We start from the raw sequence: 57472 nt of genomic DNA on the forward strand, positions 1-57472 counted from the left end.
GTTTTGGCTTTGGATGGTGCGTTGTGTGGGTCTGTTTGTGGGGGGCATCGTTGGGTGGATGAGATTGCATTGCAGCAGGGAGGAGATTGCATGTCACCGACGCGGGATGAGCAGCATTGGATGTATCGCAACATGGTCACGAGCCGGCGGTTCGAAGAGGCCATTGCCAGGATTTACTTTGAGGGAAAGACACCGGTTTTCAACATGGCGAACGGCCCGATCCCCGGCGAGATGCACCTGTCTGACGGGCAGGAGCCGGTGGCGGTGGGGGTCTGCGCGCACCTGACTCCCGAGGACGTGGTCACGGCCACCCACCGCCCGCATCACCAGGCCATCGCCAAGGGCGTCGACCTTGACCGGATGGCGGCCGAGATCTTTGGCAAGGCCACCGGCCTGTCCGGCGGGCGCGGCGGCCATATGCATATCTTTGACGCCGACGTGAACTTTGCCTGTTCGGGGATCATCGCCCAGGGCATGGGCCCCGCCGTGGGGGCGGCATTGTCGCGCAAGATGCGGGGCCTGCCCGGCGTCGCCGTGGCCTTTGTCGGCGAGGGCGCGGTGAACCAGGGCGGCTGGCACGAGGCGATGAACCTGGCCGCGGTGTGGAACCTGCCCTTTGTCTGCGTCATCGAGGACAACGCCTGGGGCATCTCGGTGGCCAAGGAGACCTCGAGCGCGGTGGCCAACAACGCGGAGCGCGCGGCGGCCTATGGCATCCCCGGCAGGCGGATCGAGGGCAATGATCCCTACGCGATCCACCAGGCGGCGGGCGAGGCGATTGCCCGTGCCCGCGCCGGCGAAGGGCCAACGCTGCTGGAGGTCGAGACCTACCGGCTGGCCGGGCATTTCATGGGCGACGCCGAGGGCTATCGGCCCGAGGGGGAAAAGGACGCGCTGTTTGAAAAGGACCCGATCCCGGCGATGCGGGCGCGGATGCTCGCGGATGGTGCCGCCAGCGCCGACGAGCTCGACGGGATCGAGGCGGCAGCGGCGGCGCGGGTCGAGGCGGCCATCGCCTTTGCCCGCAACAGCGCCGACCCCGCGCCCGAGGATGCGCTCACCCGTGTCTTTGCCGCGTAACTGTCTGGGAGGAAACCACAATGACCAAGTCGAATGAAAGAAAACTGACCATCGCGCGCGCCATGGCCGAGGCCGTGGCCCAGGAGATGCGCATCGACCCGGACGTGTTTGTCATGGGCGAGGATATCGGCCCGCTGGGCGGGGTTTACGGCAACACGCGGGGGCTGATCGAAGAGTTCGGCGCCGAGCGCATCCGCGACACGCCGATCTCGGAAACCGCGTTCATCGGCGCCGCCGTGGGTGCGGCGCAGGACGGGATGCGCCCGGTTGTCGAGCTGATGTTCGTGGATTTCTTTGGCGTGTGTTTTGACGCGATCTATAACCTGATGGCCAAGAACACCTATTTTTCCGGCGGCAAGTTCAAGGTGCCGATGGTGCTGATGACCTCGACGGGGGGCGGCTATTCGGATGCGGGACAGCATTCGCAATGTGTCTATGGCACCTTTGCGCACCTGCCCGGCATGAAGGTGGTCGCGCCGTCCAACGCCTATGACGCCAAGGGCCTGATGACCGCGGCGATGCGCGACGACAGCCCGGTGGTCTACATGTATCACAAGGGGCTGCAGGGCATGGGCTGGCTGGGCACCGAGGCCGGGGCCACCGTGCATGTTCCCGAAGAGAGCTATACCGTCGAGATCGGCAAGGCCAAGGTCGTGCGCGAGGGCAAGGACGTGACCATCGTCAGCCTGGGCATGGGGGTTCACAATGCCCTCAAGGCGGCCAGGACGCTGGAGGCCCAGGGCGTCAGCGCCGAGGTCGTGGACCTGGTCAGCCTGGTGCCGCTGGACCGCGAGACCATCCGCGCATCGGTGGCCAAAACCGGGCGGCTGATCGTGGTGGACGAGGATTACATGTCCTACGGTGTCTCGGGCGAGATCATCGCATCCGTCACCGAGCATGACATCTCGGTCCTCAAGGCCGCGCCCAAACGGGTGGCCTTCCCCGATGTGCCGATCCCCTTTGCGCGGGTGATGGAGCAGTTCTGCCTGCCCGATCCCGACAAGATCGTCGCCGCCTGGGACGCGATGAAAGCCGCCTGAACCTCCCGCCACTCACACCGGCAAAGCAAGCAACGGGGCCGCCCCTGGCGTCCCCCGAACAGAAAAGGAATGTCAAATGGCCACCGATATCGTCATCCCCTCGGATCTATGGGAAGAAGATGAAGAATGTGTTATCACCGCATGGCTTGCCGATGACGGCGCCAGCGTCCAGGAGGGCGCGCTGATCGCCGAGATCATGACCGCCAAGGTGCAATACGAGATCCTCGCCCCCGCCTCGGGCACGCTGAAGATCACCGAAGAGGCCGATGCCGTCGTCGCCAAGGGCGCGGTCATCGGGGCGGTGGAATGACCAGGGTGGTGCCCCTCAAGGGCATGCGCGGCATGATCGCCGACGCCATGGTCAAGAGCCTGGCAACGGCGGCGCAGCTCACCCATCACGCCAGCGCCGATGCCTCGGCCCTGCTGGCGCACAAGGCGCGGCTGGCGGATGACGGGGTCAAGGTCTCGGTCGAAGACCTGCTGATGCTGGCGGTGGTGCGGGCGCTGAAAAAACACCCGGACGCCAATGGCCGGGTCGAAGGCCGCGACATAACACTGACAGATCAAATCGACCTGTCCGTCGCAATCGCACTACCCGGAAACCTCCTGGTCGCTCCGGCGAAGAAATGGAAAGCTCTCCAGAATGAAAACACAAACAACCAAATCCGCCAGCCAAGGCATCACACGGGAAACCACCCTTCTTGAAAAGGGGAGCCCTGCAACGCTCCTCTGGAGCGCCAAAGAACGCGCTATCGCAATCCCGCGGACCCGGTCCCGAAGCGCGGGTTTCGCCGGGCTCAGCCTGGCAGCGGCGCGCGCCGGCTGGCCGCTTGTATTGCGCTCCAGCGGTGGCGGGGCGGTGCCGCAGGGGCCGGGCACACTCAACCTCGCCATGATCGCGCCCATGCCCAAAGGGGCAACCATCCAGGATGGCTACCGGTTGATCTGTGGCGCAATTTCCGAGGCGTTGACGGGTTTTGGGATCGCCAGCGATACCGGCTCCATCGATGCGGCATTTTGTGACGGCGACTGGAACGTGACCGCCCGGGGGCTCAAGCTCGCGGGAACCGCGCAACGCTGGCGGCCCGCGGGCCAGGGCCGGTCGCTGGCGCTGATCCATGCCGCGATCATCGCGACGCACCCGCCGGCCTCGGTTTGGCCCGTTCTTGAACGGGTCGAAACCCAGGCCGGAGGCATCACGCCACCGCGCCCGGAAATGCATGTCTCGCTGGACGACCTGTTGCCGGACGGTACGCCGCCCGGAGCATTTCAGGACGCGGTGATGCGCGCGGCCAACGACCGGATTGCCGGCCTTGCCGAACAGGCAGCCGCAAAGGGTCCTGCGGCCTGAGCTTCAGGACCTGTCCGAAACGCGGAGGGATATGGTCATGCGAGCGGGGCGATGACAATCACCGCCGCGTTTGACGCCCATACGCGCTGCCGGGACGGGTTACGGGCCGATCATGAAACAGGTGACATTGCGCGCCTTGAGCCTGCGACAGGCCAGATCGGCGGTTTCGCGGGTCAAGCCCACGAAATTCGCGTCAAACCCGGAGGAGGTCTGGTTCACCTTGCGCAGCGAGCCGTCAAGCGTGGCCATTTCCGCCAACGCCGTGCGCAGCAACACTTTTTCCGCCTGGTATCGGCTGCCATAGCGCCCGACATTGATGCCCCAATGCTGGCCGCCGGACGTTGACAACCGGGTCACGATCTCGGGTTCTTCGGGCGTGGCCGGCGCGCTTGGTTCGGCCAGCGCAACGGTGAGTTCGGCGGGGCGGGCCTCGGGCCGGGGCACCGACAGGCTGGCCGAGGTCAGGCTGGCTTCGGAGACCTTGACCTCTGGCTCCGGTTCGGCGCTTGCGACGCTTTGCGCGGCGGCGGCAATGGCGGCTTCGACACTGGCCTGCACCTTGTCTCCATCGGCGACGGCGGCGGTCACGACGGTCTCGGCCACCTCTGTCGAGGGGCCGGGCCGCAGGCGGGGTCTCAGGCTCTGCTGCACCGAGGCGACGACCCTAACGGTCTTGGCTGCTGTTCCGCCGCCCGATGATACGTTTCCCGCATAGGCCGGGCGCGCGGGTTTGTGCAACGCCACCCGCGTCGGTGCCCGCCGGAACCCCATGTCCAGCAGTTCGGCCACCCGCGCATTGCGCGACGCGGTGGATTTGCCACCAAAAACCGTCGCGATGATCCGTTCATTGCCCCGCTGGGCTGAGGCGACGAGGTTGAACCCGGCCGCGCGGGTATAACCCGTCTTGATGCCGTCCGCGCCCCGGTAGGTTTGCAGCATCCGGCGGTTGGTGTGGTTCACCTTTTTGATGCCCGCATCCGCGGTCTGGCGCGAGAACAGGTTATAATATTGCGGATAGTCATAGATCACGTGCCGCCCCAGGATTGTCATGTCGCGCGCGGTCGACAGGTGTCCGCTCTCGGTCAGGCCATGGGCGTTCTTGAAGGTGGTGCGCGACATGCCCATCGCCTTGGCGGTGCGGTTCATCCGCCGGGCAAAGGCCGCTTCGCTGCCGCTGATCGCTTCGCCAATCGCCGTCGCCGCGTCATTTGCCGATTTCACCGCGGCGGCGCGGATGAGGTAGCGCAGGGCGATTCGCTGGCCCGGGCGCATGCCCAGCTTGGACGGCGGCTCGGATGCCGCGTGCTTGGATATCCGCACCTTGGTATCAAGCGTGATCTCGCCGTTCCGGACCGCTTCGAAGGCGATATAGAGCGTCATCATCTTGGTCAGCGAGGCCGGGTGCAGCCGGGTATCGGCATTTCGCGAATGCAATACCTTGCCGCTTCGGGCATCGATGACATGTGCCGCATAGGGCGCGGCCATCGCGCCAATAGGCACCAGCACCGACAACCAGAATGCGAGTAAAATAGAATGGCCCCTCTGGGCCGGACGTATACGCCGAACCTGCACGATCATTGCCTCTGTCTGCCTCGGGCCGCCGGTTTTCCGGCTGACACTTTGATTATTGCGGTGAGCCTAGCACAGGAGTCGGTTAAAATAAACCCATTGGTTGCAAGCTGTTACCCGGTGAAATGCATCCAGAATGCGCAAGATGTAGTGGTCTGCTGACGCGGTGCAACTAAAAAAGCGATTCACCGAAGGGTTACAATTCCCTTAACCGATCCGGGCCAGCAGCCAGGCGAGTCCCCCGAGATCGTCGAGCGCGCGATAGCGCGGGGCATCGACCGGCGGCTCGGCATGTTCGATCTCCCAGGCAACGCCATGGGGCACGTAAACACCCCACCCGCCGGCGGCGATCATCGGCACCACGTCCGAGCGCATGGAATTGCCCACCATGAGCCCGCGCTCTGCCCCTTCGCCGTGGCGCGCAAAGATCGCGGCATAGCTCGCGGCGGTCTTTTCCGAGACGATTTCGACGCCGTCGAACAGATCACCCAGCCCCGACTGGGCCAGCTTGCGTTCCTGATCGAGCAGATCGCCCTTGGTGATGAGCAGCACCCGGTGCGTCGCGGCAACCGCCTGCACCGTTTCCCGCGCATGGGGCAGGAATTCGATCGGATGTGCCAGCATGTCACGGCCCGCCTCAATCAACTGCGCAATGACGCGCGCCGGTACGCGCTGGTCGGTGACTTCGATCGCGGTTTCGATCATCGACAGAACGAAACCTTTGATACCATAGCCATATTGACCGATATTGCGCTTTTCCGCCGCCAATAACCGCGCTGCCAGGTGCTCGGGATCCGCATGGTCGGCGAGCAGATCCGAGAACTGCGCCTGGGTGTCCTGAAAGAAGCGTTCATTGTGCCAAAGCGTATCATCCGCATCAAAAGCGACAGTTGTCAGTGTTTTGCTGTAAACTAGGTTTGTCACTGGCTCTTTCCGAATCCCGCAGGAAGGTTATATAAGCCATGAAGTTTGAGAGAAAATCGCGAAAACCGGACCCCCTATTGCAATGACAACAGTGCCCGTAACCATGTCGGACAAGACGGACAACGACTCTGACACGTCGGTCCTGCTCGAGACGCGCCCCAAGACCAAGCGCCCGCCGCTGTACAAGGTTCTGTTGCTGAATGACGACTATACCCCGATGGAATTTGTCGTTCACGTGCTGGAACGGTTCTTTGGTCTGACTCATGCCCAGGCATTCGAAATCATGCTGACGGTTCACAAGAAAGGTGTCGCCGTGGTTGGCGTGTTCAGCCACGAGATCGCGGAAACCAAGGTGGGCCAGGTCATGGATTTCGCCCGCCGCCATCAGCATCCTTTGCAATGCACGATGGAAAAGGAAGACTAGGCCGCACCCATGTCCGCCCGGCTGCCTCTGGCGATTGAAACTGGCGGACTGGTTCTGCCCGAGACCGGTACGCTGTCGGTGCTGCATCCGGTTGCCTCATCGGACCTGTCCGCGCTGCCGCTGGAACGGGTAGAGGTGGTTCAGCCGTTCAAGCCGGATTTCGATCATTTCCAGGCGCTTGGCTATTCCTGTGTGCCGAATGGCAACGGCACGTGCAGCGCGGCCCTGGTCATCCTGCCGCGCGCCAAGGCCCTTGCCCGCGCGTTGATCGCCACCGCCTCGGCGCGCAGCACGGGGGTGGTTGTCGTCGATGGCTCCAAGACCGATGGCGTCGACAGCATTCTCAGGGACTGCCGCAAGCGGGTCGAGATTTCCGGGCCGATCTCGAAATCGCATGGCAAGCTGTTCTGGTTCCCGGCCACACCTGCGGCCTTTGCGGACTGGGCGGCGCAAACGCGGGTTGTCGACGGGTACGAAACGGCGCCGGGGGTGTTTTCGGCGGACGGGATCGACCCGGCCTCGGAACTGCTCGCACAGGTTTTGCCGCAAACCCTTGGCAAGCATGTGATCGACCTGGGGGCCGGTTGGGGCTATCTGGCGTCGCGCGTCCTGGAGAATACCGGGGTACAACGGATCGACCTGGTCGAGGCCGATGCCAATGCGCTGGACTGCGCGCGGCGCAATCTGAGCGATGCCAGGGCCCGGTTTCACTGGGCGGATGCCACGGGTTGGACCGCCGATCAACGGGCCGACACGATTGTCATGAACCCGCCCTTTCACACCGGCCGCGCGGCGGACCCGTCGCTGGGCCGGGCCTTTGTTGCCGCCGCGGCGCGGTTGCTGGCTCCTTCCGGCCACCTGTGGATGGTCGCCAACCGGCACCTGCCCTATGAGCGCACGCTGGAGGGGTGTTTTGCCCAGGTCCAGGAGGCCGGCGGCGACAACCGGTTCAAGATCTTCCACGCCACGCGCCCCAAGGCCCCGGCCAAATCCCTGCCGACACGTACGCGGCGCTGAGCCGTGCCTTCCCCTGCACGAGGAGAGATCCAATGTCCTTTTCCATCGCCGGCAAAACCGCCATTGTCACCGGAGCGGCCAACGGCATCGGGCTCGCCATCGGGCGGCAGTTCGCCGAGAAAGGCGCAAATGTCATGTTCGCCGACATGGATGAGAAACGGCTCAAGACCGAGTTGGGCGAACAGGTCGATGACAGCAATATCCGGTACTTTGCCGGGGATCTGCGCGAACGTCTGACAGTTGCCAACCTGGTGTCGGCGACGCTGGACGCGTTTGACGAGATCGACATCCTGGTCAACGGTTCGCGGCAGGTCGTGCCGTCCAATCCGCTGGATCCCGATGATGAATCGGTCATTGCGCTGCTCAACCAGAACCTGATGCCCGCCTTTCGCCTGACCCAGATGGTCGCGCGGCGGATGATCAAGCAGGCCGATCCCGAGAGCGAAAAGCAGGCCGGGTCGATCATCAACCTGAGCTCGATCGCGGCGCGCCGCACCCATCCGGACCTGCTGGCCTATTCGGTGAGTTCCGCGGCACTTGACCAGATGACACGGTCGATGGCGGTGGCGCTGGCGCCGAACCGGATCCGGGTGAACGCGGTGGCCTTTGGGTCGGTGATGAGCGCCTCGCTGAAGTCGATCCTGAAGGAGCATCGAGATTATCGCCAGGACATCGAGACCCACACCCCGCTCGCGCGGGTTGCCGCCCCCGGCGAGGTGGCAGATGCGGCCCAGTTCCTGGCCTCTGACGCGTCCGGGTTCATGACCGGGCAGGTCATCACGGTGGATGGCGGGCGCACGTTGCTTGACCCGGTGGCGGCCCCCGCCCATTGACCAAGCGAGGGGCCAGCCCCTCGCGCTCCCCGGGATATTTTCAGCAGGAAAAAGGCAGGACGTTCGATGAGTGACCACATGGCGGAGCAGAAGGCGACGGCGGCAGCGTGGTTTCGCGAATTGCGTGACCGGATCGTGGCGGCCTTTGAGGCGTTGGAAGACAGCCATGTCGCGGGGCCATTGTCGGATTGCGACGCGGGCCGGTTCGAGTTTACCGAAACCACGCGGGCATCGCAGGACGGTTCGGATGCCGGTGGCGGGCTGATGAGCGTGATGCGCGGTGGGCGGGTCTTCGAGAAGGTCGGCGTGAACATATCCACGGTTTACGGCGCGTTGGGAGAGCGTGCGCAGGCGGCAATGGCGGCGCGCAAGGGGCTGCCCGGCATGGCCGAGGATCCGCGGTTCTGGGCGTCGGGCATTTCGCTTGTGGCCCATATGCAGAACCCGCACGCGCCGGCGGTGCATATGAACACCCGCATGTTCTGGACCCCGCACGGGTGGTGGTTTGGCGGCGGATCGGATTTGAACCCCTGTATCGAGTATGACGACGACACGGCGCATTTTCATGCCACCCAGAAGGCGCATCTCGATCCGCACGGGCTGGCGCATTATCCGCGTCTCAAGGACTGGGCCGACAGCTATTTCCACGTGCCGCACCGGGGGCGGGCGCGCGGAGTTGGCGGGATATTCATGGATGATTATTGCACCGGGGACTGGGCCGCGGATTTTGCGCTGACGCAGGATATAGGGCGGGCGTTTCTGCCTGCCTTTCTGCCGCTGATCGAGCGCCGTCGCGGGACCGTCTGGAGCGAGGCCGACAAGGAGGTCCAGTTGATCCACCGGGGGCTCTATGCGGAGTATAACCTGGTCTATGACCGAGGCACCCGGTTCGGGCTTGAGACCGGCCATGATGCCAACGCGGTGTTGATGAGCCTGCCGCCGATGGCCAAGTGGGTCTGAGCCATGTTTGCGCCGACAGGGTTGAAATCCGGGGCGGTTGAACCTTGATATCCAGCAAGAGACTGGCAATTTTCCGCCGACCTTGCGCGGAGTCAACGTGAACGTGGAGCGATGAGCACAGACCCCTATGCCGCACTTGGCCTGTCCAGGTCGGCCACGATAGATGAGATCAAGAGGGCCTATCGCAGGATAGCGCGCGATCATCACCCGGATCTGAACCCGGATGACGCCGCGTCGGAGGCCCGGTTCAAGGCGGCATCGGCGGCCTATGACCTGTTGAAGGATCCGGACACGCGTGCGCGGTTTGACCGGGGCGAGATCGACGCCAGCGGGCAGGAGCAGCAACGCCGGCAGTATGGCGATTTCGCAGGCGGTGGCGGCGGCACCCATCAGCGCGGAGACTTTGCCGACGCGTCCGACATCTTTTCCGAGTTCATGCGCGCACGGGGCACCGCGGGCGGCGGGTTTGGCGGGTTCAACAGCAAGGGGCAGGATGCGCGTTACACGCTGGATGTGGACTTCCTGACGGCGGTCAATGGCGGCAAGACACGGATAACCCTGCCGGGCGGTCAGGACCTGGAGGTGGCGATTGCGCGCGGCACCCATGATGGCCAGACCATTCGCCTGCGGGGCAAGGGCAGCCCGGGGATTGCCGGTGGGCCCGCCGGCGACGCGTTGGTGACGCTGAGCGTGCGCCCGCATCCGTTCTTTCGCCGGGATGGCAATGACATCGTTCTGACGCTGCCGATCACCATGGAAGAGGCGGTTCTGGGGGCCAAGGTGGCGACGCCGACGATCGAGGGTTCGGTGAATCTCAGCATTCCCAGTGGCGCCAGCAGCGGCCGGGTGTTGCGCCTGCGCGGGCGCGGGGTGAAACCGGCCAAGGGAACACCCGGCGACCAGCGGGTCGAACTCGCCGTGGTGATGCCGCCGGACATCGATGACGAGCTGGCGCGGTTCATGGAGCACAGGCGCGCCTCGCACCCGCATGATCCACGCAAGGGGATGAAGGCGTGACCGGCCCGGCACAGTGACGGGCGGCGGCGCGTTTCGCGTTACTCTCTGAGTGTCCAACCGGTCTGGGGCGGCAGAAAGGCCTCGACCGCCGCGGATGCGATGACCACGGTGTTCCCGGCCGGGTTTTCGACATTCAGGCCGCCCTTGACCGCGCGCACCTCGGCGTGACCGCGTGGCAGTTTCGAAACCAGGCTTGCGATATCGACCTTGTCGGGCTCCTGAACGCCGATGGTCACCTGAACCCGCATGATATCGGTGCTGAGGTCCAGCGATGCAAAGATCGACAGGGACGAGTGGCGGATCGCGTCTTCGATCGCGCGGGACGCGGCCTTGGTATAGTCCATCCCGTATTGATCGTTGCCCATGCCCATTTCAATGATGATCCGTTGTTCAGACATCTGCCCGCTCCATGTCAAAGCTCACCGAGATGGCCGCATTGGCGATCACCGTTGGGTGGCCATCGCCCTCGGGACGCGCGATATCAAGGCCGCCCTCGCAAACCGAGACCGAAGGCTGGCCATAGGGAAACACCGCGAGGATTGCGTCGGCGTCGACCTGATCAGGTTTCTGGACGCCGATCTCGACGGTGATTTGCATCGCATCCTTGGGAAAGCCGAACAGTTCGGCCATGTTGATGGAATTGTGCCACAGGGCATCCTTGACCGCCCGCCGTGCCGCCTCGGTGTAATCACCGCGCCGCAGCGATGCCCCCATCCCGAATTCCGTCAGCATCCGCTTCATCGCGCTCTCCTCTCGATTGACAGATGTCTTGTTGCAACCCCCGATGCCGCGTGCAACCCCAACACGCCGCGCTCAGGGTCGCAGGGTGGGCGCGGTGTCTTGCCAGGTTCGTGACAACGCGCGCCGCCCCGCCGCGACCGCCGGGCCATCGCCCGAGCCGAGCGCGGATTGCAGCGCGCACAGAACCTCCTGCAACGCCGTTGCACCGAATACCGCCGCGCTGCCTGCAACCTGGTGACAGCGGCGTGCCAGCTCGACATCACCTGCCTCGGCGGATTGCGAAAGGTCGCGGATCAGCGCCTCGACCTCGTCGCCAAATTTCCCGGCCAGCGCGTCATAGCCCTCGGCACCAAAGGTGGCGAGGGTCTGTTGCCGGTGGTCCACATCGACAAAAGGCACCGGCGCAAGGCCCCGGTCACTCGCAATAGTACCGGTGATCTCGGCCAGCGCCTGTTGTGACAGGGGTTTGGTCAGGACACCGTTCATCCCGTCATCAAGAAACGCGGCCTGTTCCTCGGCCAGGGCGTTGGCAGTGATCGCGACAATCGGTGTGTCGACCGAGGCTCCGCTGCCGGACCGGATTGCCCGCGTTGCCGCGCGGCCATCCATCACCGGCATGCTGATATCCATCAGAATCAGGTCGAAACGGGTTTGCGCCGCCAATCTGACTCCTGCCTTGCCATCATGGGCCACGGTGGCCTCATGCCCGGCGGATTCAAGCATCTCGCACACCACCACGCGGTTGATTTCATTGTCCTCGACAACCAGTATATTCAGCCCGCTGCCCGTGTGCCGCGACGTGCGAGCGGGTGTCGACACCGCCAGTTGCGGATCGGGTTGACAGGGCTCGACCGGGATCCGCACCCAGAAGGACGCGCCGGGTCCGTCGGAATCGTCCAGCCCGATGTCTCCGCCCATCGCGGTTGCAAACCGCCGCGCAATACTCAGCCCCAGCCCCGTTCCGCCGAATTCGCGATCATAGGCCGTGTCACCGGTGACAAAGTCGTCAAACACCGTCGCGCGCAGATCCGACGCAATCCCGATCCCGGTATCACGCACGTGGAACTCGATATCCTGCGTGTCACCCTTGCCGGGCTTTGCCTCGGCGGTGATCGACACCTGCCCGCCATGGGTGAACTTGACCGCGTTGGCGATCAGGTTCTGAAGAATGTGCAACAACCGGTCGGGATCAGAGGCCACCCAGGGCATCGGCGTGCCGATCCAGCGCCAGTCCAGCCTGGTCCCCTGAGCCGCAGCAGTCGCGGATTGGCTGTCGATCAGATCCCGGACCAGCCGGTCCAGATTGGTCGGCACATGTTCGATGCGCAGGTTCCCGGTGTCATAGCGCGTGATGTCGAGCACGTCCGAAACGTGGCGCAGCAGCAGCTTGCCCGAGGTTTCCATGTGGTCGAGGATTCGGGCCTGACGCCCCGCCAGATCGGTGCCCCGCAACAGCGACAGATTGCCCAACAGACCATTCAGCGGCGTGCGGATCTCGTGGCTCATGGTGGCGAGAAACTCTGTCTTGATCCGTTCTCCGGCCAGGGCCTGATCGCGGGCCTCGACCAGTTCGGATTCGACCCGGACCTGCGCCGAAATATCCCGCAGGAAGATTATGAAGATATGCCCGTCATCGGTGTGCGCGACCTGCACTGCGACTTCGGCGGGGAACCGGTCGCCATTGCGCCGCAACCCCACCAGCTCCATTCGTCCGCGCCGCACAAAGCGGGGATTGTCGCCGTTGCGATACCGTCTCAGCCGTTCAAGAAACCCTCGGCGCAGCTCGGGCGGACAGGTCATCTCCAACAGGTTCTCGCCGATGACCTCGGCAAGGGTTCGGTCGAAAATGGCTTCTGCGGCCTTGTTGAACTCAAGGATATGCCCGCCCGCGTCACAGACGATCACCCCATCCAGCGAGGTGGCGATGATCGTATTGAGACGGCTCGCGGTCTGAACAACCGCCGCCTGGCGCAGGGCAATCTGTTTGTTCAGCCGGATCAACCGCGCCACCGCCAGCGCCAGCGCGACGATCAGGCCGATGGCGACAATGGCCAGCTGAAACAGCGTGACCGACACGTTCCGACGGCGGTGTTCGGCGATTTCCGAGAATTGCGACAGACCCGTGCTTGCCATCTGCCGCATCGCAAGCCGCACGTGCTGGGCGTCGCGGGTGATCACAGGCAACGCTGCCCGCAGGGCCTCGTCAGGACCGTCGATCAACGGAACCGTCCGCTGCAAGAATGCCTGCGCCTCGTGATAGGCCTCGCGATAGCTGTCATTGTCGCGCAGTTCCGAGGGCGCGGGCGCCTCGCCGATGGTTGCCATCCGGCTATAGAAAATGTCAAAGCGACGCCGCAGCTCGCTCAGGTCGGATTCTTGGCTCAGCCGTGCAAGTTCAACCTCCACGAGCATCCCGAGAAATTCGACCTCGCCCTGCGTGACCGTCCACTGCATGTTGTCCGAGCTTGCGGATTCAAGCAGCCGCAGATCCCTGGCCACCCGGATCGACATCGTCACGATGATGCTCAGGACAACAAGGCCGGCCATGATCGCGAGGATCAGGCCGGCCCTGAAGCGTCCGTGAGTGGTGGTGGACAAAAAAATGTTCCGTTCGATCAAACCCGTGCGTCGGATCCCGCTCTAGCGTACCACCTCGATTCTGTCGAGTTGCCAGATGCTGCGCGTGTAGATTTGTTCCGATCTGTAGGCGCCGTTCCCATCAAACGGATAAACAATCCACAACGGGCCCTTGTTGCGCAGGGACATGGGTGCGCCGTTCAACTCATAGGCGATGATCGGACCATCTTCGACGGCATCAGACACCGGGATCTCGACGGAATAGTCATTGACCGCCGCCGCCCGCAAAACGCCGTCCTCGATCCCCAGAAGCGTGGTCAAGGCCAGCAAGGACGCGCCCCGGAACCGTTGGACCCCATCGGTCCAGATCGTCGTGGTCTCGATGGTCCTGCTGTCGAGCGCCTCGAGCATCGCCATGTCGAACTGTGCCGTGTCGCCGACATTGGTGACAGCGATTTTCCCGGAAACCGTCAGCAGAACCGGACCGCCGGGCGCATCAAAGCCATTCGCGGATGCCGCCGGAACCGCGACGGCTACAGCCATCAGAAAGGCCGCCATAGCTTTCCAAAACTGATGGATCATGAAGCATCTCCCGTCGAACTGACCGTTATTGTGTCAGATCGTCGCAGATTTCGCAGCAAGGCATGAGGATAGGACTCTACCCCTTGGTATGTGTATTTCCTCTATTAGATTAATGCCAAGAGTTAATATATCCCTTAGGTTGTGTAGCCGGTCATCACTTGGCGTCTCGCCGGGTATTTCCAAGGTTGACGTAGGGTGAAGCGCCATCACGACCTAAATGGAAGAATTTGCAACAAATTTGCCTTAATGATGACAGCTTTCCCAACTAGCCAAATCGCATACCCAAGGAGTTTGCCCAATGCGGGTTCTGATAGCGGATGACCATGAACTGATGCGCGATGCGCTGGTTCTGTTCCTCGAGAACGCTGGCGGCATTTACACCAGCACCGCCGGTTCGGTGGACGAAGCCTGTGCCCGCATCGAAAAGGACGAGCCCTATGACCTGGTCATGCTGGATTTCAACATGCCCGGCATGAACGGATTGGCCGGTCTGACGCGCACCATGAACCTGGCCGGTGGCCAGCGTGTCGCCCTGATCTCGGGCGAGGCGACCCGTGACATCGCGGAACAGGCGCTCGGGGTCGGCGCGGCGGGGTTCATCCCGAAATCCATGCCCGCGAAGTCCATGGTGAACGCGGTGCGCTTCATGGCCAGCGGCGAGCAATATGCCCCGGTCGACTTCATGACTGCTTCGAAGTTTCCCTCCGACAATCCGCTGGCCGACAAGCTGTCGCGGCGCGAGATGCAGATGCTCAAGGGATTGACCGAGGGCAAGACCAACAAGGAAATCGCCCGCAGCCTGGATATCCAGGAACCGACGGTCAAGCTGCACATGAAAAACCTGTATCGCAAGATCGGTGCCGACAACCGCACCCGCGCCGCCCTGATCGCACGCGAAGCCGGGCTGTGCTGAGCGGCGCCCGGCACATCCGCTCCACATGCTGACCCTTGGACACAGCCCCGACGGTGCCGAGGTCAGACAGATCACCCTCAGCGCCGGCGGGCTGACCGCGCAGGTGTTGACCTATGGCGCGACACTGCAATCGCTGCGCTGCGACGGGCTGGCGCATTCGCTGGTGTTGGGCAGCCCGGCCCTGCCCGCCTATTTCGCCGACATGCATCATTTCGGTGCCATCGTGGGACCGGTGGCCAACCGCATCGCCGGCGGGCAATTCAAACTGGACGGTGTGACCCATCGGCTGGAGCGGAACGAAAACAACCGCAACACCCTGCATGGTGGCGCAACCGGATTTCACGCCCGCAACTGGGAACTGGCCGAGCACGGCCCCGCCCATTGCATATTGACCACGACCCAGACGGGCGGGCTTGGCGGATTTCCCGGCGATCTTCGGGTGGCTGCGCGCTATGGGCTTGGAGCGGATCGAATCCTGACCATCGACATAACCGGTCAGGCACGGGCGCTCGCGCTCTTTAACCCCGCCTTTCACGGATATTGGAACCTTGACGGCAGCCCGGACCTGGCCGGTCACACCCTTGTCGTGACAGCGGACAGCTACCTGCCGCTGGACGCCCACCAGATTCCGCGGGGGTCGCCAAGGCCGGTTCACGACACCCGCTTCGACTATCGCCGACCGCGCCCGCCGCATCCAGAGCTCGATCACAATTTCTGCCTGGCCGACCGGCGGGGGCCCTTGCGCCGCGCCGCCGAGATTGCCGCCTCAGGTCATCGATTGACGCTGGACACGACGGAACCCGGTTTGCAGGTCTATGCCGCCGGTCAGACCACCTCGGGCAACTGGCCCGGCCACGAGGGTATGCCCCATGGGCCGAATGCCGGGATCGCGCTAGAGCCGCAGCTTTGGCCAGACGCGCCGAACCGGCCGGATTTTCCCCCGGCGCGGATCGAGCCGGGTCAGCAGATCACCCAGAGTGCGCGTTTTCAATTCCTGCGCGCCACAAGCTGATCCGCGCCGCGGCAAGACGCGCCAATTCGCCCTGTCGCCACGAAATTGCGCCGCCCGTATCAAATCGGCACAACCTGTGATAAACTCAATCAACAAATTTGCATTTTTGACGGTTTTTCGCTGCGGCCTCCTGAAATTTTCAATTGGGGATTGGCAAAATACTGAAGAACAACGGAATACGGGTTGTTGAAGCCAAGCGATTTGGAACACCGGGCATTTACGAACGGTTTGACGGCATTTCGCGAAATGGTGAAAGAGAGCAGTTCACCGCCACCATCGACGGAAGCGAAATCGCGTTTCATCCAAAGGGCGAAACCACACCGCCAGATTTCCGGTTTACCCCCTATGATCGTTTGCACCCCGAAACCGCGCAGCCCCTGCATGACGATGCCCTGTTGTCTGAACTGGCGGCGCGAATGGCGGATGCGCCCGCACGTTGGGGCAAGTACCGGTTTGACGCCATGGGGATCCCGGCGGCCTATACCTATCTGGGCCAGCTGATCGCCCATGATCTGACATGGGACAAGGCCCATGCAAACGGGTGCCCGTCGCGGTTCCGCCCGGCAACGCTTGACTTTGGGTCGGTGTCACATGGCAACGGCCCGGCGCCGCAAACCACATCCGGCTGTCCCGGCGAGTTCACCCTCGGACGGACGAATGCGGGGCGGCCCGACGATCTGCCGCGCGGGGCGGATGGCGACCCCAGGCTGGCCGACACGCGCAACGATCAGAACCTCACCCTGTCGCAGCTCGTGGTGCTCGTCACCAAGTTCTACCAGGTCTGCGCCGCGCAAAGCACCGGCCAACCCGACGCCGCGCTGACGGCCCGACGGCATCTGCAATGGATCGTGTTGCATGATTATCTGCCCCGCGTGATCGACCCTGTGGTCTATCGCGACGTGATGGCCTCGGGGGAATGGCCGCTGCTTGGCGAGGGCGCGGGGCTGGTGCCCATCGAGTTTGCCGCCGCCAGCTTTCGCCTTGGTCATGCGATGGTACGCTATCGCTATCCCCATTGGCGACAGGGCGGCAGCGGCGCGAGCCTGCGGGACCTGTTGCGGTTCACCCATCACAGCGCGTCCAGCCGTCTGGTCGAAACCGGTGACGGGAAACGGTTACCCGATGACTGGACCGTTGATTGGGCGCTGCTTCTGCCGGGTGATCATGCGCCCGGCCTGTCCGCCAGCATCGACGAAAACCTCGCCCACACCCTGTTTGCCCTGCCCGACACGATCGGCGATTGTCTTGCATCCGCGCCACCCCCGCAGGGCACGGGTACCGGCACGATCAACCTGGCGGAACATACGTTGCTGCGCGGCAATCACCTGCACCTGCCCAGTGGTCAATCGCTGTCGGCCTTTGCCCATGCGCGGCTCAGAACGGCGGGGGCCGCTCCCCTGCCCCGCAGGTTGCCTACGCCGCGTCTGGCCCAGACACGCTCACCCGAACTGGCCGCATTCCTGGCCTCGGAGTCCGCGGCGGCGCTGCGCAGCGACACGCCGCTCTGGTTCTATTTCCTTCGCGAGGCCGACATTCACGCCTCGGGTCAGCATTTCGGCCCGCTGGCCAGCCGCATCACCATGGAAACCATATACCGCGCCATCTGGAACGATCCGGAAGGCATTCTGCGCCGAGATTTCAAACCGGACATTGCCTCTTTGCACGGCAGGTTCGATCTGAAAGCCCTGCACGATCACGTGCGGACCCATTGGAAACCCGTGACTTGAAAAGGAGAGCATTATGCCATCGCTATTGACCACGAAGAACGACGCAGAGGGGCCGAAATTCGGGGATTGGACCAGCGCTCAGAAACGTCAGGATGGGCAGGTTTACCTGGGCGACCGAATGCTGGTTCATTTCAGCGATTCCGACACCGACGAAGAAGCGATCGTCCGCGATACGATTGCCGATTGCCTGAATGGAGACTACTCGATCTGGTTGCAATATGACGGCAACTTGGCCAACAGCTTTGCCATCGTGGAAGGTTTCAACGAAGATGCGCTGGACGACGAAGATGAGGCCCTGCGCGCCTTTGGCACACGTACTGTGAAGCTCTTTGTTTCAGAGGTCAAAACCGCGGTTGTCGGCACCCCGATCCAAAAGGTCGGATCGCCAAAGAAATTCAAACTCCGTGTCCAGCCGGACAGCAAGCCCGGACAAACGAACGACAAGAAGATGAACGTGACGATACCCAGCGATTTCGCGACGTTCCAGGATCAGTATTTGCAGGACATGACCCAGGACATCGAGGATTTGTCCACCGAAGAAGATGTGCCCTACCTGCTGTCCTCGCTGACCTTCCGGCGCTGTCTCTAATCGGCGGGCCTCTGACGCGGTTCAGCCCTTGCCCTGCATCGCCTCGCTGAGCGCATCGGCAAGGGCGGACCGCTCCGACGCGTGCCAGATCGGGTAGGCGTTGACGAACCAGTCGCGCACATCGGTGCGGGTGGGCGGCGCATTGCCATCCCACACCGCGCTGACATCGCGCACCAGCTTGTTGAACGCGCGCTGCGCTTGGTCGCGCCGCCCCAGCCGCGCCAACGCGGCGGCGGTCCAACCGGGGTTGTCGATGATCCGGTCATCGGCCCGCGCCGCGGCCTGCAACGCGCCCAGATCGTCACCCCCCATGAAACGCACCGACGCCGCATAACACCACTGGTAATCCAGCAGCACCGGGGCGCAGGCCAGGCAATGCTCGAGCACCCGCGCGGCGCGCTTGTGTTCACCCAGAAAGCTGAACCCCATGGCACAGGACGCCAGGGTGCGCGGGCTGTGCGGGTTCAGGCGCTCGGCCATGTCCATGTTAAGCGCCGCACGGTCGAAATTGCCCCGCAGCGCGGCGGACCACGCCAGCGCCAACCGGTTGCGCGCGTCCAGCGGGTCAAGCTCAACCGCGATATTGCTGGCATCCAGCGCCCGTCGCGCCATTGACGCATCACGCACCAACCCGGGCCGCACCACGTGCAACACGTTCAGTGCGCTGGCAAGGCTCGCATGGGCGGGCGCGAATTCCGGGGCCCGCTCGATGATGTCCCGGAACCGGTCGATGCCCTGTTCAAACGCCTGCTTGGTCCATTTGGTCAGCAGCCGCTCGCCCTTGAGCCAATCGTCGACAATGGCATGGTGCGCCCGCGTGCCCGCCTTGCCCGCCCGGTCGGTGGGAACATACATTTCGAACATCGCCGCGATGCGGCTGACCGCCTGCAACCGCGATCTCGACATTTGCTCCGCACCGATATCCAGGTCCTCGCTCCAAACGATACGCCCGGATTCCGCCGCGCAGAGCGACAGGGTTGCACAGGCCCGCCCGGCCGGTTGATGGGCCTTGAGTACATAGTCCGAATTGGTTTCGGACACTTCGCCCTGATCGCCCTCGACCACCGACCAGCTGCGAAAACGCGACAGCCCCGAGATGATTTCGGATCGGAACGCGGCCAGCCTCGCGTGCATGTCCTCGCCCTGCGCTTCGAACTCACGGACCTGGATGCGCAGCGGTGCCAGCGGGTTGCGCAGGTTGGGCGCAGATCGTGGCTCGCCGCGCGTCGCCGCAAGGGTTTCCGGCCGTGGCGAAAGCCCGTAGCGCACCGATAGATTCTGCGCCAGCCGGTCATAGACCCGGATGGCGGCGGCAACATTGCCGGTGGCGCTCAGGAATCCCATCAGCCGGCGCGCCGCGCCTTCGTGGCAGGGTTCGATGTTCAGGATGGCCTGTGCGATCCCCCTGATGGCGGCGTCGGCATCATCCTCGATACGGTTCAGCTCGGTCTCGAGAACAAAGACCAGCTGCTCGCGCACGTCGCTGCGCACCAGCGCCAACCACGAAGTCACCGCCGAATTGACCTCGCCGAAACTGGCCAGGATACGCGGCACCCAATCGCCCTCGACCAGCAGCAGCTCGTCCAGCCGGCCCCGCGCGGCATTGCGGACAATGCGACCGACATCGGTCTGCACATGTCCGGGTTTGAGCGAGACAACCTCGTCATTGAGAACCAGGTTCCCCCCGATTGCCTCGCCCAGCGTGGCCAGCGCCCGCTGCGTTGCCTCGCGTGCCTTGGCGGGTGACGCATCGGGGCGCAACAGCGCGCTCAGCCGCCCGACCGCCTCGGAATGGCTTGGGGCCATGGCTAGATAGGCCAACAGCAACTTGGCATCGCGGCTTGCCGGCAACGGGTGGCTGGCACCACGGGCGTGCAGTTCAAGCCCGCCAACCACCGACAGATGCAGAACATCGCGCCCGCCCCCGCGTCCCGGCGCATCCGAACCGCCGTCGAACTGGAACGGTTCGTAGGTGCCCGGCAGGTTATAGAGCCGCTGCGGACCGAGGGAATCGAATTTAAGCCGCGTCGCGTCCGACAGGTCCATGACCACCTCGCGCGAGGCGCAGATCCCGCCGGGACGTGCCAGCGGTTCCAGGCGCGCCGCCACATTCACCGCATGGCCGAACACATCGCCATTGGTCAGTTCCACCAGGCCGGTATTGATGCCGATGCGAAACGCATGGTCGCCGGACAGGGTGTCAACGTGCGACTGGACCTCGATCGCGAAATCCACCGCGTCCTGCGCGCCGCCGAACAAGGCCAGAATACCGTCACCGGTGGTCTTGACGACGCGCCCGTCGTGACGGCGGCTGCTCTCTCCGAACAGCACGAAACAGGCCTGCATAAAGCGCAGCGTTTCGGCTTCGTCACGGGCAACATGATGGCTATAAGAGACCAGGTCGGCGAACAGGATGGTCCGCCGCGTCGGCGCAATTCGCACAGGTCTTGAATCGCGCTTGTCCAGGGCGCCAATCATCTAAACTACTTATCCCACCCGCTAATGCCATAACACCTAGCACGGACAGGGCGCTTGAACTACCGTGAAATGATCGACCAGTTTGATATCATACCCGTCACGCGGGACGGCGATCCGTGCCATTATGCTTTTTGCCTGCCCAACCGGCGGGCCTATGAAAGCTGGCCCGATTTCCCGAGCGCGGCGCGTCCGGAGCATGGCCGCGCCGCCGCCGGTCGCGGGCTCAGCCCGGCACAATGCAGGGCGAGCGCCCTGGGCGAGGCCGTCGAATTGGCCTGTGCCTGTGCATGGGGCGACGAACCCCTGATCACCGCATCACAGGATGAACTGGGCGCATCGGCGCTCGGCCCCAAGGAACTTGGCGGGTTCTCGGCACAGCAGATGGCCGAGCGCGAAGCCTGGAACGCCTCGCCCCTTGGCGCGATAGATTGGCTGCCCGCGCCCTACGATACGTCACGCCCGATAGCCTGGGTGCCCGGGGCATATGCTTTGGGCGGGCCCTGTTTCATTCCCGCCGATCACGTGCTGGTCGGGCGTCGGGAGCCGGGCGATCCAGAGGCCGTGGCAATCGCAACCACCGCTGGCTGTGCCGCCGCCGCCACCCTGCAAGCCGCGCGTACACGGGCCTTGCTCGAACTGGTTGAACGGGATGCGGTCGGACAATGGTGGTACCGCCGCCTGCGCCGTCCTGCCATCGGGATTGCCGCGCTGGATCTGCCGGACCCGGTTCTGCGCTATCTCGGGGATCGGAAACGCCAGACCCTGATGCTCGACCTGACCACGGAATTCGGCGTGCCGGTCATTGCCGGCTGTTCCTTCCTGCCGGATGGCAGCAGCGTTGCGCTTGGATTTGGCTGCGATTTTGCCCTGCATCGCGCCGGGTGCTCTGCGGTGGTCGAGATGTTTCAGACCGAGATCGGCCTTGAACAGCGTGCGCAGCAGGGCGATCCCCTGCGCGCGATCTGGGACCGCGAGGTGCGGCGCGACACCCTGCCGGTTGCGCCCCTGCCCGAGGGCAACGGACAGGAGCGCATCGATCATTTCGACGGGCTCGTCGCGCGGCTCGCGGCGCGGGGCAAGACCTGCGCCTTTGTCGACCTGACGCGCCCGGGTTTCGATGCCCATGTGGTGCGCGCGATCATACCCGGATTGTGGTCGGACAAGCCGCGCCTCGCCGGGTTTGAACGGCTCGGACAACCCGCCCCCCCGCGCGTGCTGCCGCTGCTGGTCTGAGGGGTCAGGTCTGGGTGGGCCGCTCTAGGGCAACGTGCCCTAACCGCCCGCCTCGAAGTCGCCGCGCCCGACCGAGACATAGCGCAGAAAACCAGCGCGTTTGGCATCCTGTGCAGAGTAGATATTGCGCAGGTCGGCCATGGCCGGAAAGCTCATGTGTCTGGCAATCCGCTTCAGGTCGAGCGCCCGGAATTCGTTCCATTCCGTCAGGATCACCACCGCGTCGGCATTGCGCGACGCCTTGTAGGCATCGTCGATCCAGTGCACCCCCGGCAACAGGTCCTCGCCTTCGCGCCGCCCCTGCGGATCCACGACGCGCACCTTGGCCCCGGCCCCGATCAGGGCGGGCACCACGGTCAGCGCCGGGGCCTCGCGCATGTCGTCGGTATTCGGCTTGAAGGTCACGCCCAGCACCGCGATGGTCTTGCCCGCAACCGAACCGTCCAGCATATCAACGATCTTGCCGACCATGCGCCGGCGCAGCTCATCATTCACCTTGATCACCGTTTCCGTGATCTGCATGGGCAACCCGTGTTCCTGACCGATCCGGGCCAAAGCCTTGGTATCCTTGGGAAAACAAGATCCCCCAAAACCGGGGCCCGCATGCAGGAACTTGGCGCCGATGCGCCCGTCAAGCCCCATGCCCTGGCTGACATGCTTGATATCCGCGCCGGTTCGTTCGCAAAGCGACGCGATCTCGTTGATAAAGGTGATCTTGGTCGCCAAGAACGCATTGGCCGCGTATTTGATCATCTCGGCACTTTCCAGATCGGTGGTCAGGATCGGAAAATCGCGCAGGTATAACGGCCGGTAGACCTCGGCCATCACCTCGGCGGCCCGGTCATGCTGAACCCCGACAACGACCCGGTCCGGGCGCATGAAATCGTCGATCGCCGCCCCCTCGCGCAGGAATTCCGGGTTCGACGCCACGTCGAATTCGGCATCCGGGTTAGCCTTGGCGATCACCTGCTTGACCTGCCGGTTGGTGCCCACCGGCACGGTCGATTTAGTCACCACAACGGTATAACCCGTCAACGCGCCGGCAATTTCACGCGCCGCATCCATGACATAGCGCAGGTCCGCATGACCGTCGCCGCGCCGGGTCGGGGTGCCAACCGCGATGAAAACCGCCGCCGCGCCATCGATTGCACCGGCAAGATCATCGGTGAAAGACAGCCGCTCTGCCGCGACATTCTTGGCCATCAGATCGGCCAGCCCCGGTTCGTAGATCGGAACTTTGCCCTGTCGCAGCATCGCAACCTTTGCCGGATCCTTGTCGACGCAAACGACCTCGTGGCCGAAATCGGACAGGCAGACGCCGGACACCAGCCCGACATACCCGGTTCCTACCATCGCAATTTTCATGACGCTCGCCTTATTCAGATATCGTGCGGGTCATGGACACTCTCGCCACGGCTGTCAACGTATCGCCCCGACATCTCAGAGATCGCGCAGCCCGTAGTATAGATATGCCGCCGGCATCAGGAGCCGCCGCACACCACCCAGCGGAAAGCGGGGCGGCAGGGCGGACATGGCCGCGGAACAGGGCAATTCGGACCGGACCGAAAGGGCGAGATCGGCCAGCAGGCGACCCGCATAGCTGCCCATCGCGACCCCGTTGCCGTGATAGGCAAAGCCCGCGAACAGCCCGGCCTGTCCCGGAACCGCCCCGACAAAGGGCACCCGCCGCCGCGACCGGCAGACCAGCCCGGACCATTGATGCGCAGAAGGCACGTCTTTCCACGCGGGAAACATCCGTTCGAAATCTTGCCGGCTGCGCCGTCGTGCCCGCGCCTCGGCGGCAGGTGATGACAATAGCCCCCCGCGCAGGCCAAACAGAAACCGCCGGTCCGGCATCAGGCGAAAGTAGTGCAGCAGGTTGCGCGTGTCATAGGCCATCTGGTCGCTGTGCCAGCCCTGCGCGGCAATCTCCGCCTCGCTCAGCGGTCGGGTCACCGTGACGTTGGATTGGCTGGGCAGGTATCGACCCGCCATCCATGCCGGGACATCCTCGCTGGAATAGCCGTTGGTGGCAATGATCACCGTATCGGCATCAAGGCTGCCGCGCGGGGTCCTGAGCCGCCAGGTGCGTCCCTCGCGCCGCAGGTCGGCGACCGGGCTGTTCTGGTAGAGCCGCGCCCCCCGCGACCGCGCCGCAGCGGCCAGTCCGAACAGGTATTTCCGCGGGTTCAGCGCAAACCCCACCGGCGTCGTCAGCGCGCCGTGAAACCCTGCGTTCATGCCATGATCCGGCAGGTCGGCGGCCTCGATCAGGGTCGGCTCGGGCCCGCCATGGCGCAGCATCTCGTCGGCCTCGCGCTTCATGCGCTCCATGTCGCGCGGGCGATGCGCCAGCATGGTTTCCCCCCGCGAATGCCGGTCCGCATCGATGCCCAGAGTTTCGATCAGCCGATCAACCAGGTCAACCGCCGCGTATTCCGAGGCACGATAAGAGCGCGCGGCATCCGCTCCTAAGGCTCGCTCCAGCGCCGCATCCGAGGTTTTCGCCCCGCCAAGACAGCAGAATCCGCCATTGCGCCCCGACGCGCCCCATCCCGGTGTCTCTGCCTCAAGCAGCCCAACGACGGTTCCCGCCCCGGCCAGATGATAGGCTGCCGACATGCCGGTAAAGCCACCGCCGATAATCGCCACATCGACCTTGACGGGTTGCGTCAGCACCGGCCAATCGGGGGCCGCGATGGTCTCATCCCACCAACATCCGTTTCGCGGCCCCGAACCATAGGTATAGGCAGGGAAGATGCGCTTCATTGTGCGCGAACGGCCTGCTGCTCTTCGCGTTTTTGCCGGATCATGCTTTGCTTGGAAACCAGCGACGCAGCGATAACCCCGACCGTGACGATCGCGATCATCAATGTCGACAGCGCGTTGATCTCGGGGCTGACACCCAGCCGGACCGCCGAGAAAATCTTGATCGGAAGCGTGGTTGCCGAGGGACCGGACGTAAACGAAGCGATCACAAGGTCATCAAGCGACAGGGTAAACGCCAAAAGCCAGCCCGAGATCACCGCCGGGGCGATGATCGGCAGGGTCACGAGCCGGAACGCTTCGGCAGGAGAACAGCCGAGATCGAGCGCCGCCTCTTCGAGCGAGCGGTCAAATGTGACCAGCCGCGAGGACACGACCACCGAAACATAACACATCGAAAACGTCGTATGCGCCAGCACGATGGTCAGAACCCCCCGATCCAGCCCGATCCCGATGAACAGCAGCAACAGCGACAGGCCGGTGATCACCTCGGGCATCACCAGCGGCGCATAGATCATGCCGGAAAACAGGGTGCGCCCGAAAAACCGCCCGCCCCGCACCAGCACATAGGCCGCCATGGTGCCCAGAACCGTCGCCAGCGTCGATGACAGAACGGCCACCTTGAGCGTGACCCATGCGGCGTTCAGGAACGCCTCGTTCTGCAACAGCTCGCCATACCACCGGGTCGAAAACCCCGCCCAGACGGTCACCAGCTTGCTTTCGTTGAAGCTGAAGATCACCAGGATGACCATCGGCAGGTACAGAAACACAAAGCCGAGCGTCAGCGACACCACGTTGAACCAGCTCAGGCGCATCATGTGTCTGCCTCCGCCTGTTTCTGCTGGTTGCGCTGGAACAGCACGATGGGCACCACGAGGATCAATAGCAGCACCACTGCCACCGCCGATGCCACCGGCCAGTCACGGTTGGAAAAGAACTCTTCCCACAGGACCTTGCCAATCATCAGCGTGCCCGACCCGCCCAGCAATGACGGGATCACGAATTCGCCAAGGGCCGGGATGAACACGAGGAAACACCCCGCGATGATGCCGTTGCGCGACAGCGGGATGGTGACCAGCCAGAACGCCGACAACCGGGAACAACCCAGATCCTCGGCCGCCTCGATCAGCGACCCGTCCATCCGGTCAAGCGCCGCATAGATCGGCAGGATCATGAATGGCAGATAGGTATAGACGATCCCGATATAGACAGCAGAATTGGTGTTCAGAATGGTCAGCGGCGTGTCGATGATGCCGATCCACAGCAAGAGCTGGTTCAGGAATCCCTCATTGCTCAGGATACCCATCCACGCATAGACCCGGATCAGGAAGCTGGTCCAGAACGGCAGGATCACCAGCATCATCAGCGTCGGCCGCCATTCCTCGGGCGCGCGGGCCATGCCATAGGCCATCGGATAGCCGATAACCAGGGTCAGCAATGTCGAGACCGCGGCAATCACCAGGCTGCTCAGGTAAGCGCGCCAGTACAGGTCATCCTCGGTCAGCCAGATGAAATTCTCAAAATCCAGCTGGCTGAAAAACGCGCCGATCCCCTCGGCCCAGTCCAGCGTCGGGGTATAGGGCGGGATCGCCAGCGCGGTGTCCGACAGCGAGATTTTCAGGACGATGACAAACGGCACCAGGAACAGCAGCAACAGCCACAGATACGGCACCGCGATGAGGGCAAACCGGCGCATCATTCCGCCAGCATGACACCGGCGGTCGCCGTCCATGACAGCCAGACCGGGTCTTCCCATGTGATGTTGCGCCGGGCGATCCGGCGGGTGTTGGCGGTTTGCGCCTTGATGATCGTACCGGTAGGCAATTCGACATGATAGGTCGACAGGTTGCCAAGATAGGCAATATCAAGCACCTTGCCCTGCACCGCGTTATCCGCCTCTTGCGGCTGATCTGTTGAAATCGTTACCTTTTCCGGGCGGATCGCCAGATGGCAGGTCTGTCCATCGGAAAACGGTTTCGCCGAGGTCGCCACCAGCGGCGGCAGGCCATCGCCCCAGGCGATGCGATAGCGGTCCTCGCCAATTGCCGTCGTCCGGCCATCGATGATATTCACGTCACCGATGAAATCCGCCACATAGACACTGTTGGGGGTTTCATAGATCCGCGCGGGCGTTTCCACTTGCATCAACCGGCCCTCATCCATCACCGCAACCCGGCTGGCGACCGTCATCGCCTCTTCCTGGTCATGGGTCACGATAACAAATGTGGTGCCGGTGGTTTCCTGGATATCCATCAATTCAAACTGCGTGTCCTGTCGCAGTTTCTTGTCGAGCGCGCCGAGCGGTTCGTCCAGCAAGAGCAGTTTCGGCGCCTTGGCGAGCGAGCGGGCAAGCGCGACGCGCTGGCGCTGGCCACCGGAAATCTGGTGCGGCTTGCGACGGGCGAATTTCTCCAGCCGGGTGAGCTTGAGCATCTCTTCGACGCGGCGGGCGACTTCGTCCCTGGGCTTCTTGTCGCGACGCAGCCCAAAGGCGATGTTGTCCCAGATCGACAGATGCGGGAACAGCGCGTAGGACTGGAACATCATGTTGACCGCCCGCTTGTTCGGCGGCACCGGCCCGATATCCTTGCCGGCCAGCTCGATCCGCCCCTCGGTCGGGGTCTCAAACCCGCCCAGCATCCGCATCATCGTGGTCTTGCCACAACCCGAGGGGCCAAGCAGCGCAAAGAACTCCCGTTCGAATATATCCAGCGACAGATCGTCAATGGCGGTAAAGTCGCCGAAACGCTTGGTGACATTCTGGAAACGGATCAGCGGTTTCTGCTGCGGATCGTCCCATGGCGCAAATTCGATGGCTTGCAAGGTCGCCCCTCCCCGGATCGAGAGTTCACAAAAAAAGGCGGGTCAGGGGACCCGCCTTGCCAGTATCGGATCAGGTGCCCGACTTGATCTTGGTCCAGAGGCGGGTCACAACCCGCTGAACCTTGGCGGGATAGGGCGTGGTGGTGAACAGGTTCGACAGCGTCGCCTCGTCCGGGTAGATTGCCGGGTCGCCGATCACATCCTCGACCAGGAATTCCTGCGATGCCTTGTTGCCGTTGGCATAATAGACATAGTTGGACGCGGCCGCCATGTTCTGCGCATCCATGATGAAGTTCAAAAAGGCATGGGCACCGGCGGGGTTCGGGGCGTCCACCGGAATCGCCATCTGGTCAAACCACATCTGCGCCCCTTCCTTGGGTGCGTGATACTCGATCTCGACCCCGTTATCCGCCTCGGCGGCACGATCGCGCGATTGCAGCACGTCACCCGACCAGCCGATCGCAACGCAGATATCACCATTGGCCAGCCCGTTGACATATTCCGAGCTGTGGAACTTCTGGATATAGGGACGCACCGGCGCGAACACCTCTTCGACGCGCTTGATCACGTCGGGGTCCTGGCTGTCCGGATCCTCGCCCAGATATTTCAACGCCATCGGGATCATCTCCGCGGGCGCATCAAGGAAATGCACACCGCATTCCGACAGCTTTTCCATGTTCGCCGGGTCAAAGACCAGCTCCAGCGAATCCACCGGGGCATCCTCGCCCAGCAGTTCGCGCACCTTTCCGATATTCACGCCGATCCCGGTGGTTCCCCACATGTAGTTGATCGAATAGGCGTTCTCGGGGTCGTATTGCTCAGTGCGCGCCGAAACCACATCCCACATGTTGCCAAGGTTCGAGAGCTGTTCCGGATCAAGCTTCTGGAACGCGCCCGCCGCGATCTGGCGTTGCAGGAACGTACCGGTCGGCACCACCACGTCATAGCCCGACCCGCCGGCCAGCATCTTGGTCTCCAGCACCTCGTTGCTGTCGAAAACGTCATAGATCAGGTCGATCCCGGTCTCTTCCTCGAACTTGGCCAACAGTTCTTCGTCGATATAGTCGGACCAGTTATAGACCCGAACCTCGTCGGCCATGACAACCGTGCCGCCAAGCGCCAGAACCGCTGTGAGTGTCAGCGTTCGCTTCATCGTGAATGTCTCCCCTTGGACTGCCGGATTGCGTCCGGCTTGCGATATTTGATCAAGTTTTGCCTTCTTTGGCAATCACAGATATGCTTTCATGCCACAGGGCAGGGTGCAAGATTTCCCGGCATGCGACTGAAACGGGCAGGGGCCGATGGCGAAAAACACAGCAAGCCGTGCATCGGCCAGACCCGCGCAAATCCCGGCACATGAGATCGTCTATCAGCAGCTACGCGAACAGCTCCTGTTCGGAGAGATGGCCCCCGGCCAGGCGGTGACGATTCAGGGGCTGACCGCGTCGCTTGGCGCGGGCATGACCCCCGTGCGCGAAGCCATCCGCCGGCTGATCTCGGACGGGGCACTAATGTTCCAGGGCAACCGCCGGGTCAGCGTGCCAAAACTCGGAATAGAAGACGCGGAACAGATTATTTTCGCAAGAAAAACAATAGAAAGAGAGCTTGCAAGACGGGCAACAGCCAATATCCGCGAGGCGCAGATCGATCAGTTGGCCGCCATCGATACGGCGTTGGATCACGCCATCGCCAGCGGCGACGTCCCCGGTTATCTGCGTTGCAATTACCAGTTTCATGCGACGCTCTATGCCTTGGCGGATGCCCCGGTCATGGCCGGCATCGCAGACCGGCTCTGGCTGCGCTTTGGACCGTCGCTGCGCGTGGTCTGCGGCCGGTTCGGCACCCAGAGCCTGCCCGATCGGCACAAGGACATCCTGAGCGGCCTGCGTGCTGGCGATGCCGAGGCGGTGGCACAGGCGCTGGTTCAGGATGTAGAGCAGGGCATGGAACAAGTCGCCGCGGTGCTGGCCGAAGAAGACTGATTCGATTGACAGCGAAAAATTTGATCATATTTTATCCGGGAACCTGAATCCCGGAGACCGCGCCATGACCGCCATCACCAATCACCTGCCCACGGCCGAGTTGCAGGCGCTTGACGCCGCCCATCACATGCATCCGTTCACCGCCGGCGGCGAACTGGCCGCAAAGGGCGCGCGGGTCATAACGCGGGCCAGGGGCGTCACGCTCACCGACAGCGAGGGCAACGAAATCCTGGACGGGATGGCCGGGCTGTGGTGCGTGAATATCGGCTATGGCCGCGAAGAACTGGCCGAGGCGGCGGCGCGGCAAATTCGTGAACTGCCCTATTACAACACCTTCTTTCAGACCACCCATGTGCCCGCCATCGCGCTCGCGAACAAGCTGGCAGAACTTGCGCCGGGCGATCTGAACCACGTGTTTTTCGCCGGTTCCGGCTCCGAGGCAAACGACACCAATATCCGCATGGTGCGGACCTATTGGGCGGCAAAGGGCAAGCCGTCGAAATCGATCATCATCAGCCGCAAGAACGCCTATCACGGATCCTCAGTGGGCAGCGGCAGCCTTGGCGGTATGACCTTCATGCATGAGCAGGGCGGCCTGCCGATTCCCGACATTCACCACATCAACCAACCCTATTGGTGGGCCGAAGGCGGCGACAGCACGCCCGAGGATTTCGGCCTGGCCCGCGCCCGCGAGCTGGAAACCGCCATCAAGGAACTTGGCGAAGATCGCGTCGCCGCCTTTATCGCCGAGCCGATCCAGGGGGCCGGTGGTGTGATCATCCCGCCCGACAGCTATTGGCCCGAGATCCAGCGGATTTGCGACAAATACGAGATCCTGCTGATCGCGGACGAGGTGATCTGTGGCTTTGGGCGCACCGGCAACTGGTTTGGCAGCCAGACGCTGGGCATCCGCCCCGACATCATGGCCATCGCCAAGGGGCTGAGCTCGGGTTATGCGCCGATTGGCGGCTCGATCGTCAGCGACGAGGTTGCACAGGTCATCGGCGGTGGCGAGTTCAACCACGGTTATACCTATTCCGGGCACCCGGTTGCCTCGGCCATCGCGCTGGAGAACCTGCGCATCCTCGAAGAGGAAAACGTGATCGGGCATGTCCGCGACGTGGCCGCGACGTACCTGCAGCAAAAATGGGCCACGCTGGAAGACCACCCGCTGGTCGGTGACGCGCGGATGGTGGGGCTGATGGGGTCCATCGCGCTGACCCCGGACAAGCAGAACCGGGCAAAGTTCGCCGCGGATGAAGGCAGCGTCGGGCTGATCTGTCGCGAGCGGTGTTTTGCCAACAACCTGGTGATGCGCCATGTGGGCGACCGCATGGTGGTTTCGCCGCCGCTGGTGATCACACCGGACGAGATCGACACGCTGATCGCACGCGCCAAGCGCGCGCTGGATGAATGCTATGCCGAGGTCAGGGAACAGGGGCTGCTCAAGGCGGCGTCCTGACCTGTTCTCAGCGCGCCTCGCTCACCAGTGCAGGCGCGCGCGCCAGGCGCAGAAGCATGTCGATACATCTTTCCAGTTGCCCGAGGCTCACAAATTCATCCGGTTTGTGAGCCTGCTCGATCGACCCGGGGCCGCAGACCGCCACCGCCATTCCCATCTTCTGAAACAGGCCAGCCTCGGTGCCAAACGGCACGACATCCGCGCCATTGGCCCCGACCAGTGACGCCACCAGGTCGCGCGCGGCATTCTCTGCCATAACCTCAAGCCCGGCAACCTCGCCCACCACGTCGGTGACGATGTCGGCCCGCGGGCTGATCGTGCGCATCATCGGCAGCAGGTCTGAGTCGACAACCCGCTGCATCGCCGTCTTGACGAACTCGGCATCGCCCTCCTGCACCGGGCGCATCTCCCAGTCCACCTCGGCCTTGCCGGCGATCACGTTATGGGCAACCCCGCCCGCGATCCGCCCGATATTAATTGTGGTCCAGGGCGGCTCGAACCGGCTGTCCTTGGGTGCGCGCATCATCAGATCGCCGCGCAATTGCATCAGCTCGGCCACGTATCGCACCGCGTATTCCGCCGCGTTCACCCCGCGATGCGGCGCCGAACCGTGCCCCTCAAGCCCACTGAAACGCACCGTGTATTCGCAGCAGCCCTTGTGCCCCTCGATCACCTGCATGCCCGTCGGCTCGCCGATGATCGCCATCGCGGGCCGCACCCCGCGCGCCTGCAATGCCGGGACCAGCGCCCGCGCTCCGAGGCAGCCGACCTCTTCGTCATGGGTAAAGGCAAAATGGATCGGGCGGCGCAACGGGTGCCGGGCGAACTCGGGCGCCAGCACCGTCGCCGCGGCGATAAACCCCTTCATGTCACAGGTGCCGCGCCCATATAGCCTGCCCCCGGCCTGGCGCAGTTCAAACGGATCGCTGGTCCAGTCCTGATCCGCCACCGGAACGACATCGGTATGCCCCGACAACACGATACCGCCGGGCACATCGGGGCCAAGCGTCGCGAACAGGTTGGCCTTTTTCCCGTCGGGCGTGGCAAACAGATCGACCTGCGCCCCCGCATCCTCAAGCCGGGCGGCCAGATCGGCAACCATCAACCGGTTGCTGTCGGCGGACACGGTCGGATAGGATACAAGCCGTCCCAGATAGCGGACCGTCTCTTCGAGATGTTGTGTCATCGGCATTCGGACAGGGCGGCGGTTGCCGCGAAACCCGCCACGCCGGAAAGGTCAGTCATGATCGTACGCTCCGGTCTCATCCAAAGCCTATCCAAACAGATATGAACAACAAGTCAATTTGCCGGGCAATTCCCCAGTAAACACATCCATTGTCGCCGCTTTGTTGGGCTGAATTCGCAATCCCGGGTGAATTGGTTGCATGACCGGCGTGCTCTGTGCTTAACTTTTCCCAACAAGACAGCAGAGAAAACTGCGGAAAGTCCAAGGGGAGCCAATTTTGGCCGATACACAATCGTCTGACGCGTTTGTCGAGTTTGAACGCGTCCAAAAGAGCTATGACGGCGAGAATCTCGTTGTCAAAGACCTGAACCTTGTCATGCCCAAGGGCGAGTTCCTGACCATGCTCGGGCCCTCGGGGTCTGGCAAGACAACCTGCCTGATGATGCTGGCCGGTTTCGAAACCGCCACCCATGGCGACATCCGGCTGGACGGCGTGTCGATCAACAACATTCCACCGCACAAGCGCGGCATCGGCATGGTGTTTCAGAACTACGCCCTGTTCCCGCATATGACGGTGGCCGAAAACCTGAGCTTTCCGCTGGAAGTGCGCAAGATGGGCAAATCCGAGCGCGAGGCCAAGGTGAAACGCGCGCTCGACATGGTGCAGATGGGCGCGTTTGGCGGTCGCCGGCCGGCACAGCTTTCGGGCGGTCAGCAGCAACGGATCGCGCTGGCGCGGGCGCTGGTGTTCGAGGCCGAACTGGTGCTGATGGACGAACCGCTGGGCGCGCTCGACAAGCAGCTGCGCGAACATATGCAGTTCGAGATCAAGCGGATCGCCGACAATCTGGGGATCACCGTGGTTTACGTGACCCATGACCAGACCGAAGCGCTGACCATGTCAGACCGCGTTGCCGTGTTCGATGACGGGCGCATTCAACAGCTGGCCCCGCCGGACAAGCTCTATGAAGAGCCGGAAAACAGCTTTGTCGCGCAGTTCATCGGCGAGAACAACACGCTGGAAGGAGTCGTCAAGGAGATCAACGGCGATGTCGCGCTGGTGCGGCTGGACGATGGCGAGCTGATCGACTGCAAGCCGGTCAATGTCACCAAACCGGGGGAACGGACCCGCGTGTCGATCCGACCGGAACGTGTGGAATACAACAAGGAACGCCTTCAGGAGGGCGCGCATACGCTCAAGGCCGAGGTCATGGAGTTCATCTATATGGGTGATATCTTCCGGACCCGCCTCAGGGTTGCCGGGAATGATGAGTTCATCATCAAGACCCGGAACGCGCCGGACCAGGTCCGGCTCCAGCCGGGCACCCAGATCGAAATCGGCTGGTTGCCCCAGGATTGCCGTGCGCTTGACGCGTAGCGGACAGAAGTGTCGCCCCGCCTTGGCGGGCGGCGCAATCGGGGGGCGGGCATGGGCCCGCCATGCTGACCCGATCCACCCTAACCACGGGAAACCTACAGGGAGAAAACAGGTATGAAACCGATGAACCTACTTATGGCGACCACGGCGCTGGCCCTTGCCGGCGGCATGGCGAGCGCCCAGGACATGGCCGACGAGATGACCATCGTCAGCTGGGGCGGTGCCTATTCCAACTCGCAGCAAAAGGCCTATCACGAACCCTATATGGAGAAATCCGGGGTCAAGATCATCAATGACGAAAGCTCGGCCGAAGCGGTGGCCAAACTGCGCGCGATGAACGAGGCGGGCAATGTCACCTGGGATGTTGTCGATGTCGTCGCATCCGACGCCATCCGTCTCTGCGACGAAGGCCTGGCGATGGAAATCGACCCGGACGCGCATCTGGCCGCGGCCCCTGACGGCACCTCCGCCGCGGATGATTTCGGCGACCTGCTGGTGTCCGAATGCTTCATCCCGCAGATCGTCTATTCCACGGCCTTCGGCTATCGCACCGACCTGGTGGGTGACACGCCGCCGGACGACATCTGTGACGTGTTCGACACCGAAGCCTATCCGGGCAAGCGGTCGCTGGAAAAGCGTCCGATCAACAACATGGAATGGGCGCTGCTGTGTGATGGCGTGGCCAAGAGCGACGTTTATGACGTGCTGGCCACCGAAGAAGGCCAGGAACAGGCGCTTGCCAAGCTCGGCACCATCAAGGACGACGTGATCTGGTGGTCTGCCGGTGCCGACACGCCTCAGCTGCTGGCCGATGGCGAAGTTGTCATGGGTTCGACCTATAACGGCCGCCTGTTCAGCGTGATCGAAGAGCAGAAACAACCGGTTGCGATGCTGTGGGATGCGCAGGTCTTTGACCTGGACGGCTGGATCATCCCCGCCGGTCTGAGCGAAGAACGCAAGGCGCGCGCGCTGGATTACATCATGTTCGCGACCGACACCCAGCGTCTGGCGGACCAGGCCAAATACATCAGCTATGGCCCGGCCCGTGCCTCTTCTGCTCCGCTGGTTGGCCAGCATGCGGAACTTGGGATCGACATGGCGCCGCACATGCCCACCGATCCGGAAAACGCCAAGAACACGTTCCTCTACAATTACGAGTTCTGGGCTGATTATCGCGACGACATCGACGCCAAGTTCCAGGCGTGGCTGGCCAAGTAAGCCGCTGATCCAGAACCTGTCCGGGGGCGGATCGCCGCCCCCGGAACGATACCCGGCCAATGCCCACGCCCGACCGCTGCCCAGCAAGGAACATCACCATGAGCGATCAAACGACTTCCGGTCCGGTACTCGCCGCTGACGGCACGCCGCTCAAACGCAGCCTTGCGCGGGCGCTGCGACTGCAAAAGATACGGGCGCTTGCGCTGATCGCGCCATTGCTGCTGTTCGTCCTGATCACCTTTATCGCACCGATTGCCGACATGCTGTTCCGCTCGGTGGAAAACCAGATCGTGTCGGAAACCCTGCCGCAGACGGTCGAGGCGCTGGCCGATTGGGATCCGGCAACCGGCGAGACCCCGGACGAAGCCGTCTACAAGGCACTGGCCGCCGATCTTCAGGTCGCGGTCGAGGCCAAGACCCATACCAAGCTGGGCTCGCGCCTGAATTACGAGATGACCGGCGCATCATCGCTGTTTCGCAAGAGCGGGCGCAGGGTCAAGCGCATGGACCTCGAGAGCGACATGTCGTTCAAGGATGCGTTCACCGACATCGACAGGAAATGGGGCGAGGTTGCGATCTGGCAAACCATCCAGACCTATTCGCCCAGCTACACGAGCGGCTATTTCCTGAATGCCGTGGACATGCAGAAAGGCCCCGACGGCCCCGAGGCCCGCCCCGAGAACCAGCAGATCTACATGATCCTGTTCGGCCGCACCCTGTTCATGAGCCTCGTGATCACCATGTCCTGCATCATCCTGGGGTATCCGGTTGCCTGGCTGCTGGCGAACCTGCCGACGCGCACGTCCAACCTGTTGATGATCCTGGTGCTGCTGCCCTTCTGGACTTCGCTGCTGGTGCGTACCTCGGCCTGGAAGGTCATGCTACAGCAACAGGGGGTGATCAATGACACGCTGGTCTGGCTGGGGCTGGTGGCGGATGACGCGCGGCTCGTGATGATCAACAACCAGTTCGGCACCATCGTCGCGATGACCCATATCCTGCTGCCGTTCATGATCCTGCCGATGTATTCGGTGATGCAGACGATCCAGCCAAGCTATCTGCGGGCCGCCAAATCCATGGGCGCAACCAATTGGACCGCGTTCTGGCGGGTTTATTTCCCGCAATCGGTGCCCGGTATCGGCGCGGGTTCGATCCTCGTCTTCATCCTGTCCATCGGCTATTACATCACGCCGGAAATCGTCGGCGGCAACACCGGCACGTTCATTTCCAACCGGATCGCCTATCACATCTCAAGCTCGCTGAACTGGGGTCTGGCGGCGGCGCTCGGGGCGATCCTGCTCGCGGTGGTGCTGCTGCTCTACTATGTCTACGACAAGATCGTCGGCATCGACAACGTCAAGCTGGGAGGTTGAAACCATGGCCGCTCTGACACCGATTTCACGCACCCCGGTTTCGTTTTACGTCCCTGTCGTGGCGCTGACCGGTGGGTTTGCCGGGCTTCTGGTCGGCACGGCCCAGGACAATTCGTTGCTTGGCATCGTCATTGGTGCCGCCCTGATGGCGGCGGTGGCCTTTGTCATGACAACGACCATCAGGCAGGAAAAGGCATCCCGCTGGGGCCTCGTCATCCTGATGCTGGGTGCCGGCTTTGCGATTGGCGGTCTGCCGGGCGCGGTGATCGGGGCGCTGTTCGGCTGGTTCTTTGGCTGGTTCACCTTCTGGCTGTTCGAGGGCCGCTATCGCGCCAGGATCGCCCCCTATCTGACACCGGGCCAGGTTCTGTGGCATTATTCATTCCGGGTGATCTGTGGTGCGATTTTCGTGTTCCTGATCACCCCGATCCTCGTGGTCATGCCGCTCAGCTTCAATGCCGAAGATTTCTTTACCTTCACGCCGGAAATGCTGCGCTTTGATCCCGCGGGGTATTCGCTCAAGCATTACGAGGATTTCCTGACCAATTCGGATTGGCAGAACGCGTTGCGCAATTCGTTGCTGATCGCGCCGGTCGCCACGTTCCTGTCGGTCAGCTTTGGCACCCTTGCCGCCATCGGCCTCAGCCAGCCACATGTGCCGTTCCGGCGCGCGATCATGGCGATCCTGATTTCCCCGATGATCGTGCCGCTGATCATCTCGGCGGCGGGCATGTATTTCTTCTATTCGCGCATCGGGTTGCAGGGCACCTATTTCGGCGTGGTGCTGGCCCATGCCGCGTTGGGCATCCCCTTTGTCATCATCACCGTCACCGCCACGCTGGTGGGGTTTGACCGTTCGCTGACACGCGCGGCGGCGAATATGGGGGCCAACCCGGTCACGACCTTCTTTCGCGTCCAGATGCCCCTGATCCTGCCGGGGGTGATTTCGGGCGGGCTCTTTGCCTTCATCACCTCGTTTGACGAAGTGGTCGTGGTGCTCTTTGTCGGCTCGGCGGGGCAAAAGACCCTGCCATGGCAGATGTTCACCGGCCTGCGCGAACAGATCAGCCCGACGATCCTCGCCGTGGCCACGATCCTGGTGGTGGTGTCGATTGCGCTGCTGACGGTTGTTGAACTGCTCCGCCGCCGCTCGGAACGCCTTCGCGGGATGAGCCCGGGCTGACACGGGGCGCGTTGTCCGTCCACAAATTCACCCGGGCCACATCGCCCGGCCCGAATTGCCCGGCCAGCTATCAGCGCAGGCGGCTAAGCAGGTTCATCGACGCATAGCCGTCGGGGGTCAGCCCCGAGGCCATCTGGTAAGCGCGCACCGCGTCTATGGTCAGCGGCCCGATACGGCCATCCACACCTTGCGTGTCAAACCCCTTGTCGGTCAGCCTCTGTTGCATCTCCTTGCGCTCACTCAGGGTCAGCGCCCGATCACCGCGCGGCCAGTTCGCCTGAATCGGCGGCCCCCCGGCGATACGGTCAGACAGGTGGCCAACGCCGATCACATAGGCATCGGCGGAATTGTAACGTTCGATCACGGCGAAATTCCCGAAAATCAGGAACGCGGCACCTTTGCCCCCGGCAGGCAGCAACACCGAGGCCGGACCATGATCCGCAACCGTGCCGTTCACGCCCTTTACGCCAATGTCGGCCCATTCCGAGACGGGCTTCCTTATCTTGCGATCCGCCAGTTGGAAATCGAACCCCCGTGGCAGCGTCACCTCGACGCCCCAGGGCTGACCCTTGGTCCAGCCGAACCGGGCAAGATAAGCCGCGGTCGACGCCAGCGCATCGCTGGGATCATCCGACCAGATGTCGCGTTTGCCGTCGCCGGTGAAATCCACCGCGTAATCCAGATAGGATGTCGGCATGAACTGGGTATGGCCCATGGCCCCCGCCCAGCTGCCAGTCATGTTGCGCGCCGTGGTGTCACCGGATTGCAGGATTTTCAGCGCCGCGATCAGCTGCTCTTCAAAGAACGCGCTGCGGCGTGCGTCATGGGCAAGCGTCGCAAGGGCACGGACGATGTCGGTGCTGCCGCGATAGCTGCCATAGGCACTTTCAAGGCCCCATACCGCGACAACGACCTCTTTCTCGACACCATAGCGGGCTTCGATGGCCTCAAGCGTGGCACGATGCCGGTCCAGCGCCGATTTACCGTTGCGCAGCCGCGTGTCCGACACGGCGCTGTCGAGATATTCCCAGATCGTCTTGGAAAATTCCGACTGGTTGCGGTCGCGCCGGATGATATCCGCGTCATAGGTCACACCGTCAAACGCTGCGTTCAATACCTGCGGCGAGATCCCCTGCGCCACTGCACGCGTGCGAAAATCACGCAACCACTGCTGAAAATCCCCGTTGGACGTGTTTTGCTGCACAGGGGTTTCCTTTGCCTTGATCGTCTTGGGCCGCGCCGCCGGACGCAGCGAATAGCTCAGGCTCGCGGTTGCCAGCCGCGTCACCTCGGCCTGCGGCCTGCCTTCGGGCCGAACCGTATCTGATCTTGTGTCCGCGTGAACGCCGCCTGCCATGGCCAGGGCAAGAACCCCGGCAATCCTCCAGTTGCACATCGTTGTTTTCCCGATTTTCTGCTCTGCTCCGGGTCGATGGTACCGCGAATCCGCATTTCAGAACAGGGGGCATTCCCCGCCCTGCGGGAAATGGCCCAGCCGTGGAATGAATCGGCTGGCGGGCCAATTCGGAAGTATTTCAAGAGCCGTTCACGCCCTCGCGGCAGGCATCGTCCTGGGCCTGGAACCGTGCGATTGCCTCGCGCAGCAGAGGAACCCGCCGCGGGCGAAAGCTCTGGTCGGTCACGACAAGATCACGCATCCGGTCCAGCCGGAAAACCCGGAAATCCCGGCGCAGATGGCACCAGGCGACCAACATGGTCGATCGGTCCATATAGGTTATCCCCAACGGATCCACGCGACGCCGGGTCTTGGCCCCCTGTGCGTCGCAATAGGCGAATTCAACGGCAGTCTCGTCCCACGTGGCCTGCCGCAGATCGGCAACAGAGATGGCTGGTGCCTCGGGCCGGGAAAAGCGGCGGGCGGTCAGAACCGCATGGGCCAATCGGTGTGATTGGCGTGACGGCAAGCGCGCCTGAAGCTTGTGCAAGGCGGTTTGCGCGGCTGCCACCAGGTCCGGATCACCGATCTGTTCCACCTCGCGCAGGCCAAGGACCAGCGCCTCAAGCTCGTCATTCTCGAACCCGAGCGGCGGCAGGGTGGCATCCTCGACCAGCGTAAATCCGAACCCCGCAGCGCCATCGATCACCGCGCCCAGCCCGCGCAACGTGTCGATATCGCGGTGCACGGTGCGTGGTGAAACATCCAGATCCTGCGCCAGTGAATGTGCCGTATGCGGCGGCGCTCCGCTGCGCAGGCATTGCATCAACTGAAAGAGACGGGCGGTTCGGGACATGCTGATGTCTAGCATAACCATGATGCCGGTTTCTGTCATCAGCGGCGGATAGGCTGGCCCCAAATCCGCAATCAGGAGACATCACATGCTCATGCTCTACACATATCCGCGCGGCTTTGGACAGTTCAGCCTCAGCCCGTTCTGCGTCAAGGCCGCGGCCTATCTGAAGCTGTCGGGGCTGGACTGGACCCGGCGCGATCTTGACGACCCGCGCAAGATGCCGCTCGCCAAGCTGCCGGTGCTGAACGCCGAACAACGGCTGATCCCCGACAGCCACAACATCCGGCGCTATCTCGAAAGCCGGGGCGCGGTGTTCGATGCCGATCTCGGCGACACGCAGCGCGCGCAGTCCCATGCGCTAATCCGCATGGCGGAAGAACATCTCTATTTCAACCTGGTGCTCGACCGCTGGGGGGATGACCGGGTCTGGCCAACCATTCGCGAGGTGTATTTCGCCAAGGTTCCTGCGCTGCTGCGCCGTCCCGTTGCCGACGGGTTGCGGCGCAGGTTGCTGCGCGGGCTGAGCACCCATGGCATCGCCCGCTTCACGCCCGGCGAACGGCTGGCGCGTGTCGAAGAGGACCTGCGCGCGATCCAGACCTGTCTGTGGCAGGGGCCATACCTGATGGGCAACCGGCCAAGCTCGGCGGATCTCAGCGTTGGCCCGATGCTGGCCGCGATCCGCGCGACCCCGGTGGCAACCCCCCTGGCGCGCCGGGTTGCAGAGGATGCACAACTGTCCGACTATATCGACAGGTTGGAGGATGCGGTGCCATTGCCATGAACAGAGCCTTTGCAGACGCCCGAATCGCGGCCATCTTTGACGGGTACAATGCCGCGTCGCGTCCGGGCCTGATGGCGCTGCGCCGGTTGATCCTCGACACCGCCGCCGCCGACAACCGGGTCGGGGCGATCGAAGAGTCGCTTCGCTGGGGCCAGCCCGCCTATCTGACTCCGATCACCAAATCCGGCACGACCCTGCGCGTGGCACCGCATAAATCCGCGCCAATCGCGCTGTTCGTGCATTGCCAGACTTCGCTGATCTCGGATTTCTCCGCAGAGTTTCCGGGGCAGGACCGGCTGGACGGTACCCGCGCCGTCCTGTTCGACGGCGCGTCGCAGATCGACCCGATGCGGCACGGCTGGCTGATCAGCCGCGCCCTGACCTATCACCTCTGACGGCGCTTGCGGGCCACCTTGCGTTTGATCTTGTCCGATTTCCGCTTGCCCCGCGCGGCCTTGCGGCGCGGGTTGCGACCGGCAGGACCGTGCCCGCCGCCCGGCAGGGCCTTGTCTTCCACGCTCAGCAATTCCAGTTCCAAGCCGCCAGTCACAGGGGTGGCCTGGGTCAGCCGCACGGTGACGCGTTGCCCGATTCCGATGGTAAAGCCCGTATCCGACCCCATCAGCGTGCCGGCGTCGCGGTCAAAGTGAAAGAACTCGCGCCCCAGTGATCGCACCGGAATCAACCCGTCCGCCCCGGTTTCATCCAGCTTTACAAAGGCACCGAACTTGGCAATGCCGCTGATGCGGCCGCCGAACTCGCTGCCGACCCGTTCCGACAGATAGGCGGCAAGGTAACGGTCGGTGGTATCGCGTTCGGCCATCATCGAGCGCCGCTCGGTATCCGAGATATGCGTCGCGGTCTGTTCCAGCCGCTCGATTTCCTGCGGCGACAGCCCGTCCTTGCCCCAGCCATGCGCCGCGATCAGCGCACGGTGGACGATCAGGTCGGCATAGCGGCGGATCGGTGACGTGAAATGCGCATATTGTTGCAGGGCAAGGCCGAAATGGCCGAAATTCTGCGGTGAATAATACGCCTGTGTCATCGCGCGCAGGGTCGAGATGTTGATCAGCTCGTCATTGTCGCTGCCTTCGGCGGCGCGCAAAAGCTGGTTCAGGTGCCGGGTCTGCAACACCTGCCCCTTGGCAAGGGTGTAGCCGGCGGATTGCGCCACCTCGCGCAGGGCATCGAGCTTTTCGGGCGCGGGCTCTTCATGCACCCGGAACAGCAAGGGCGAGCGTTTCGCGATCAGCGTTTCCGCCGCCGCCACGTTGGCCAGCACCATGAACTCTTCGATCAGCCGGTGCGCGTCGAGCCGTTCGCGAAAATTGACCGACTCCACCTGTCCGTCATCGTTCAGCACGATCTTGCGCTCGGGCAGGTCGAGATCCAGCGGCTGGCGATCGTCGCGCGCCCGGACCAGCGCCCGGTAGGCGGCATAGAGCGGCGTCAGAACCGGTTCGAGCAACGGGCCGGTGCGCTCGTTCGGCGCGCCGTCCATCGCCTCTTGCACCTCGGCATAGTTCAGCGACGCGGCCGAGCGCATCAACCCGCGCACGAACCGGTGGTCGATCTTGTTGCCATCCTTGTCGAGCCGCATCCGCACGGCGACACAGGCGCGCGGCACCCCTTCGTGCAGCGAACACAGATCGCCCGAGAGCCGGTCAGGCAGCATCGGCACAACCCGGTCGGGGAAATAGCTCGAATTGCCCCGCTTGCGCGCCTCACCGTCCAGCCCGCTGCCCGGATGCACATAGGCGGCAACATCGGCAATCGCGACCCAGACCACATGCCCTTCGGGGTTTCCGGGGTCGTCATCCGCATGGGCATAACAGGCATCGTCATGGTCGCGCGCATCCGCCGGGTCGATGGTGATCAACGGCATGTCACGCAGATCCTCGCGCCCTGACAGGCCCAAGGGTTTGCGGCCATCCGCCTCGGCCACCACCGCATCCGGGAAATCATCGGGTATGCCGTGTTGGTGGATCGCGATCAGAGACACGGCGCGCGGCGAAGACGGGTCGCCCAACCGTGCCACGATCCGCGCACGCGGCAGCCCCATGCGCGATTTCGGCCCAGCCTGCTCCGCCTCGACCAGCTCTCCGTCCCGCGCTCCAAGCCGGTTGGCCTCGGGCACGGTCCATTCGGTGTTCTGGGCCTTGTCGACCGGAACGATGCGGCCCCCTTCGGCGCCTTTGCGGAACACCCCGAGAATGCGTTTCGGGTTGGTTCCGATCCGCCGGATCAACCGCGCCTCGTAATTGTGGCTGCCCTCGGTCACAACCGTGAGCCGCGCCAGGATGCGGTCGCCCTCGCCAAGCGCGGGGTCGCTGGCGCGCGGGATTACCAGTACGACGGGTTCGACCCCCTCGCCATGCCATTCCAGCGGCTGCGCGAACAGATCGCCATCTGCATCCGGTGCCTTGACCTGCAAAACACTGACCGGCGGCAACCGGTCGGGATCGCCATAGGATCGCTTGCGCCGCTCAAGATGCCCTTCGGCCTCGAGCTCCCTGAGAATCCGTTTCAGATCGATCCGGTCAGAGCCCTTGATGCCAAAGGCCTTGGCAATATCGCGTTTGGAGCTTTGGGTCGGGTTGGCAGAAATCCAGTCGAGGATCTCGGCCTTGCTTGGAATGCGCGTCATGGTCTCGCCCTAGCACGCCCCAACGATGCCGTCATCGGGAAAAGGCAATGCTGTCACGAACGGCGCAGGTCGGCGGCGGTATCGACATCCCGCAGGCTCTGAATTTGGGCAACGCGCAGGTTGCCCAGGGTCGCGAGGCTATCGGCCAGGGCATGTTCGCTCGACCATCGTACCCCCTTGAACAGCCCCCTTGGCGCATGTCGCGGGTGTTTCAACCCCACCAGCCAGAAGCCGCCATCCGGTGCCGGTCCGAATACCGCGTCGTGATCGCCGAGCGCGCGAAAGGCCGCGGCGATCTGGACCTTGCCGAGGGCGGGAATATCGGCGCCGACCACACAGACCGGACCGGGTGCGAGTCGGTACATCGCCCGTGCCATCCGCGCCCCGAGATCGCCGTTGCCCTGTGCGATCCGCCGCAGATCGCCCGGCCAGACACGGCTATGCAGCCCCGCCCGGTCCGGTGACACGGCGAGCACGACATCCCATCGCGGGTCGCGAATGCGGCGCAGCAGCGACAGGGCCTGCATGCGAAACCACCACGCGGCGGGCCGCATGCCGATCTCGCGCCCCAGCCGGGTCTTGACCCGCCCCGGGCGCGGCTCTTTCAGCATGGCGATGACGGTCCTGCGCATGTCCGGTCAGCCGAAATAGGCCCCCAACATCCGCGCATAGATGCGTTTGAGCTGATGGATCTGCGCCACCTCCACCCGTTCGTCGACCTGGTGCATGGTCTGCCCGACCAGTCCGAATTCAACCACCGGACAATGATCCTTGATGAACCGCGCATCCGAGGTGCCGCCGGTGGTCGAGAGCACCGGGCGCAGACCGGTTTCCGCCTCGACCGCATCCGAGACCAGGTCCGACAGGGCACCGGGCGGAGTCAGGAAACTTTCGCCCGATACCTTTACCTTCATGTCGATGGTCACGCCGAATTCGGTGGCAACCGCATCGACCTCGGATTGCAGCCACCCGGTCAGCGACGCGCCGCTATGGCTGTCGTTAAAGCGGATATTGACAGTGCCCCGGCATTCGGCGGGGATCACGTTGGTGGCCGGATTGCCGGTGTCGATGGTGACAACCGCAAGGGTCGAGGGATCGAAATGCGCGGTGCCCTTGTCCAACACGTGACTGGCCAAACGATCCATCAGCCGCGCCATGGCAGGCAGCGGGTTCCTTGCCCGATGCGGATAGGCGGAGTGCCCCTGAACCCCGGTCACGGTGAACCACGCGCTCATCGAGCCGCGCCGCCCGATCTTGATCATCTCGCCCATCTTTTCCGGACAGGTCGGCTCGCCCACGATGCAGACGCTCATCTGTTCCCCGGCCCGCGCCATGTGATCGAGCAATGCCGTGGTGCCGTCGATCGCGTCCGCCTCTTCGTCGCCGGTGATCGCGATTACGATGGCACCATCCGGCGGCGTGTCGCGCACATGATCGATGGCCGCCGCGACAAAGGCGGCGACGCCCGATTTCATGTCGGTTGCCCCGCGCCCGTACATCACCCCGTCTTTCACCTCGGCCCCGAAAGGCGGCATTGTCCAGGCCGCTTCGTCACCCAGGGGCACCACGTCGGTATGCCCGTTGAACCCAAAGCTGCGCGGATGTGCCTTGTCGCCCCAGCGGGCAAACAGATTGCTGATCCCGCCCCGGTCCGCCCGCATGCAGTGGAACCCCGCCGCCGATAGCTCCTGTTCCAGCAAGACCAGCGCCCCGCCTTCCTGCGGCGTCACCGAAGGACAGCGGATCAGGCGGGCGGTCAGGTCGGCGGCATCGGTTTGCGTCATCGCGAAAATCCTTGTCCTGTGAATGGCGAGTTCGACCCACACATGAAAGCAATTGGCGCGGAATCCAACCCCCCGGCGCAAAGCGACCCTTGTTTCCCGCCCTGCCGATGCCGATCTAATTGCTATGGGAAATCCGGCCACAGCTGTTAAAATCCGCAACGTGACCATGGTGCCGGGAGCTCGGGAGTGACGGTTTTCTTTTTCTTCGCGGCCATCCTGCTGGTGTCGATCATCAGCGCCATTGTCGCCGCCGAGGTCGCGGCTCAGCCGCCATTGCTGTCGCTGCTGGGTTCGTTTTCCACCGGTCTGCTGGGTCTGGCGCTATGTGCCCTGCTGGCGACGACGCTGCTGTTCATGCTCGACCCGGATCCGGTGACGGGCCTTGATGCCCCCCTGCCCCGATTGATGCGGACGCTACCGATTGCCGGGCTTTCGGCGCTGCTCTGGCTGCCCATCTACCTGTCGCTCTTTGGTCGCCTGCGCCGCGCGAGGTCGCCCAGATGAAGCGGCTGATCGAACGGGGTCTGATGTTTGGCAACCTGGTGCACGTGGCGACGCCCGCGCTGGTGGAACGCTATGACCGGGCGCTTGTGCATCTGACCGGCAAACACACCACGCTGAGCGATTTTCACATCGACATTTCAGGGTATTCACCCGAAATCGGCGACGAGCTGGGCGATCATCTCTATCTCAACCAGCACGGCGTCAACCGGCAGTTCATCCTGCTCACCACCGAGCAGAAACGCGCGCCCCTGCTGAACGCGACCTTTTCCACCAGCCACGATATCCTGCGCCGCTTCATCGACGCCAACGAAGCGCCGCTCTTTGCGCTGACGGCGGTTGATGCGGTTGCCGGGGAATTGGTGAATTCGGTCATCCAGATACGCGAACCGCGGCAATTGTTCGACATCCGCACCATCCGGATCGAGGCCGACACCACTGCCGGCACGCTCAGGCACGCATCCGAGCTGACGCGTCTGGTCGATCGGTTCCGCGAACAGGAAGACGCCTGGTTCGATGACGTGCTGATCGCGGATATGATCACCCTCGCGGGAAAATCCGGCGACATCACGCGCAACCCGGTCAAGCTGCGCGAAACCGGGTTCGAGCAAAGGAATTTCTGGACCAGCCATTTTGGCGGACTCTACGTCTTTCAGTCGGTCGAACATCCGGCGGTGATCGCGGCGGGGGACAAGTCCGACCTGGGTGAGCTGCCGATCAAGTACCTGTTCGATTTCGCCGATCGCAACCGCATTGCCAAGTTCCTGTCCTATAACGACCTGGTGGAACCGATCGTCAAGGCACCGGGGCTGGATGCGGCGGCGATCCTGCGGCAAAAGATGGATTTCATCGTGATCGACGCGGCCAGCGGGGGAGGTATGGACCTGACCGGCCTTTCGCGCGCCGACCTGCGCCGGCTGGCGCGGCAACATCACGACCGCCTGCCGCTCGAACATGAGGGGTTGGCCGAACTGCTGAACTGGGCCGAGAACGGCGGGTCATGGCCGCGCATCGCGTCGGATCATCCGGCCTATTTCTATACGCTGCGCGCCGCAAATACCCCCGACCGCGATCTGGTGAACCAGATGCTGGCGGAATTGACGCCGTATGACATCCGCCAATTGTTCATCTGCAACAAACCGGTTTTCTATCGCCGCTACCAGGCCTGGGCGGACACCAAGAAGGATTATGTCGTCGACTTCCTGAGCCGGGAATACCAGGTCGACAAGGCCGGTGCCCGCGCCGCCCTGTTCGGGCACGAGCCGGACATGACCGGCGACCTGCCCGCCGGCCCGGCCGACGATCTGATCCGCCGGGTCGGACCCTGGGGCGCGGTGGGACGGGGCTGAGATGCTGGGATTGTTGCGCCTTGTCCTGATCCTGCTGATTGTCCAAACCATCGCCTATTTTGCGCTGTCGCTCTATTCGCGAAACGTGCGGCGGCGCAAACTCAGGGATCGCTGGGCGGAAAAGGCGCTTCCGGTCGATCAGGAAACCTTTGTACAGCGCGGATTGACGCGCTATGACAACTCGCTCCGGCGAAAGCTGATCCTGGGGGTTTACATCCTGCCATGGATCGCCATTTCGGTGCTGATCTATGTTGTGAATTTCAAGTGAGGACGTGACAGATGGCCTATATCAAATGGGCGTTCATATTGACCTTCTGGCTGCTCCTGGGCGGGTTGCTGCACTATACGCTGCCCCAATATGACATCGTGCGCATTGTCAACACCTATGAAGAACGCCAGGATCTGACCGATTGGACCCGGATTTTCTGGTCAAGCCCGGATGACCAATCCGCCAATCTCGCCGGTCGTGACGTGCAATTCATCCAGGGCGTGCGCGAAAACGGCAAACCCATCGTCTATCGCAACGAGGATACCGGGTGGGGCTGGCCGTTCTATTTCAAGTTCGACACCGCCAATCTCTATACCGAGGCGAATGACGCGATCTCCACCAAGGACAATCCCGAATGGGTGTCGATCCTGCATTATGGCTGGCGCAACGAATTCCTGTCGACCTTTCCCAACGCGATCTCGATCCGGCAGGTCGAAGGCCCCGATCACCGTGTCATCAACTGGTTCAACATCATCTTCCTGACGCTGCTCGCGGCGATTTTCTGGGCGGTCTGGGTGCGCTGGCGCCGGTTCCGCGAGGCCCGCATCGACCCGATGCTCGAAGATTTCGGCGACAGCATGGATGCCGCCGGTGACCGCATCACCGAAAAGCGTGGCCGCTTTCGCCGCTGGCTGAACAGCTGGCGGTCCTGACCCCGGTGGCTCAGATGCTCTCGCCCAAGGCCATGTAGAGCAGGATACGGTTGTTGAGCAGCGCCGCCTCGGTTTCAATCACGTTCACCTGGCGGTCAAGCTGGAATTGCTGCAACACCAGCAGGCCAGTCATGTCGATGGTGCCCTGCACATAGCGATCATTGGCAAATTCCAGCGCCTCGTTGGCATCCTTGAGAGACTCGCGCCAGTTTGCCAGTTCCGAGCGCAGCACCTTTTCGTTCGCCAGCGCCGTTTCGACCTCGTTATAGGCCTCGAGCACGGTTTGCCCGTATTCCGCCACCGCCGCCGATTGCCTGGCCGTCATCCGGACCACGTCAGCCTGCAATGCGCCGCCTGCAAAGATCGGTTGCAACAGGTTGATCCCGACGCGCAGGAACTCGGGGTTGGCCCCCAGCAGCGCCAGTTCGGGATCAAGCAGCTGGCCACCCGCCGCGCTCAAGGAAATTCCGGGCAAGCGGGCGAGTTTCGCGGTCTGTGATTTGTAGAAGGCCGCAATCACCTTGTTGCGCGCCGCGATCACATCCGGGCGGCGATCCAGCAGCGACAACGGCAATCCCGAGGCCGGCAGGCTGGACGGCATGCGCGGAAAACGCGACGCCGGTTTCAACGTGAGGTCGGGATAGCGGCCAACCAACACCTCAAGGCTGCCGATTGCCTGGTTCTGAGAAGTCCTGATCTGGCTGGTCGCGGCCCTGGCGGCGGCAACACGGGATCGCGCCTGCACCACGTCGAAATCCGAAACCTGCCCGGCGGCGGCCTTCTTGTCGGTCAGGTCCAACAGTTCAGAATAGACCGTGGTGGCCTCGCGGCTGACCGCGATCAGCCGGGCCAGTTCGATATTGGCAATCCAGCTGCGCGCGACGGTGGCGGCGATCGATTGCTGCAAATAACGGGTATCCTCGGCAATCGCCCGCGCCAGAGCCGCGCTGGCGGCCTTGTTGGCCCGCAGCTTGCCCCAGACATCCAGCTCCCATGACGCGGCAATGACCCCGCCCTGAAGCGTGCGCGTCAGGTCCCGCTCGGTCAGTTCCGAACGCTGGCCACCGACCTCCAGCCCGACCTGCGGCAGGATCGGCGCACCGGCGATCACCACGGTTTGCAACGCCGCCTCGACACGGGCGGCGGCGGCAACCAGATCGCGGTTGTTGCTCAGCCCCTCCTGCACCAGGCTGGTCATGTTCGGATCGCGAAAGCTGGCGACCCAATTGCCCTTGAGCGCCGAGGTCGCCGCGCCGGAAGTGGACCAGGCCGCGGGGATCTTTGTGCCCGCCGGCAATGCCTGGTCCAGTATCTCGGGATCGGTCGGCACCGGCGCAAGCTCGCAAGCGGCAAGCAGCAGCAAGGCCGATACGACCCCGGTCAGGCGTGCAGGCATATTCTGTACAACGGTTTTCATGCGTTTCCCCAAGACGGCCCTAGATCGGCAACGGATAGACCCAACGCGACCATGTATAGGTTCGCAGCGAGATTTGCCCCAGCCACGTAAACGGATTGTCGCTGGTCAGGATCAGCGTCGCGCCGCCGACGCCGATGCCAAGATGAACCGAGGGATCGTCCAGCGTGATCTTGACCGGCAGGCGCGCCTCGGTATGCAGCGGAATGTCCGGGAACAGGGGCAGATCGCCCGACGGCGTGTATTGCCCGCGACGGCTGGCGTACCATATCTCTTCGACCTTGCCGCTGAAATGCTGGCCGGGATAGGTGTTGATCGCCACGACAACGGGTTGGCCGGGCCGCACGTTCATCAGGTTTTCCTGCCGGTATGCGGCAATCAGATAGGGATCGCTGTCGATGATCAAGCTGGCAATGGCACCGACCCGCAATTGCCCCGAGACCATACCTTCCTGCACCTGAAGGTTGACGATGACCCCGTCATTCGGGGCCTTCATCTCGGTATGCTCAAGGTAATACCGCGCCTGTGTCAGCGCCGCTTGGGCCTGGATCACGGCGGTGTTCACACCATCGATCTGCGAGTCATAGGCCAGTTCGGCACGTTTCTGGGATTCCTGCGCCTCGGCCAGCGAGGCCGAGGCCGAATTGACCCGCGAGGTCCATTCATCCGCCGATTCCTGCGATCCGGCCCGCTGCTCTGCCAGGGTCGCAAAGCGCTCTTGCTGAACCAATGCGAAATCCAGTTCGGACTGTGCCCGCGCGACCGAATCCTGGGCAACCGCGATATCCGCTTCGAGGATCTTGGCATTCTGCTGGGCCGCCACCACGGCGGCCTCGGCCGAAGCCACCTGCGCCTGATAGATGCTCTTGTCAAAAACAAACAGAACATCGCCCTTCCTGACCGGCTCATTCTCCCTGACGCGCACTTCGGTCACCAGCGTCGGTTCGGGCAATCGCGGGATCAATTGCACGGTATGGCGTACAACGCGCACATCGGTGGTGAACGGGGCCTGCATCCGCGTTCCGACCAGCGGAACAATCAGCAGATGCAGCAGGAAAAACGCCGAGATCAACCCCCAGGTCGGGGTAAACCGCAACCATTTGAGCTTGACGAACACCACCCAGACAAAGGCCAGATAGACCAGCGTGATCGCAACAACGCCCAGCATCCTCAGCCCTCCCGGTCAGCGGATGGCGCTGCGGGTGGTTCGGAGCGTGGTTCGGCGGGCGGCTCCTGATCGTCCTGGCCATAGGCGTATTTCTTGAGCCGCGCGAGATCCGCCTTGATCGCCTCGCGCTCTTCGTCGGGAAAACGGCGGATATCGATCACCTCGGTCGGCTTGAAGGCCCAGGTAAACGCCTGGATCCACGGCACAACCGCCAGAAAGCCGGTCCATCCCATGGCATAGACCGCCTCGGCTTCGGGGTGATTGCGCGCCACCGCGATCCGCCCCGGCAGGCCCAGAACCCACGCAAAAGCCGCCAATCCGCCAAACACGCAAATCATGCCACATCCAAGCGCCACGAAATCCCAGAAATAATAGGAATTCTGAATCGCGGCCCAACCGCTTTCGGTCTGTTCCATTGTTTTCCTCTCTCTGTGGCCCGCCCGATGCCCGACAACCGGACCTCCTGCCGTGTCGGAAACGCGCGGAGATCGCATTGAGTTTGCCGCGAAACCGGTCTTGGCCTGGATGCTGTCTGCCTGTGAACCTCGTTGGGAAACTGCGCGCGGTGGATGGCTCGTGGTTCACAAAATTGCCGAATTTTCACAATCGGTCAATTTGCTTTGAAATTCATCTTGATGCCGATTGCCGACACGGCGCGGGCATCACGTTACAAATGTCATGATCAGTTACCAATGATCCGCCGCGTCCGGTGCGCGGATCTGTCGAACACGAAAAAACCGCCAATCGAAACTGGCGGTTTTCCTGATCGGCCCGGTCGGGTTCTCGTGTCTTGCCTTGCCGGGAGACTGCGCGATCCGGTCAGAGACCCGCGTAGAGCGGAAAGCGCGCGCAGAGTTCGGCGACGCGGGCCTTGACCGTTGCTTCGGTTTCGCCGTTCCCCTCCGAGCCGTGCGCGGCCAGCCCGTCAACGATCTCGACGATCATATCGGCAATCTGGCGGAATTCGGCTTCGGCAAAACCGCGCGTGGTGCCTGCCGGGGTCCCCAGCCGGATGCCCGAGGTCACGGTGGGTTTTTCCGGGTCAAACGGGATGCCGTTCTTGTTGCATGTGATATTGGCCCGGCCCAGCGCCTGTTCAGTGGCATTGCCCTTGACCCCCTTTGGGCGCAGATCGACCAGCATCACATGCGTATCCGTGCCGCCCGTGACAATATCCAGCCCGCCCTTGATCAGCTGATCGGCCAGCGCCGCCGCATTTTCGCGCACCTGTTTCTGATAGGTCTTAAATTCGGGGCGCAGCGCCTCGCCGAACGCCACCGCCTTGGCTGCGATCACATGCATCAGCGGGCCGCCCTGAATGCCGGGAAAGATTGCCGAATTGACCTTTTTGGCGATGCTTTCGTCATTGGTCAGGATCATCCCTCCGCGCGGCCCCCGCAGGGTCTTGTGCGTGGTGGTGGTGGCAATATGCGCGTGCGGAAACGGCGACGGATGTTCGCCCGCCGCGACCAGCCCCGCGAAATGCGCCATGTCGACCATCAGGAATGCGCCGACGCGATCGGCAATGTCGCGGAACCGGGCAAAATCGATCTGGCGCGGGATGGCGGAACCGCCCGCGATGATCAACCTGGGTTTGTGTTCCTCCGCCAGCGCCGCGACCTGGTCATAATCGATCAGGTTGTCCTGTTTGCGCACGCCATATTGCACGGCGTTGAACCATTTGCCCGACTGGTTGGGGGCCGCGCCGTGGGTCAGGTGGCCGCCGCTCGCAAGGTTCATGCCCAGGATCGTTTCTCCCGGTGCGATCAGCGCCTGAAACGCGCCCTGGTTGGCCTGGCTGCCGGAGTTCGGCTGGACATTGGCAAAGCCGCAACCGAACAACGCCTTGGCCCGGTCAATCGCCAGTGTCTCGGCGACGTCGACCCATTCGCATCCACCGTAATAGCGCCGCCCCGGATAGCCTTCGGCGTATTTGTTGGTAAGCACCGAACCCTGCGCCATCAGAACCGCGCGGCTGACGATGTTTTCGCTAGCAATCAGTTCGATCTCGTCACGTTGACGGCCCAGTTCGCCGGTGATCGCGGCAAAGAGCTCGGGGTCGCCGGTGGCCAGCGAGGTCGTGAAAAACCCGTCGGGTTTCTGCGGGGCATTCATCATGTGACTCCTTCTTGGTGGATAATGGGCAAATCGCGTTCCGTTGATCTTTGCCACGGCCGCCGCGCGCATCTGTACAGGCGGCGGCCGGGCGCAAGGCGACGGGCCTTAGCCGGTCCAGCCGAGGCCGGTCGCGATACAGTTCATCGATTGCAAGAGCGGCGTTGCATCCATGTCCTGCGGCGTTTGCCGGGATCGCGACAACAGGTTGACCTGAAGGTCATGTATGCGTCCAAGCTCGCCCCGGACACGTTCGAACCGGGCGCGCATGTTGGGGAACCGTTCGCCGATCTCGGACGTGCCGGTCAGGGCGCGCAATTCGATACAGCTCTGCTCATGCGCGCGCCGGATACGGTCGAAAATCGCATTGCGCCCCGCCGCGTCAGGCACCAGAGACGCATAGCGCGCGGCAATGTCCATGTCGGCGTGATAGAGCGATTTCTCGACCTCGTCCACGATCAGGCGGAACAGGCGGGAATGCCGGAACATTTCGGCCAACAGCCTGTCTCCCTCGGCCCCGCGCACCCGCCGGAACGAGGCCAGCGCCGTGCCAAACCCGTACCATCCGGTAATCAGGTGCCGGTTCTGCGACCACGCGAACACCCAGGGGATCGCCCGCAGGTCATCCAGCGTCTGTGCCCCGGATCGCCGTGCGGGGCGCGAACCCATTTTCAACATGGCCAACTCTTCGACGGGGCTGGCCTGCTGGAAATAGTCGATGAATCCCGGTTGGCGCAAAAGCGTGCAATAGGCGGTCTGGGAGATCCCCGACAACGCCTCGAGCGCATCGTTGAACTCGGGCCGCGCCAGTTGCGGACGTGAATCCAGTGACTGCGCCAGAACCGACGAAGCGAGCAATTCCAGATTGCGCAACGCGGTGCCCCGATTGGCGAATTTCGACGACACGACCTCGCCCTGTTCGGTGGTGCGCAACCGGCCATTGATCGTATCCCGGGGCTGCGCGGCGATGGCGCGTTCGGTGGGTGCGCCGCCCCGGCTGACCGATCCGCCGCGCCCGTGAAAGAACTCGGGGCGCAAACCATGCCCGGCCAAGGCCCGCGCGATGTTGCGTTGCGCCTTTTCCAGCTCCCAGGTCGAGCAGACAAAGCCACCGTCCTTGTTGCTGTCGGAATAGCCCAGCATGATCTCGACCAGATCGCCCGCGGCCTTGAGGCTGCGCCGTGCCAGCGGCACGTTCAGCAGCTCGTCCAGGATCTGCGGCGCAGCGCGCAAATCTTCGATGGTTTCAAACAACGGCACCACGCGCAGGTCGAGCTTTTCCGCCCCGAACCCCGCATACCGGGCCAACAGGAATACCGCGAGCAGGTCATCGCAGGACCGTGTCATCGACAGGATGAACGGCCCGATCGCATGCCGGTCGGCACCCAGCCGGGCCTCTCGCATGAGATCGAGAAGCTGCAACAGCTCCCGGGTCTCGGAAGCCAGCGCCGCACGATCGACCCAGGGCAAATCCGCGCCGCCCAATTCCGCACGCAACCGCCGCGACCATTCGGACGTGCCGTAGTCAAGCGTCGCGCCGGCGCATTGCCAGATATCCGCCAATGCCCGCGTGGTCACCGTGGAATTCTGCCGGATGTCCAGCGTGAAGGTGCGAAACCCGAAAACCTCTGCGCGCCAGCGGATCGGCCGTATCAAACGCGCCGCCAACCGCCCGGCATCCACCGCGGCGAGGGCGGTTTCCACCCGCCGCAGATCGGCGATGAAATCCGCAACCTGTATATAGTGTGCCGCCCCGGCCTGGTCCCGCGTGGCGGCAATGCGGCTGCCGATGGCGCTGATCGCCTGGCGAAACACCTCGCCGGGATTGGCATGGCGCGGCGCGCGCGCCGTATTGCCCGCCTGGATAACCGCATGCAGGTCGTTCAACGCCGCTGGCGGCACTGCCGCGATGGTCGCGCTGATGCTGGCATGGCTGGCGGCACGGGTCAGGTCCGCCTCGTAACGATCCAGGATCGTCGCCCGCGCACGGGCAATTGCCCGCTCGGTCACATCGGCGGTGACGTTGGGATTGCCGTCACGGTCGCCACCGATCCAGGAATGGAAACGGATACAGGGGTGCCCGCCGGATCCGCGATCAAACCGCCCTTCGACTGCCGCCTGGAACCGGTCATAGAGCTGTGGCACCGCGTCAAACAGGCTGTCGCGAAAGAACTGGAGGCCCCATTCGATTTCATCCTGCGGTGTCGGACGTTCCAGCCGCAATTCCCCGGTCAGCCACAGCAGGTCGATCTCGCTCTCGATATCGGCCATGACCTCGGCCCGTTCGTGCGGCGTCCAACGCTGGGTTTCAAGCGCCACCAGCGAACGATAGATGCGGCGATGGATCTCAAGAACGGTGACCCGCTTGGCCTCGGTCGGATGGGCGGTCAGGGTCGGCCCTACCGACAGGGTGCGTGCCGCGCCGGAGAACTCGTCCTCGGACATGTCGGGAAACTGCGCCATGGCGCGGGCAAAACTGCCCTCGACCGCGTCTGGCCCTTCGCGCGTCTCGGTGCGCCGCCTTGCGCGCATCTCGGCGTTTTCCTCGGCGATCTTCAACAGGTGGAACCAGATGTTCAGCGCCTGAAGGAACGGCACCGGGTCGGTATCGGCTGGCAAGGGGCCCTGGCCATTCTCCAGCACCGGCAGAACCTGTGGCGCACGATGGGCGATTACCTTGCGCCACAGTTCATAAAGGTCGGCCCGCAACCCGTCGGCATAGCCGACCCTGGTCTTGACGGCGCTCTCGGGCGCGAGCGCCGCGCCGGTCGCGTTCAATTGACCCGGTCGCGCGGGGCGCGGCCCTCAAAGAAATCACGCAGGTTGTCGATAACCCGAAAGCCCATGGCCTCGCGTGCTTCACGTGTCGCGCTGCCCAGATGCGGCAACATCACGAGGTTGTCACAGTCGCGCAGCAGCGGGTTGATATGCGGCTCGCCGTCGAATACGTCCAGCGCCGCGCCGCCGATGGTTTCGAACCACAGCGCCTGGCTGAGCGCCAGTTCGTCGATCACCTCGCCCCGCGCGGTATTGATGAGAAACGCGTCGGGCCGCATCAGGTTCAACCGCGAGGAATTGATCAGGTTGCGGTTCTCGGGGCCGCCCGGACAATGCAGCGACACGAAATCGCTTGTCGGCAACAGGTCTTCGATACTGTCGACCTGGGTGGCATTGCACTCGGCCAATATCTCGGGGGCGACCTTGCTGCGGTTCTGCACGAGGATCTTCATGCCGAACCCATGATGCGCGCGACGGGCCATCTGCTGGCCGATGCGGCCATAGCCGATGATGCCCAGCGTTTTGCCCGACACCTTGGTGCCGACCAGATGCGTGGGCCGCCAGCCGGTCCACTGGCCGTCGCGCACCTCGCGCTCGCCTTCGCCCGCGCGGCGCGCCACCATCAACAGCAGCGTCATCGCCAGGTCGGCGGTGCATTCGCTCAGGACATCCGGTGTATTGGTGACACAGATGCCATGATCGGACACCCGTGCCATGTCGATATGGCTGAACCCGACCCCGTAATTGGCGAGGATCCTGGTCTGCGGCCGTGCAATCTCCAATGCCGGTGCGCCAATCTTGTCGGTCACGGTCGGCAGAACCGCGTCATAGGACGTCAGCGCCGCCTTGAAATCCTCGGGCGTCATCGGCGTGTCCGAGCGATTGAGGACCGTATCGAAATGCTGGCTCAGCTGGGCCTCGACCGCTTCGGGCCAGCGACGGGTAACAAGAACCTTGGGCTTTTTCATCCGAAACCCCTCCTATTGCATCACGCGTGCGATGGTTTCACCAATCACCGCGGGGTTCTCCGCAACGGTCACACCGGCAGAGGACAGGATCTCGACCTTTTCGCTGGCACTTTCGCCAAAGGCCGAGATGATCGCGCCCGCATGGCCCATCGTGCGCCCCTTGGGCGCGGTCAGGCCCGCAACATAGGCAACCACCGGCTTGCTGACGTGGTCGCGGATATACTCCGCCGCCTCGGCTTCCTGCGGGCCGCCGATCTCGCCGATCATGCAGATCAGGTCGGTTTCGTCATCGGCCTCGAACCGTTCGAGAATATCCCGAAACGAAGAACCGTTGATCGGATCGCCGCCGATGCCGACACTGGTCGAGACACCGATGCCATGCTCCTTGAGCTGCGCCGCCGCTTCGTAGCCAAGCGTGCCGGACCGTCCGACGATGCCCACGTTGCCGGGCAGGTAGATATGACCGGGCATGATCCCCAGCAGCGCCTTGCCGGGGCTGATGGTGCCGGCACAGTTCGGTCCGGTCAGGACCATCCGCCGCTCTTTCGGATAACGGTACATGTACCGTTTGACCCGGATCATGTCCTGCGCCGGAATGCCGTCGGTGATACAGACGCAATACCGGATGCCGGCGTCGGCGGCTTCCATGATGCTGTCGGCGGCAAATGGCGGCGGCACAAAGACCAGCGTGGCCTCGGCCCCGGTTTCGGCCACCGCGTCCTTGACCGTATCGAAAACCGGCAGGCCCTCGACGGTTTCGCCGCCCTTGCCCGGAACAACGCCGCCAACCACGTTGGTGCCGTATTCGATCATGTCCTTGGTGTGGAACCGGGCCATCTTGCCCGTGATGCCCTGTACAATGACCTTGGTGTCACGATCCAGAAAAATGCTCATGAGATGGCCCTCACCTTGGTGGATTGGCTGAGATCGCTCTGCCACGCGCCCACGGCGCGTTCGGCGGCTTCGTTCAGGGTGGTCGCGCGGATCAGTGGCAGACCGCTTTGCGCCAGGATTTTCTGGCCTTCGGACACGTTGGTGCCTGCCAGCCGGACGATCACCGGCACATCGACCTGCACCTCGCGCAGGGCCTGGACCACGCCCTCGGCAACCCAGTCACAGCGGTTGATACCGGCAAAGATATTGACCAGAACCGCCTGGACGTTCTTATCCGACATCACCAGCCGGAACGCCTTGGCCACCCGCTCCGGGGTTGCACCGCCGCCGATATCAAGGAAATTCGCGGGTTCCCCCCCGGCCAGCTTGATCGTGTCCATCGTCGCCATCGCCAGCCCGGCGCCGTTGACGATACAGCCGATATTGCCATCAAGCCCCACATAAGACAGGCCCCGATCG

General features: G+C 63.2%; 54 protein-coding genes (1 of these 54 cut by a window edge). 27 read left to right on the plus strand and 27 right to left on the minus strand.

What is annotated here, in order from left to right; all coding sequences use genetic code 11:
- The first annotated feature begins 90 nt into the window (after positions 1-90).
- The 5 genes from ACP15R_RS24610 (at position 91) to ACP15R_RS24630 (ending at position 3471) form a co-directional block, all read left to right on the plus strand.
- On the plus strand, positions 91-1080 hold the full coding sequence (locus ACP15R_RS24610; protein WP_424987926.1) for a thiamine pyrophosphate-dependent dehydrogenase E1 component subunit alpha: 990 nt from the start codon (positions 91-93) through the stop codon (positions 1078-1080).
- Positions 1081-1100: 20 nt separating this feature from the next.
- Positions 1101-2120, plus strand: a complete 1020-nt coding sequence (locus tag ACP15R_RS24615; protein ID WP_424987925.1) for an alpha-ketoacid dehydrogenase subunit beta — start codon at positions 1101-1103, stop codon at positions 2118-2120.
- Positions 2121-2196: 76 nt separating this feature from the next.
- Entirely contained in the window at positions 2197-2430 is a 234-nt protein-coding gene (locus tag ACP15R_RS24620; protein WP_424987924.1) for a biotin/lipoyl-containing protein, read from the plus strand.
- Positions 2427-2825, plus strand: a complete 399-nt coding sequence (locus ACP15R_RS24625) for a 2-oxo acid dehydrogenase subunit E2 (RefSeq protein WP_424988545.1) — start codon at positions 2427-2429, stop codon at positions 2823-2825. The genes ACP15R_RS24620 and ACP15R_RS24625 overlap by 4 nt, the downstream gene beginning before the upstream one ends.
- Positions 2764-3471 (plus strand): lipoate--protein ligase family protein, encoded by a 708-nt coding sequence (locus ACP15R_RS24630; protein ID WP_424988546.1) that lies wholly within the window; start codon positions 2764-2766, stop codon positions 3469-3471. The genes ACP15R_RS24625 and ACP15R_RS24630 overlap by 62 nt, the downstream gene beginning before the upstream one ends.
- Positions 3472-3570: 99 nt before the next feature.
- Here ACP15R_RS24630 and ACP15R_RS24635 read toward each other — a convergent pair whose 3' ends face one another.
- The gene (locus tag ACP15R_RS24635; RefSeq protein WP_424988547.1) at positions 3571-4977 is read right to left on the minus strand and encodes a D-alanyl-D-alanine carboxypeptidase family protein; all 1407 of its coding nucleotides are present in this window, start codon (positions 4975-4977) and stop codon (positions 3571-3573) included.
- Positions 4978-5247: 270 nt separating this feature from the next.
- Entirely contained in the window at positions 5248-5964 is a 717-nt protein-coding gene (locus tag ACP15R_RS24640; protein WP_424988548.1) for an HAD family hydrolase, read from the minus strand.
- An 82-nt stretch (positions 5965-6046) separates the two neighbouring features.
- On the opposite strand from ACP15R_RS24640, the gene clpS reads away from it, so the two are divergent.
- From clpS to ACP15R_RS24665, 5 genes are all read left to right on the plus strand, one after another.
- Positions 6047-6388: an ATP-dependent Clp protease adapter ClpS gene (gene clpS, locus ACP15R_RS24645; protein ID WP_424988549.1), complete on the plus strand. Its 342-nt coding sequence runs from the start codon at positions 6047-6049 to the stop codon at positions 6386-6388.
- A gap of 9 nt (positions 6389-6397) precedes the next feature.
- Positions 6398-7405, plus strand: a complete 1008-nt coding sequence (locus ACP15R_RS24650) for a class I SAM-dependent methyltransferase (RefSeq protein WP_424988550.1) — start codon at positions 6398-6400, stop codon at positions 7403-7405.
- Between the two features lie 32 nt (positions 7406-7437).
- On the plus strand, positions 7438-8238 hold the full coding sequence (locus ACP15R_RS24655; protein ID WP_424988551.1) for an SDR family NAD(P)-dependent oxidoreductase: 801 nt from the start codon (positions 7438-7440) through the stop codon (positions 8236-8238).
- Between the two features lie 66 nt (positions 8239-8304).
- Positions 8305-9198, plus strand: coding sequence for an oxygen-dependent coproporphyrinogen oxidase (gene hemF, locus ACP15R_RS24660; RefSeq protein WP_424988552.1), 894 nt, complete (start codon positions 8305-8307; stop codon positions 9196-9198).
- 111 nt (positions 9199-9309) lie between these two features.
- The gene (locus ACP15R_RS24665; protein WP_424988553.1) at positions 9310-10215 is read left to right on the plus strand and encodes a DnaJ C-terminal domain-containing protein; all 906 of its coding nucleotides are present in this window, start codon (positions 9310-9312) and stop codon (positions 10213-10215) included.
- Positions 10216-10253: 38 nt separating this feature from the next.
- Here the strand turns inward: ACP15R_RS24665 and ACP15R_RS24670 are convergent, their stop codons facing one another.
- From ACP15R_RS24670 to ACP15R_RS24685, 4 genes are all read right to left on the minus strand, one after another.
- Positions 10254-10613, minus strand: coding sequence for a Lin0512 family protein (locus ACP15R_RS24670; RefSeq protein ID WP_424988554.1), 360 nt, complete (start codon positions 10611-10613; stop codon positions 10254-10256).
- Positions 10606-10956, minus strand: a complete 351-nt coding sequence (locus tag ACP15R_RS24675) for a Lin0512 family protein (RefSeq protein WP_424988555.1) — start codon at positions 10954-10956, stop codon at positions 10606-10608. Before ACP15R_RS24675 ends, ACP15R_RS24670 begins: the two co-directional genes overlap by 8 nt.
- 72 nt (positions 10957-11028) lie before the next feature.
- Positions 11029-13554: an ATP-binding protein gene (locus ACP15R_RS24680; RefSeq protein ID WP_424988556.1), complete on the minus strand. Its 2526-nt coding sequence runs from the start codon at positions 13552-13554 to the stop codon at positions 11029-11031.
- 42 nt (positions 13555-13596) lie between these two features.
- Entirely contained in the window at positions 13597-14115 is a 519-nt protein-coding gene (locus ACP15R_RS24685; RefSeq protein ID WP_424988557.1) for a hypothetical protein, read from the minus strand.
- Between the two features lie 298 nt (positions 14116-14413).
- On the opposite strand from ACP15R_RS24685, the gene ACP15R_RS24690 reads away from it, so the two are divergent.
- The 4 genes from ACP15R_RS24690 to ACP15R_RS24705 all read left to right on the plus strand — a co-directional run bounded on the left by ACP15R_RS24690 (position 14414) and on the right by ACP15R_RS24705 (position 18356).
- The gene (locus ACP15R_RS24690) at positions 14414-15028 is read left to right on the plus strand and encodes a response regulator transcription factor (RefSeq protein WP_424988558.1); all 615 of its coding nucleotides are present in this window, start codon (positions 14414-14416) and stop codon (positions 15026-15028) included.
- A gap of 25 nt (positions 15029-15053) precedes the next feature.
- Positions 15054-16040 (plus strand): aldose epimerase family protein, encoded by a 987-nt coding sequence (locus ACP15R_RS24695; RefSeq protein WP_424988559.1) that lies wholly within the window; start codon positions 15054-15056, stop codon positions 16038-16040.
- A gap of 143 nt (positions 16041-16183) precedes the next feature.
- On the plus strand, positions 16184-17767 hold the full coding sequence (locus tag ACP15R_RS24700; protein ID WP_424988560.1) for a hypothetical protein: 1584 nt from the start codon (positions 16184-16186) through the stop codon (positions 17765-17767).
- Positions 17768-17780: 13 nt separating this feature from the next.
- A complete protein-coding gene (locus ACP15R_RS24705) occupies positions 17781-18356 on the plus strand; it encodes a hypothetical protein (RefSeq protein WP_424988561.1) in 576 nt (191 codons plus the stop codon).
- Positions 18357-18377: 21 nt separating this feature from the next.
- Here the strand turns inward: ACP15R_RS24705 and ACP15R_RS24710 are convergent, their stop codons facing one another.
- Positions 18378-20834: an adenylate/guanylate cyclase domain-containing protein gene (locus ACP15R_RS24710; RefSeq protein ID WP_424988562.1), complete on the minus strand. Its 2457-nt coding sequence runs from the start codon at positions 20832-20834 to the stop codon at positions 18378-18380.
- A 54-nt stretch (positions 20835-20888) separates the two neighbouring features.
- On the opposite strand from ACP15R_RS24710, the gene ACP15R_RS24715 reads away from it, so the two are divergent.
- A complete protein-coding gene (locus tag ACP15R_RS24715) occupies positions 20889-22067 on the plus strand; it encodes a YcaO-like family protein (RefSeq protein ID WP_424988563.1) in 1179 nt (392 codons plus the stop codon).
- A gap of 39 nt (positions 22068-22106) precedes the next feature.
- Here ACP15R_RS24715 and ACP15R_RS24720 read toward each other — a convergent pair whose 3' ends face one another.
- The 6 genes from ACP15R_RS24720 to ACP15R_RS24745 all read right to left on the minus strand — a co-directional run bounded on the left by ACP15R_RS24720 (position 22107) and on the right by ACP15R_RS24745 (position 28809).
- Complete coding sequence (locus tag ACP15R_RS24720; protein ID WP_424988564.1) at positions 22107-23432, minus strand: UDP-glucose dehydrogenase family protein; 1326 nt, start codon at positions 23430-23432, stop codon at positions 22107-22109.
- A 75-nt stretch (positions 23433-23507) separates the two neighbouring features.
- Complete coding sequence (locus ACP15R_RS24725) at positions 23508-24836, minus strand: NAD(P)/FAD-dependent oxidoreductase (RefSeq protein WP_424988565.1); 1329 nt, start codon at positions 24834-24836, stop codon at positions 23508-23510.
- Positions 24833-25651, minus strand: coding sequence for an ABC transporter permease (locus tag ACP15R_RS24730; RefSeq protein WP_424988566.1), 819 nt, complete (start codon positions 25649-25651; stop codon positions 24833-24835). Before ACP15R_RS24730 ends, ACP15R_RS24725 begins: the two co-directional genes overlap by 4 nt.
- Positions 25648-26532 (minus strand): ABC transporter permease subunit, encoded by an 885-nt coding sequence (locus ACP15R_RS24735; protein ID WP_424988567.1) that lies wholly within the window; start codon positions 26530-26532, stop codon positions 25648-25650. The genes ACP15R_RS24730 and ACP15R_RS24735 overlap by 4 nt, the downstream gene beginning before the upstream one ends.
- The gene (locus tag ACP15R_RS24740) at positions 26529-27656 is read right to left on the minus strand and encodes an ABC transporter ATP-binding protein (RefSeq protein ID WP_424988568.1); all 1128 of its coding nucleotides are present in this window, start codon (positions 27654-27656) and stop codon (positions 26529-26531) included. Before ACP15R_RS24740 ends, ACP15R_RS24735 begins: the two co-directional genes overlap by 4 nt.
- A 70-nt stretch (positions 27657-27726) precedes the next feature.
- On the minus strand, positions 27727-28809 hold the full coding sequence (locus ACP15R_RS24745) for a polyamine ABC transporter substrate-binding protein (protein WP_424988569.1): 1083 nt from the start codon (positions 28807-28809) through the stop codon (positions 27727-27729).
- Between the two features lie 148 nt (positions 28810-28957).
- On the opposite strand from ACP15R_RS24745, the gene ACP15R_RS24750 reads away from it, so the two are divergent.
- Positions 28958-29638, plus strand: coding sequence for a GntR family transcriptional regulator (locus ACP15R_RS24750; RefSeq protein WP_424988570.1), 681 nt, complete (start codon positions 28958-28960; stop codon positions 29636-29638).
- A gap of 64 nt (positions 29639-29702) precedes the next feature.
- Complete coding sequence (locus tag ACP15R_RS24755) at positions 29703-31100, plus strand: aspartate aminotransferase family protein (protein ID WP_424988571.1); 1398 nt, start codon at positions 29703-29705, stop codon at positions 31098-31100.
- 7 nt (positions 31101-31107) lie between these two features.
- On the opposite strand, the gene argE is transcribed toward ACP15R_RS24755, so the two are convergent.
- The gene (gene argE / locus ACP15R_RS24760; protein WP_424988572.1) at positions 31108-32286 is read right to left on the minus strand and encodes an acetylornithine deacetylase; all 1179 of its coding nucleotides are present in this window, start codon (positions 32284-32286) and stop codon (positions 31108-31110) included.
- Between the two features lie 277 nt (positions 32287-32563).
- On the opposite strand from argE, the gene ACP15R_RS24765 reads away from it, so the two are divergent.
- From ACP15R_RS24765 to ACP15R_RS24780, 4 genes are all read left to right on the plus strand, one after another.
- Positions 32564-33664, plus strand: a complete 1101-nt coding sequence (locus tag ACP15R_RS24765; RefSeq protein ID WP_424988573.1) for an ABC transporter ATP-binding protein — start codon at positions 32564-32566, stop codon at positions 33662-33664.
- Positions 33665-33778: 114 nt separating this feature from the next.
- A complete protein-coding gene (locus tag ACP15R_RS24770) occupies positions 33779-34882 on the plus strand; it encodes an extracellular solute-binding protein (protein ID WP_424988574.1) in 1104 nt (367 codons plus the stop codon).
- A gap of 98 nt (positions 34883-34980) precedes the next feature.
- Positions 34981-36255: an ABC transporter permease gene (locus ACP15R_RS24775; protein WP_424988575.1), complete on the plus strand. Its 1275-nt coding sequence runs from the start codon at positions 34981-34983 to the stop codon at positions 36253-36255.
- A gap of 4 nt (positions 36256-36259) precedes the next feature.
- Positions 36260-37438, plus strand: coding sequence for an ABC transporter permease (locus ACP15R_RS24780; RefSeq protein WP_424988576.1), 1179 nt, complete (start codon positions 36260-36262; stop codon positions 37436-37438).
- Positions 37439-37508: 70 nt separating this feature from the next.
- Here the strand turns inward: ACP15R_RS24780 and ACP15R_RS24785 are convergent, their stop codons facing one another.
- Together ACP15R_RS24785 and ACP15R_RS24790 are read right to left on the minus strand one after the other, a co-directional pair.
- Positions 37509-38834: a lytic murein transglycosylase gene (locus ACP15R_RS24785; RefSeq protein ID WP_424988577.1), complete on the minus strand. Its 1326-nt coding sequence runs from the start codon at positions 38832-38834 to the stop codon at positions 37509-37511.
- A 139-nt stretch (positions 38835-38973) separates the two neighbouring features.
- Positions 38974-39690, minus strand: coding sequence for a helix-turn-helix transcriptional regulator (locus tag ACP15R_RS24790; protein ID WP_424988578.1), 717 nt, complete (start codon positions 39688-39690; stop codon positions 38974-38976).
- An 85-nt stretch (positions 39691-39775) separates the two neighbouring features.
- Here ACP15R_RS24790 and ACP15R_RS24795 point away from each other — a divergent pair, with 85 nt between their 5' ends.
- On the plus strand, positions 39776-40474 hold the full coding sequence (locus ACP15R_RS24795) for a glutathione S-transferase family protein (RefSeq protein ID WP_424988579.1): 699 nt from the start codon (positions 39776-39778) through the stop codon (positions 40472-40474).
- Complete coding sequence (locus tag ACP15R_RS24800; protein WP_424988580.1) at positions 40471-40869, plus strand: hypothetical protein; 399 nt, start codon at positions 40471-40473, stop codon at positions 40867-40869. The genes ACP15R_RS24795 and ACP15R_RS24800 overlap by 4 nt, the downstream gene beginning before the upstream one ends.
- Here ACP15R_RS24800 and rnr read toward each other — a convergent pair.
- Genes rnr through dapE form a run of 3 tightly spaced genes read right to left on the minus strand, consistent with a single transcriptional unit; the run spans position 40860 to position 44905 of the window.
- The gene (rnr, locus tag ACP15R_RS24805; RefSeq protein WP_424988581.1) at positions 40860-43121 is read right to left on the minus strand and encodes a ribonuclease R; all 2262 of its coding nucleotides are present in this window, start codon (positions 43119-43121) and stop codon (positions 40860-40862) included. The genes ACP15R_RS24800 and rnr overlap by 10 nt on opposite strands.
- Positions 43122-43174: 53 nt before the next feature.
- The gene (locus ACP15R_RS24810) at positions 43175-43753 is read right to left on the minus strand and encodes a TIGR04282 family arsenosugar biosynthesis glycosyltransferase (RefSeq protein ID WP_424988582.1); all 579 of its coding nucleotides are present in this window, start codon (positions 43751-43753) and stop codon (positions 43175-43177) included.
- Between the two features lie 6 nt (positions 43754-43759).
- Complete coding sequence (gene dapE, locus ACP15R_RS24815) at positions 43760-44905, minus strand: succinyl-diaminopimelate desuccinylase (RefSeq protein WP_424988583.1); 1146 nt, start codon at positions 44903-44905, stop codon at positions 43760-43762.
- Positions 44906-45091: 186 nt separating this feature from the next.
- Here dapE and ACP15R_RS24820 point away from each other — a divergent pair, with 186 nt between their 5' ends.
- Genes ACP15R_RS24820 through ACP15R_RS24835 form a run of 4 tightly spaced genes read left to right on the plus strand, consistent with a single transcriptional unit; the run spans position 45092 to position 47676 of the window.
- Entirely contained in the window at positions 45092-45409 is a 318-nt protein-coding gene (locus tag ACP15R_RS24820) for a hypothetical protein (RefSeq protein ID WP_424988584.1), read from the plus strand.
- Positions 45406-46755 carry a DUF6638 family protein gene (locus ACP15R_RS24825; RefSeq protein ID WP_424988585.1) on the plus strand — a complete coding sequence of 450 codons (1350 nt, stop codon included), beginning with the start codon at positions 45406-45408 and terminating at the stop codon, positions 46753-46755. The genes ACP15R_RS24820 and ACP15R_RS24825 overlap by 4 nt, the downstream gene beginning before the upstream one ends.
- Position 46756: 1 nt before the next feature.
- The gene (locus tag ACP15R_RS24830; RefSeq protein ID WP_424988586.1) at positions 46757-47023 is read left to right on the plus strand and encodes a hypothetical protein; all 267 of its coding nucleotides are present in this window, start codon (positions 46757-46759) and stop codon (positions 47021-47023) included.
- Between the two features lie 11 nt (positions 47024-47034).
- Positions 47035-47676: a DUF1523 family protein gene (locus tag ACP15R_RS24835; protein WP_424988587.1), complete on the plus strand. Its 642-nt coding sequence runs from the start codon at positions 47035-47037 to the stop codon at positions 47674-47676.
- A gap of 10 nt (positions 47677-47686) precedes the next feature.
- Here the strand turns inward: ACP15R_RS24835 and ACP15R_RS24840 are convergent, their stop codons facing one another.
- From ACP15R_RS24840 to ACP15R_RS24875, 8 genes are all read right to left on the minus strand, one after another.
- Complete coding sequence (locus tag ACP15R_RS24840) at positions 47687-49093, minus strand: efflux transporter outer membrane subunit (protein ID WP_424988588.1); 1407 nt, start codon at positions 49091-49093, stop codon at positions 47687-47689.
- A 19-nt stretch (positions 49094-49112) separates the two neighbouring features.
- Entirely contained in the window at positions 49113-50258 is a 1146-nt protein-coding gene (locus ACP15R_RS24845) for an HlyD family secretion protein (protein WP_424988589.1), read from the minus strand.
- A gap of 2 nt (positions 50259-50260) precedes the next feature.
- Positions 50261-50674 carry a hypothetical protein gene (locus ACP15R_RS24850; RefSeq protein WP_424988590.1) on the minus strand — a complete coding sequence of 138 codons (414 nt, stop codon included), beginning with the start codon at positions 50672-50674 and terminating at the stop codon, positions 50261-50263.
- A 403-nt stretch (positions 50675-51077) separates the two neighbouring features.
- Entirely contained in the window at positions 51078-52376 is a 1299-nt protein-coding gene (gene glyA / locus ACP15R_RS24855; protein WP_424988591.1) for a serine hydroxymethyltransferase, read from the minus strand.
- A gap of 105 nt (positions 52377-52481) precedes the next feature.
- The gene (locus tag ACP15R_RS24860; protein ID WP_424988592.1) at positions 52482-55151 is read right to left on the minus strand and encodes a phosphoenolpyruvate carboxylase; all 2670 of its coding nucleotides are present in this window, start codon (positions 55149-55151) and stop codon (positions 52482-52484) included.
- Positions 55148-56119 carry a 2-hydroxyacid dehydrogenase gene (locus ACP15R_RS24865; RefSeq protein ID WP_424988593.1) on the minus strand — a complete coding sequence of 324 codons (972 nt, stop codon included), beginning with the start codon at positions 56117-56119 and terminating at the stop codon, positions 55148-55150. Before ACP15R_RS24865 ends, ACP15R_RS24860 begins: the two co-directional genes overlap by 4 nt.
- Before the next feature lie 12 nt (positions 56120-56131).
- Positions 56132-57013 (minus strand): succinate--CoA ligase subunit alpha, encoded by an 882-nt coding sequence (sucD, locus tag ACP15R_RS24870; protein ID WP_424988594.1) that lies wholly within the window; start codon positions 57011-57013, stop codon positions 56132-56134.
- On the minus strand, positions 57010-57472 hold the final stretch of the coding sequence (locus ACP15R_RS24875; protein ID WP_424988595.1) for a malate--CoA ligase subunit beta. Its footprint extends 737 nt past the window's final position; 463 of the gene's 1200 nt are visible here — the last part of the coding sequence; the start codon falls outside the window, past its right edge; it ends in the stop codon at positions 57010-57012. Before ACP15R_RS24875 ends, sucD begins: the two co-directional genes overlap by 4 nt.

Source organism: Microbulbifer sp. S227A (genome assembly GCF_049800935.1).

Bases quoted from the DNA above. Each gene is read 5' to 3' on its own strand.
- ACP15R_RS24745 (WP_424988569.1), bottom strand. From the start codon at position 28,809: ATGAAGCGAACGCTGACACTCACAGCGGTTCTGGCGCTTGGCGGCACG.
- ACP15R_RS24735 (WP_424988567.1), bottom strand. From the start codon at position 26,532: ATGATGCGCCGGTTTGCCCTCATCGCGGTGCCGTATCTGTGGCTGTTG.
- ACP15R_RS24785 (WP_424988577.1), bottom strand. From the start codon at position 38,834: ATGTGCAACTGGAGGATTGCCGGGGTTCTTGCCCTGGCCATGGCAGGC.
- clpS (WP_424988549.1), top strand. From the start codon at position 6,047: ATGACAACAGTGCCCGTAACCATGTCGGACAAGACGGACAACGACTCT.
- ACP15R_RS24720 (WP_424988564.1), bottom strand. From the start codon at position 23,432: ATGAAAATTGCGATGGTAGGAACCGGGTATGTCGGGCTGGTGTCCGGC.
- ACP15R_RS24845 (WP_424988589.1), bottom strand. From the start codon at position 50,258: ATGCTGGGCGTTGTTGCGATCACGCTGGTCTATCTGGCCTTTGTCTGG.
- argE (WP_424988572.1), bottom strand. From the start codon at position 32,286: ATGACACAACATCTCGAAGAGACGGTCCGCTATCTGGGACGGCTTGTA.
- sucD (WP_424988594.1), bottom strand. From the start codon at position 57,013: ATGAGCATTTTTCTGGATCGTGACACCAAGGTCATTGTACAGGGCATC.
- ACP15R_RS24770 (WP_424988574.1), top strand. From the start codon at position 33,779: ATGAAACCGATGAACCTACTTATGGCGACCACGGCGCTGGCCCTTGCC.
- ACP15R_RS24615 (WP_424987925.1), top strand. From the start codon at position 1,101: ATGACCAAGTCGAATGAAAGAAAACTGACCATCGCGCGCGCCATGGCC.
- ACP15R_RS24650 (WP_424988550.1), top strand. From the start codon at position 6,398: ATGTCCGCCCGGCTGCCTCTGGCGATTGAAACTGGCGGACTGGTTCTG.
- ACP15R_RS24710 (WP_424988562.1), bottom strand. From the start codon at position 20,834: ATGATTGGCGCCCTGGACAAGCGCGATTCAAGACCTGTGCGAATTGCG.
- ACP15R_RS24670 (WP_424988554.1), bottom strand. From the start codon at position 10,613: ATGTCTGAACAACGGATCATCATTGAAATGGGCATGGGCAACGATCAA.
- ACP15R_RS24750 (WP_424988570.1), top strand. From the start codon at position 28,958: ATGGCGAAAAACACAGCAAGCCGTGCATCGGCCAGACCCGCGCAAATC.
- ACP15R_RS24725 (WP_424988565.1), bottom strand. From the start codon at position 24,836: ATGAAGCGCATCTTCCCTGCCTATACCTATGGTTCGGGGCCGCGAAAC.
- ACP15R_RS24835 (WP_424988587.1), top strand. From the start codon at position 47,035: ATGGCCTATATCAAATGGGCGTTCATATTGACCTTCTGGCTGCTCCTG.
- hemF (WP_424988552.1), top strand. From the start codon at position 8,305: ATGAGTGACCACATGGCGGAGCAGAAGGCGACGGCGGCAGCGTGGTTT.
- ACP15R_RS24685 (WP_424988557.1), bottom strand. From the start codon at position 14,115: ATGATCCATCAGTTTTGGAAAGCTATGGCGGCCTTTCTGATGGCTGTA.
- ACP15R_RS24780 (WP_424988576.1), top strand. From the start codon at position 36,260: ATGGCCGCTCTGACACCGATTTCACGCACCCCGGTTTCGTTTTACGTC.
- ACP15R_RS24810 (WP_424988582.1), bottom strand. From the start codon at position 43,753: ATGCGCAGGACCGTCATCGCCATGCTGAAAGAGCCGCGCCCGGGGCGG.
- ACP15R_RS24795 (WP_424988579.1), top strand. From the start codon at position 39,776: ATGCTCATGCTCTACACATATCCGCGCGGCTTTGGACAGTTCAGCCTC.
- ACP15R_RS24800 (WP_424988580.1), top strand. From the start codon at position 40,471: ATGAACAGAGCCTTTGCAGACGCCCGAATCGCGGCCATCTTTGACGGG.
- ACP15R_RS24840 (WP_424988588.1), bottom strand. From the start codon at position 49,093: ATGAAAACCGTTGTACAGAATATGCCTGCACGCCTGACCGGGGTCGTA.
- ACP15R_RS24655 (WP_424988551.1), top strand. From the start codon at position 7,438: ATGTCCTTTTCCATCGCCGGCAAAACCGCCATTGTCACCGGAGCGGCC.
- ACP15R_RS24790 (WP_424988578.1), bottom strand. From the start codon at position 39,690: ATGTCCCGAACCGCCCGTCTCTTTCAGTTGATGCAATGCCTGCGCAGC.
- ACP15R_RS24665 (WP_424988553.1), top strand. From the start codon at position 9,310: ATGAGCACAGACCCCTATGCCGCACTTGGCCTGTCCAGGTCGGCCACG.
- ACP15R_RS24695 (WP_424988559.1), top strand. From the start codon at position 15,054: ATGCTGACCCTTGGACACAGCCCCGACGGTGCCGAGGTCAGACAGATC.
- ACP15R_RS24690 (WP_424988558.1), top strand. From the start codon at position 14,414: ATGCGGGTTCTGATAGCGGATGACCATGAACTGATGCGCGATGCGCTG.
- ACP15R_RS24865 (WP_424988593.1), bottom strand. From the start codon at position 56,119: ATGAAAAAGCCCAAGGTTCTTGTTACCCGTCGCTGGCCCGAAGCGGTC.
- ACP15R_RS24630 (WP_424988546.1), top strand. From the start codon at position 2,764: ATGAAAACACAAACAACCAAATCCGCCAGCCAAGGCATCACACGGGAA.
- ACP15R_RS24730 (WP_424988566.1), bottom strand. From the start codon at position 25,651: ATGATGCGCCTGAGCTGGTTCAACGTGGTGTCGCTGACGCTCGGCTTT.
- rnr (WP_424988581.1), bottom strand. From the start codon at position 43,121: ATGACGCGCATTCCAAGCAAGGCCGAGATCCTCGACTGGATTTCTGCC.
- ACP15R_RS24850 (WP_424988590.1), bottom strand. From the start codon at position 50,674: ATGGAACAGACCGAAAGCGGTTGGGCCGCGATTCAGAATTCCTATTAT.
- ACP15R_RS24755 (WP_424988571.1), top strand. From the start codon at position 29,703: ATGACCGCCATCACCAATCACCTGCCCACGGCCGAGTTGCAGGCGCTT.
- ACP15R_RS24620 (WP_424987924.1), top strand. From the start codon at position 2,197: ATGGCCACCGATATCGTCATCCCCTCGGATCTATGGGAAGAAGATGAA.
- ACP15R_RS24610 (WP_424987926.1), top strand. From the start codon at position 91: ATGTCACCGACGCGGGATGAGCAGCATTGGATGTATCGCAACATGGTC.
- ACP15R_RS24675 (WP_424988555.1), bottom strand. From the start codon at position 10,956: ATGAAGCGGATGCTGACGGAATTCGGGATGGGGGCATCGCTGCGGCGC.
- ACP15R_RS24705 (WP_424988561.1), top strand. From the start codon at position 17,781: ATGCCATCGCTATTGACCACGAAGAACGACGCAGAGGGGCCGAAATTC.
- glyA (WP_424988591.1), bottom strand. From the start codon at position 52,376: ATGATGAATGCCCCGCAGAAACCCGACGGGTTTTTCACGACCTCGCTG.
- ACP15R_RS24830 (WP_424988586.1), top strand. From the start codon at position 46,757: ATGCTGGGATTGTTGCGCCTTGTCCTGATCCTGCTGATTGTCCAAACC.
- dapE (WP_424988583.1), bottom strand. From the start codon at position 44,905: ATGACGCAAACCGATGCCGCCGACCTGACCGCCCGCCTGATCCGCTGT.
- ACP15R_RS24625 (WP_424988545.1), top strand. From the start codon at position 2,427: ATGACCAGGGTGGTGCCCCTCAAGGGCATGCGCGGCATGATCGCCGAC.
- ACP15R_RS24825 (WP_424988585.1), top strand. From the start codon at position 45,406: ATGAAGCGGCTGATCGAACGGGGTCTGATGTTTGGCAACCTGGTGCAC.
- ACP15R_RS24775 (WP_424988575.1), top strand. From the start codon at position 34,981: ATGAGCGATCAAACGACTTCCGGTCCGGTACTCGCCGCTGACGGCACG.